The 54,644-nt window shown below is 63.4% G+C and carries 56 protein-coding genes (2 of these 56 cut by a window edge); 21 read left to right on the top strand and 35 right to left on the bottom strand.

What is annotated here, in order from left to right; translation table 11 throughout:
• Positions 1-1,526: the 5' portion of a radical SAM protein gene (locus AAIL66_RS07655; RefSeq protein WP_343496398.1), read on the bottom strand. It extends 385 nt beyond the left edge of the window; 1,526 of the gene's 1,911 nt are visible here — the first part of the coding sequence; it begins with the start codon at positions 1,524-1,526; its stop codon lies beyond the left edge, outside the window.
• 173 nt (positions 1,527-1,699) lie between these two features.
• Between AAIL66_RS07655 and AAIL66_RS07660 the strand changes: the two genes are divergently transcribed.
• Positions 1,700-3,787, top strand: a complete 2,088-nt coding sequence (locus AAIL66_RS07660; protein WP_343496399.1) for an acetoacetate--CoA ligase — start codon at positions 1,700-1,702, stop codon at positions 3,785-3,787.
• A gap of 72 nt (positions 3,788-3,859) precedes the next feature.
• Here AAIL66_RS07660 and AAIL66_RS07665 read toward each other — a convergent pair whose 3' ends face one another.
• Positions 3,860-4,609, bottom strand: coding sequence for an enoyl-CoA hydratase/isomerase family protein (locus AAIL66_RS07665; protein ID WP_034351253.1), 750 nt, complete (start codon positions 4,607-4,609; stop codon positions 3,860-3,862).
• A 149-nt stretch (positions 4,610-4,758) separates the two neighbouring features.
• Between AAIL66_RS07665 and minC the strand changes: the two genes are divergently transcribed.
• Genes minC through minE form a run of 3 tightly spaced genes read left to right on the top strand, consistent with a single transcriptional unit; the run spans position 4,759 to position 6,636 of the window.
• Positions 4,759-5,493 (top strand): septum site-determining protein MinC, encoded by a 735-nt coding sequence (gene minC / locus AAIL66_RS07670; protein WP_034351247.1) that lies wholly within the window; start codon positions 4,759-4,761, stop codon positions 5,491-5,493.
• A gap of 58 nt (positions 5,494-5,551) precedes the next feature.
• Positions 5,552-6,364: a septum site-determining protein MinD gene (minD, locus tag AAIL66_RS07675; protein WP_003069672.1), complete on the top strand. Its 813-nt coding sequence runs from the start codon at positions 5,552-5,554 to the stop codon at positions 6,362-6,364.
• A gap of 5 nt (positions 6,365-6,369) precedes the next feature.
• Complete coding sequence (minE, locus tag AAIL66_RS07680) at positions 6,370-6,636, top strand: cell division topological specificity factor MinE (RefSeq protein WP_003071985.1); 267 nt, start codon at positions 6,370-6,372, stop codon at positions 6,634-6,636.
• Between the two features lie 124 nt (positions 6,637-6,760).
• Here the strand turns inward: minE and gorA are convergent, their stop codons facing one another.
• From gorA to AAIL66_RS07710, 6 genes are all read right to left on the bottom strand, one after another.
• The gene (gene gorA, locus AAIL66_RS07685; protein WP_253232859.1) at positions 6,761-8,125 is read right to left on the bottom strand and encodes a glutathione-disulfide reductase; all 1,365 of its coding nucleotides are present in this window, start codon (positions 8,123-8,125) and stop codon (positions 6,761-6,763) included.
• Positions 8,126-8,254: 129 nt separating this feature from the next.
• Positions 8,255-9,166, bottom strand: coding sequence for a TauD/TfdA family dioxygenase (locus AAIL66_RS07690; RefSeq protein WP_343496424.1), 912 nt, complete (start codon positions 9,164-9,166; stop codon positions 8,255-8,257).
• 131 nt (positions 9,167-9,297) lie between these two features.
• Complete coding sequence (locus AAIL66_RS07695) at positions 9,298-9,822, bottom strand: flavin reductase family protein (protein WP_034351237.1); 525 nt, start codon at positions 9,820-9,822, stop codon at positions 9,298-9,300.
• A 197-nt stretch (positions 9,823-10,019) separates the two neighbouring features.
• Complete coding sequence (locus AAIL66_RS07700) at positions 10,020-10,661, bottom strand: 3'-5' exonuclease (protein WP_343496400.1); 642 nt, start codon at positions 10,659-10,661, stop codon at positions 10,020-10,022.
• A 26-nt stretch (positions 10,662-10,687) separates the two neighbouring features.
• Entirely contained in the window at positions 10,688-11,179 is a 492-nt protein-coding gene (hpaR, locus tag AAIL66_RS07705; protein WP_003065209.1) for a homoprotocatechuate degradation operon regulator HpaR, read from the bottom strand.
• A 113-nt stretch (positions 11,180-11,292) separates the two neighbouring features.
• Complete coding sequence (locus tag AAIL66_RS07710) at positions 11,293-12,669, bottom strand: D-amino acid dehydrogenase (protein WP_343496401.1); 1,377 nt, start codon at positions 12,667-12,669, stop codon at positions 11,293-11,295.
• Positions 12,670-12,711: 42 nt separating this feature from the next.
• On the opposite strand from AAIL66_RS07710, the gene AAIL66_RS07715 reads away from it, so the two are divergent.
• On the top strand, positions 12,712-13,626 hold the full coding sequence (locus AAIL66_RS07715) for a LysR family transcriptional regulator ArgP (protein WP_034351228.1): 915 nt from the start codon (positions 12,712-12,714) through the stop codon (positions 13,624-13,626).
• Positions 13,627-13,787: 161 nt separating this feature from the next.
• Here AAIL66_RS07715 and AAIL66_RS07720 read toward each other — a convergent pair whose 3' ends face one another.
• Genes AAIL66_RS07720 through AAIL66_RS07730 form a run of 3 tightly spaced genes read right to left on the bottom strand, consistent with a single transcriptional unit; the run spans position 13,788 to position 16,112 of the window.
• Entirely contained in the window at positions 13,788-14,210 is a 423-nt protein-coding gene (locus AAIL66_RS07720; protein ID WP_003065214.1) for a universal stress protein, read from the bottom strand.
• A gap of 29 nt (positions 14,211-14,239) precedes the next feature.
• Positions 14,240-15,118 carry a metallophosphoesterase gene (locus AAIL66_RS07725; protein ID WP_343496402.1) on the bottom strand — a complete coding sequence of 293 codons (879 nt, stop codon included), beginning with the start codon at positions 15,116-15,118 and terminating at the stop codon, positions 14,240-14,242.
• A 13-nt stretch (positions 15,119-15,131) separates the two neighbouring features.
• Positions 15,132-16,112, bottom strand: a complete 981-nt coding sequence (locus tag AAIL66_RS07730; protein WP_034351561.1) for a LysR family transcriptional regulator — start codon at positions 16,110-16,112, stop codon at positions 15,132-15,134.
• 135 nt (positions 16,113-16,247) lie between these two features.
• Between AAIL66_RS07730 and AAIL66_RS07735 the strand changes: the two genes are divergently transcribed.
• Positions 16,248-16,676, top strand: coding sequence for a hypothetical protein (locus AAIL66_RS07735; RefSeq protein ID WP_003065220.1), 429 nt, complete (start codon positions 16,248-16,250; stop codon positions 16,674-16,676).
• 186 nt (positions 16,677-16,862) lie between these two features.
• Here the strand turns inward: AAIL66_RS07735 and AAIL66_RS07740 are convergent, their stop codons facing one another.
• A complete protein-coding gene (locus AAIL66_RS07740) occupies positions 16,863-18,719 on the bottom strand; it encodes a phosphoenolpyruvate carboxykinase (GTP) (RefSeq protein WP_034382683.1) in 1,857 nt (618 codons plus the stop codon).
• A gap of 321 nt (positions 18,720-19,040) precedes the next feature.
• The gene (locus tag AAIL66_RS07745) at positions 19,041-19,178 is read right to left on the bottom strand and encodes a hypothetical protein (RefSeq protein ID WP_003059912.1); all 138 of its coding nucleotides are present in this window, start codon (positions 19,176-19,178) and stop codon (positions 19,041-19,043) included.
• 312 nt (positions 19,179-19,490) lie between these two features.
• On the opposite strand from AAIL66_RS07745, the gene AAIL66_RS07750 reads away from it, so the two are divergent.
• Complete coding sequence (locus AAIL66_RS07750) at positions 19,491-20,261, top strand: slipin family protein (RefSeq protein ID WP_003065227.1); 771 nt, start codon at positions 19,491-19,493, stop codon at positions 20,259-20,261.
• Between the two features lie 21 nt (positions 20,262-20,282).
• Here the strand turns inward: AAIL66_RS07750 and AAIL66_RS07755 are convergent, their stop codons facing one another.
• On the bottom strand, positions 20,283-21,482 hold the full coding sequence (locus AAIL66_RS07755) for a threonine ammonia-lyase (protein WP_003065229.1): 1,200 nt from the start codon (positions 21,480-21,482) through the stop codon (positions 20,283-20,285).
• A 304-nt stretch (positions 21,483-21,786) separates the two neighbouring features.
• On the opposite strand from AAIL66_RS07755, the gene boxC reads away from it, so the two are divergent.
• The 4 genes from boxC to AAIL66_RS07775 all read left to right on the top strand — a co-directional run bounded on the left by boxC (position 21,787) and on the right by AAIL66_RS07775 (position 27,063).
• Positions 21,787-23,445, top strand: coding sequence for a 2,3-epoxybenzoyl-CoA dihydrolase (boxC, locus tag AAIL66_RS07760; RefSeq protein WP_343496403.1), 1,659 nt, complete (start codon positions 21,787-21,789; stop codon positions 23,443-23,445).
• A 42-nt stretch (positions 23,446-23,487) separates the two neighbouring features.
• Positions 23,488-24,912, top strand: coding sequence for a benzoyl-CoA 2,3-epoxidase subunit BoxB (gene boxB / locus AAIL66_RS07765; RefSeq protein ID WP_034392907.1), 1,425 nt, complete (start codon positions 23,488-23,490; stop codon positions 24,910-24,912).
• A 108-nt stretch (positions 24,913-25,020) separates the two neighbouring features.
• A complete protein-coding gene (gene boxA / locus AAIL66_RS07770; RefSeq protein ID WP_343496404.1) occupies positions 25,021-26,322 on the top strand; it encodes a benzoyl-CoA 2,3-epoxidase subunit BoxA in 1,302 nt (433 codons plus the stop codon).
• A gap of 138 nt (positions 26,323-26,460) precedes the next feature.
• Entirely contained in the window at positions 26,461-27,063 is a 603-nt protein-coding gene (locus AAIL66_RS07775; RefSeq protein WP_343496405.1) for an HD domain-containing protein, read from the top strand.
• 143 nt (positions 27,064-27,206) lie between these two features.
• Here AAIL66_RS07775 and AAIL66_RS07780 read toward each other — a convergent pair whose 3' ends face one another.
• Positions 27,207-27,935 (bottom strand): amino acid racemase, encoded by a 729-nt coding sequence (locus AAIL66_RS07780; RefSeq protein WP_343496406.1) that lies wholly within the window; start codon positions 27,933-27,935, stop codon positions 27,207-27,209.
• A gap of 1 nt (position 27,936) precedes the next feature.
• Positions 27,937-28,818, bottom strand: coding sequence for an amino acid ABC transporter substrate-binding protein (locus AAIL66_RS07785; protein WP_343496407.1), 882 nt, complete (start codon positions 28,816-28,818; stop codon positions 27,937-27,939).
• A gap of 279 nt (positions 28,819-29,097) precedes the next feature.
• Here AAIL66_RS07785 and AAIL66_RS07790 point away from each other — a divergent pair, with 279 nt between their 5' ends.
• Positions 29,098-30,321, top strand: coding sequence for a D-amino acid dehydrogenase (locus tag AAIL66_RS07790; RefSeq protein ID WP_343496425.1), 1,224 nt, complete (start codon positions 29,098-29,100; stop codon positions 30,319-30,321).
• Positions 30,322-30,336: 15 nt separating this feature from the next.
• On the opposite strand, the gene AAIL66_RS07795 is transcribed toward AAIL66_RS07790, so the two are convergent.
• Together AAIL66_RS07795 and AAIL66_RS07800 are read right to left on the bottom strand one after the other, a co-directional pair.
• Positions 30,337-31,245: a LysR substrate-binding domain-containing protein gene (locus AAIL66_RS07795; protein WP_034406684.1), complete on the bottom strand. Its 909-nt coding sequence runs from the start codon at positions 31,243-31,245 to the stop codon at positions 30,337-30,339.
• 21 nt (positions 31,246-31,266) lie between these two features.
• Positions 31,267-31,833 (bottom strand): cob(I)yrinic acid a,c-diamide adenosyltransferase, encoded by a 567-nt coding sequence (locus tag AAIL66_RS07800; protein ID WP_012836574.1) that lies wholly within the window; start codon positions 31,831-31,833, stop codon positions 31,267-31,269.
• 184 nt (positions 31,834-32,017) lie between these two features.
• On the opposite strand from AAIL66_RS07800, the gene AAIL66_RS07805 reads away from it, so the two are divergent.
• On the top strand, positions 32,018-32,386 hold the full coding sequence (locus AAIL66_RS07805) for an EF-hand domain-containing protein (RefSeq protein ID WP_012836573.1): 369 nt from the start codon (positions 32,018-32,020) through the stop codon (positions 32,384-32,386).
• Positions 32,387-32,410: 24 nt separating this feature from the next.
• Here AAIL66_RS07805 and AAIL66_RS07810 read toward each other — a convergent pair whose 3' ends face one another.
• Both AAIL66_RS07810 and AAIL66_RS07815 read right to left on the bottom strand, forming a co-directional pair.
• On the bottom strand, positions 32,411-33,382 hold the full coding sequence (locus AAIL66_RS07810) for a BMP family ABC transporter substrate-binding protein (RefSeq protein WP_343496408.1): 972 nt from the start codon (positions 33,380-33,382) through the stop codon (positions 32,411-32,413).
• 15 nt (positions 33,383-33,397) lie between these two features.
• Entirely contained in the window at positions 33,398-34,396 is a 999-nt protein-coding gene (locus tag AAIL66_RS07815) for a tripartite tricarboxylate transporter substrate binding protein (RefSeq protein WP_343496409.1), read from the bottom strand.
• A 299-nt stretch (positions 34,397-34,695) separates the two neighbouring features.
• Here AAIL66_RS07815 and AAIL66_RS07820 point away from each other — a divergent pair, with 299 nt between their 5' ends.
• Positions 34,696-36,123: an FAD-linked oxidase C-terminal domain-containing protein gene (locus AAIL66_RS07820; RefSeq protein WP_034382664.1), complete on the top strand. Its 1,428-nt coding sequence runs from the start codon at positions 34,696-34,698 to the stop codon at positions 36,121-36,123.
• An 84-nt stretch (positions 36,124-36,207) separates the two neighbouring features.
• Here AAIL66_RS07820 and AAIL66_RS07825 read toward each other — a convergent pair whose 3' ends face one another.
• The gene (locus tag AAIL66_RS07825) at positions 36,208-37,035 is read right to left on the bottom strand and encodes a hypothetical protein (RefSeq protein ID WP_003065256.1); all 828 of its coding nucleotides are present in this window, start codon (positions 37,033-37,035) and stop codon (positions 36,208-36,210) included.
• A gap of 47 nt (positions 37,036-37,082) precedes the next feature.
• Positions 37,083-37,685: a tetratricopeptide repeat protein gene (locus tag AAIL66_RS07830; protein WP_003065258.1), complete on the bottom strand. Its 603-nt coding sequence runs from the start codon at positions 37,683-37,685 to the stop codon at positions 37,083-37,085.
• A 197-nt stretch (positions 37,686-37,882) separates the two neighbouring features.
• Between AAIL66_RS07830 and AAIL66_RS07835 the strand changes: the two genes are divergently transcribed.
• Complete coding sequence (locus tag AAIL66_RS07835) at positions 37,883-38,635, top strand: class I SAM-dependent methyltransferase (RefSeq protein ID WP_343496410.1); 753 nt, start codon at positions 37,883-37,885, stop codon at positions 38,633-38,635.
• Between the two features lie 6 nt (positions 38,636-38,641).
• Here the strand turns inward: AAIL66_RS07835 and AAIL66_RS07840 are convergent, their stop codons facing one another.
• The 5 genes from AAIL66_RS07840 to AAIL66_RS07860 all read right to left on the bottom strand — a co-directional run bounded on the left by AAIL66_RS07840 (position 38,642) and on the right by AAIL66_RS07860 (position 42,471).
• Positions 38,642-38,977: a cytochrome c gene (locus AAIL66_RS07840; protein ID WP_343496411.1), complete on the bottom strand. Its 336-nt coding sequence runs from the start codon at positions 38,975-38,977 to the stop codon at positions 38,642-38,644.
• Between the two features lie 89 nt (positions 38,978-39,066).
• A complete protein-coding gene (locus tag AAIL66_RS07845; protein ID WP_003065262.1) occupies positions 39,067-40,278 on the bottom strand; it encodes a sulfite oxidase in 1,212 nt (403 codons plus the stop codon).
• Between the two features lie 48 nt (positions 40,279-40,326).
• Positions 40,327-40,914 carry a hypothetical protein gene (locus AAIL66_RS07850; RefSeq protein ID WP_012836566.1) on the bottom strand — a complete coding sequence of 196 codons (588 nt, stop codon included), beginning with the start codon at positions 40,912-40,914 and terminating at the stop codon, positions 40,327-40,329.
• Positions 40,911-41,471 carry a sigma-70 family RNA polymerase sigma factor gene (locus AAIL66_RS07855; RefSeq protein WP_012836565.1) on the bottom strand — a complete coding sequence of 187 codons (561 nt, stop codon included), beginning with the start codon at positions 41,469-41,471 and terminating at the stop codon, positions 40,911-40,913. The genes AAIL66_RS07850 and AAIL66_RS07855 overlap by 4 nt, the downstream gene beginning before the upstream one ends.
• A 118-nt stretch (positions 41,472-41,589) precedes the next feature.
• Entirely contained in the window at positions 41,590-42,471 is an 882-nt protein-coding gene (locus AAIL66_RS07860; protein WP_034382656.1) for a helix-turn-helix transcriptional regulator, read from the bottom strand.
• 78 nt (positions 42,472-42,549) lie between these two features.
• On the opposite strand from AAIL66_RS07860, the gene AAIL66_RS07865 reads away from it, so the two are divergent.
• Together AAIL66_RS07865 and AAIL66_RS07870 are read left to right on the top strand one after the other, a co-directional pair.
• Positions 42,550-43,827 (top strand): MFS transporter, encoded by a 1,278-nt coding sequence (locus AAIL66_RS07865; protein WP_253232869.1) that lies wholly within the window; start codon positions 42,550-42,552, stop codon positions 43,825-43,827.
• Positions 43,828-44,037: 210 nt separating this feature from the next.
• Entirely contained in the window at positions 44,038-45,324 is a 1,287-nt protein-coding gene (locus tag AAIL66_RS07870; RefSeq protein WP_034392873.1) for a M20/M25/M40 family metallo-hydrolase, read from the top strand.
• On the opposite strand, the gene AAIL66_RS07875 is transcribed toward AAIL66_RS07870, so the two are convergent.
• Positions 45,317-45,493, bottom strand: a complete 177-nt coding sequence (locus AAIL66_RS07875) for a hypothetical protein (RefSeq protein ID WP_193751093.1) — start codon at positions 45,491-45,493, stop codon at positions 45,317-45,319. The two genes, AAIL66_RS07870 and AAIL66_RS07875, sit on opposite strands and share 8 nt — an antisense overlap.
• 86 nt (positions 45,494-45,579) lie before the next feature.
• On the opposite strand from AAIL66_RS07875, the gene AAIL66_RS07880 reads away from it, so the two are divergent.
• On the top strand, positions 45,580-46,353 hold the full coding sequence (locus AAIL66_RS07880) for a class II aldolase/adducin family protein (RefSeq protein ID WP_034351173.1): 774 nt from the start codon (positions 45,580-45,582) through the stop codon (positions 46,351-46,353).
• A gap of 55 nt (positions 46,354-46,408) precedes the next feature.
• Here AAIL66_RS07880 and AAIL66_RS07885 read toward each other — a convergent pair whose 3' ends face one another.
• The 7 genes from AAIL66_RS07885 to mnmG form a co-directional block, all read right to left on the bottom strand.
• Positions 46,409-46,951 carry a GNAT family N-acetyltransferase gene (locus tag AAIL66_RS07885; protein WP_343496412.1) on the bottom strand — a complete coding sequence of 181 codons (543 nt, stop codon included), beginning with the start codon at positions 46,949-46,951 and terminating at the stop codon, positions 46,409-46,411.
• Positions 46,938-47,867, bottom strand: coding sequence for a ParB/RepB/Spo0J family partition protein (locus tag AAIL66_RS07890; RefSeq protein WP_343496413.1), 930 nt, complete (start codon positions 47,865-47,867; stop codon positions 46,938-46,940). The genes AAIL66_RS07885 and AAIL66_RS07890 overlap by 14 nt, the downstream gene beginning before the upstream one ends.
• A gap of 15 nt (positions 47,868-47,882) precedes the next feature.
• Positions 47,883-48,431 (bottom strand): alpha/beta hydrolase, encoded by a 549-nt coding sequence (locus AAIL66_RS07895; protein WP_034382651.1) that lies wholly within the window; start codon positions 48,429-48,431, stop codon positions 47,883-47,885.
• A gap of 52 nt (positions 48,432-48,483) precedes the next feature.
• Positions 48,484-49,254, bottom strand: a complete 771-nt coding sequence (locus AAIL66_RS07900) for an AAA family ATPase (RefSeq protein WP_003059963.1) — start codon at positions 49,252-49,254, stop codon at positions 48,484-48,486.
• Positions 49,255-49,266: 12 nt separating this feature from the next.
• On the bottom strand, positions 49,267-49,878 hold the full coding sequence (locus tag AAIL66_RS07905; RefSeq protein WP_343496414.1) for a LysE family translocator: 612 nt from the start codon (positions 49,876-49,878) through the stop codon (positions 49,267-49,269).
• Between the two features lie 143 nt (positions 49,879-50,021).
• Positions 50,022-50,684, bottom strand: coding sequence for a 16S rRNA (guanine(527)-N(7))-methyltransferase RsmG (gene rsmG / locus AAIL66_RS07910; protein ID WP_343496415.1), 663 nt, complete (start codon positions 50,682-50,684; stop codon positions 50,022-50,024).
• A complete protein-coding gene (gene mnmG / locus AAIL66_RS07915; protein ID WP_034351159.1) occupies positions 50,681-52,645 on the bottom strand; it encodes a tRNA uridine-5-carboxymethylaminomethyl(34) synthesis enzyme MnmG in 1,965 nt (654 codons plus the stop codon). Before mnmG ends, rsmG begins: the two co-directional genes overlap by 4 nt.
• A 255-nt stretch (positions 52,646-52,900) precedes the next feature.
• Here mnmG and AAIL66_RS07920 point away from each other — a divergent pair, with 255 nt between their 5' ends.
• The 3 genes from AAIL66_RS07920 to AAIL66_RS07930 all read left to right on the top strand — a co-directional run.
• Positions 52,901-53,476, top strand: coding sequence for an NAD(P)H-dependent oxidoreductase (locus AAIL66_RS07920; RefSeq protein WP_034351157.1), 576 nt, complete (start codon positions 52,901-52,903; stop codon positions 53,474-53,476).
• Between the two features lie 105 nt (positions 53,477-53,581).
• On the top strand, positions 53,582-54,190 hold the full coding sequence (gstA, locus tag AAIL66_RS07925; RefSeq protein ID WP_003065291.1) for a glutathione transferase GstA: 609 nt from the start codon (positions 53,582-53,584) through the stop codon (positions 54,188-54,190).
• A 67-nt stretch (positions 54,191-54,257) separates the two neighbouring features.
• A protein-coding gene (locus tag AAIL66_RS07930) for an alkene reductase (protein ID WP_343496416.1) crosses the window boundary here: on the top strand, positions 54,258-54,644 show its beginning. 732 nt of this gene lie beyond the right edge of the window; only the first 387 of its 1,119 coding nucleotides appear in the window; the start codon lies at positions 54,258-54,260; the stop codon falls past the right edge of the window.

A 54,644-nucleotide genomic window follows, 5' to 3' on the forward strand; every position in this document is an offset into this window, starting at 1 on the left:
ATCAGATAGGCATGGACCAGGATACCGGCCTCCGAGAACGCCTTGGTCACGCGTGCCACCTGGTCCACGGTCACGCCTTTTTTCATCAGCGCCAGCAGCCGGTCGGACGCTACTTCCAGACCGCCGGAGATGGCGATGCAGCCGCTGTCGGCCATCAGCTCGGCCAGCTCGGGCGTGAAGGTCTTCTCAAAGCGCACATTGCCCCACCAGGAGATGCCGGCGTTGCGCGCAATCAGCTCCTGCGACAGCGCCTTGAGCGCCTTGGGCGGCGCGGCCTCGTCGACAAAGTGAAAACCGGTCTGACCGGTCTCGGCGACGATGGCCTCGATGCGGTCGGCCAGCACGGCGGCGCTGGCGCCTTCGTAGCGGCCGATATAGTCCAGGCTCACATCGCAGAAGCTGCACTTCTTCCAGTAGCAGCCATGGGCCACGGTGAGCTTGTTCCAGCGCCCGTCGCTCCAGAGCCGGTGCATGGGGTTGAGCATGTCCAGCAGCGACAGGTATCGGTCCAGCGGCAGGCCGTCCCAGGTGGGCGTTCCGACCTCGGCAAACGCGATGTCGGACTCCATCATGTTCACGTACTGCACCTTGCCGTCGTCGCCGCGCACAAAGCTGCGCACCAGACGCGATCTGCCGCGCTCGCCGCGCAGATGCTCGAGCAGCGCCAGCAGCGGGCGTTCGCCCGCATCCAGGGTCACGAAATCGAAGTAGTCGAACACGCGCGGCTCGGCCAGCTCGCGCAGCTCGGTGTTGACAAAGCCGCCGCCCAGCACGGTGGCGATCTGCGGGAAGCGCCGCTTGATGGTCTGGGCAATGCGAAACGCCGCATAGGCCGAGCCCGGAAAGGGCACGGACAGCAGCACCACCGTGGGCTGGTGGCGCTCCACAGCCTCCAGCGTCAGGCGCTCCAGCACCTCGTCCACCAGATTCGGCTCTGCCGCCAGTGCGCTGGCCAGCGGATCGAAGCTGGGCTGGCTGCCGGCCAGCGATTCGGCATAGCGCACGAACTCGAAGCGCTCGTCCACTGCATCGCGCAGCACATCGGCCAGATCGTTGAGGTACAGCGTGGCCAGATGCTTGGCCTTGTCTTGCAGGCCTAAAGCGCCGAAAGCCCATCCCAGCGGATCGCCGCCCTCTTCGTCCTCATACACATCGAGCGTGGCAAAGCGCGGGCCTTCGGGCAGAAAGTGGCGCCCCACGATGCGGTGGGCCAGCGTGGAGTCTCGCCCCTGCAAAAACGCAATCGTGGGCGCGATCGTGGCCAGATAGCGCTCCTGCTGCGCGACAAAGGACTGGACGGCAGGCGTGTGCTGCCTGGCAGGCAGACTCTGGATGCGCTCGGCCACAGCACGCAGGCCATCGGGCGAGAGCAGCTGCAGCACCAGGGCCAGTGCCAGGTCTTCCTGCATGGCGGTGATGCCGCGCGAGCGCAGAAAGCCGGTCAGATAGGCCGTGGAGGGGTAGGGAGTGTTGAGCTGCGTCATCGGCGGAATGACGGCCAGCACGCGGGTGGGCAAAGCGGACATGGGGTGCGGGTCGCCGGCATGCGCCGTTGACGGTGTAGACAGGCCCCGATTATCGGTTTGACCGCTCAGCTGTGCTCGTGTGCGCCCATACAGCCGACCGCGCTGCTGCACAGGTGACATCTGACGGGGCCACCACCAATGACTTGCAAGGGCTGCAGCGCTAGGCTGGACCCATGTCTTCCGCACCGCAACACCCCGCTCCCTATATCCCTCAGATCCGGCTGTACCAGAACTGGCTGCATGAAACGCGCGGCCTGAGCTTTGCCGACTATGACGCGCTGTGGCGCTGGTCGACCAGCGATCTCGACACCTTCTGGCAAAGCATCTGGGACTACTTCGATCTGCAGTCGCCCACGCCGCACAGCGCGGTGCTGGCCAGGAACACCATGCCCGGCGCGCAGTGGTTCCCGGGCGCGCAGGTGAACTATGTGCAGCAGGTGCTGCGCCATGTCCAGCCGGCCCATGCCGCCGGCATGCCGGCCGTCATCAGCCGCAACGAGCAGGGCCTGCAGCGCGAGCTGAGCTGGCCCGAGCTGCAGCGCCAGGTGGCGGCCCTGGCCCTGCATCTGCGTGCCCAGGGCGTTGCCAAGGGCGACCGCGTCGCGGCCTATCTGCCCAATATTCCCGAGGCCATCGTCGCCTTTCTGGCCTGCGCCAGTCTGGGCGCCATCTGGAGCATCTGCGCGCCCGACATGGGCACCCATGCCGTGCTCGACCGCTTCAAGCAGATAGCGCCCAAGGCGCTGATCGCCGTGGACGGGGTGCACTATGCAGGCAAGGACATAGACCGCTGCGAGGTCCTGCAGGAGCTGCGCCAGGGCCTGCCCAGCGTGCAGCACGTGGTGCTGGTGCCCAATCTGGATACCTCGATAAAGATAGCCGACACCGCAGACTACACAAGCGTTACAGCGAGAAATGACGCTGATACCGCTGCCTTTGAGCCCGAGTGGCTGGCGTTCGACCACCCGCTGTGGATCGTCTACTCCAGCGGCACCACGGGCCTGCCCAAGCCCATAGTCCACGGCCATGGCGGCATGGTGCTGGTGGCCTTGCAGCTCAAGGCCTTGCACAACGACATCGGCTGCAGCTACGAGCCCAATAGCTGGGGCGAGCGTTACCACTGGTACAGCTCCACGGGCTGGGTGATGTGGAATGCCCAGGTCTCGGGCCTGCTGGGCGGCACGAGCTGCGTGATCTTCGACGGCAGCCCTGGCGGCAGCAAGGACAAGCCCGACTGGGGCACGCTGTGGCGCTTCGCGGCCGAGACCGGCGTGACCAGCTTTGGCTCGGGCGCAGCCTTCTATGCCAACTGCATGAAAGCCGGTCTTGAGCTGTCCAGCTGCGGCGACCTGTCGCGCATACGCGGGCTGGGCAGCACGGGCTCGCCGCTGTCCGCCGAGGTACAGCAGTGGGGGACGGAGCAGTTTGCCAAGCTTGGGCGCCCTGACATTTGGTGGAACAACCTCTCGGGCGGCACCGACTTCGCGGGGGCCTTCATTGGCGGCAACCGCGATCTGCCCCTGGTGCCCGGCGTCATGCAGTGCCGCCAGCTGGGCGCCGCCGTCGAGGCCTGGAACGAGCAGGGCCAGCCCGTGATGGACGAGGTCGGCGAGCTGGTCTGCACCCAGCCCATTCCCTCCATGCCGCTGTTTCTCTGGGGCGATGCGGACGGCAAGCGCTATTTGTCGAGTTACTTCGATATGTACCCGGCCGGCCATGGCCGCCAACCGGGCGGCGGCGATGGTGACGCCGAAATGGGGCCGGTCTGGCGTCATGGCGACTGGATCAAGCTGCTTGGCGAGGGCGGCTGCATCATCTACGGCCGCAGCGACGCCACCATCAACCGCCATGGCCTGCGCATGGGCACCAGCGAGATCTACAGCGCCGTCGAGGCCCTGCCCGAGGTGCTGGACAGCATGGTGGTGGATCTCGAATATCTGGGCAAGGACAGCTATATGCCGCTGTTTGTGGCCCTGCGTCCGGGCGTGGAGCTCGATGCGGCGCTGCGCGAGCGCATCAACAAGGCCATCCGCTCGGCGCTGTCGCCCCGCTTTGTGCCCGACGATATCTTTGCCGTGGCCGAGATACCGCGCACGCTCAGCGGCAAAAAGCAGGAGCTGCCCATCAAGAAGCTGCTGCTGGGCCAGCCGCTGGCCAAGGTGGTCAACAAGGACGCCATGGCCAACCCAGGCTGCCTGGACTGGTACGAGGGCTTTGCCAGGGAATATCTGGCCCGGGCAGGAGCAGGCACAGTGTCCTGACACAGCAGGCGCGGTGCGAGGGCCTGAGTGGCCTCCGCCGCCTTGCAAAGGATTACCGTCCCTTCTTGGGGATCAGTGCCCCTGAAAGCGGGCAGTTCTCTTTTCGCGCCAGGCCGCGCCGCCTTCCTTCAGATCGGCTGAGGCGATGGTGGCCTGCACGGCGGCATCGACGCCCGCCTTGTCATGCACGCCACGGGCAATGGCGTTGAGATGTTTCTTCATTCCCAGCAAGGCCAGCGGCGCCATGCCGGCCAACGTGGTCTGCAGCTGCATCACGCGCTCGCCGATATCGGTGCCGTCCACCAGATCGGTCAGAAAGCCGCAGTCCTTCATGGCCTGGGCCTGCAGCTTCTCGCAGCTCAGGAACAGGCGCTTGGCCGTATCCACGCCCAGGCGGGTCACATAGCGCTCCAGGCCCGAGAGGTAGAAATGCAGGCCCAGCCGCGCGGCGGGCATGAACATCTGGCTGTTGGCCCCGCCCACGCGGAAGTCGCAGGCCAGTGCCATATCGGTGGCACCGCCGAACACGCCGCCCTGAATCGCGGCAATGGTGACGGGACGGCAGTTCTCGATGGCATCCACCATCTCGCCGAAGGAGCTGCCCTCGTTCTGGCTGTTGGCGATCTCGCCAATGTCATAACCGCTGCAGAAATGCCTGCCCACCGCCTGCAGCGTCAGCACCAGCACCGCGGGGCTGGCATTGACCTCGTCGATCTGACGGCGCAGCACGATCAGGTCTTCGGGCAGCAGTTTGTTGGCAACTTCGGGACGGCGCAAGGTGATGCTGGCACAGGCGCCCTGGATCAAAAGCTCTGGAGACATGACTGTATTTTCATCCAGACCTGCACAGACACAGGCCTCTGAGGTGCATCAAGTGTTGCAGTGCAAACACTCGGTGACCATATCTTTTGCCGGTAGGCAGGTACACTTTGTCGTCCTCATAGAGCACCTGATGTGCGCTGATCCCATCCATGTCTGTTGAATCGACCGGCGCCGAGCGCCCCAGCTTTGACCTCAAGAGCGCACAACTGCCGGTGCTTTCCGTGGTACTTCGCAGCACCGACATGCAGGCGCTGGCCCAGGATCTGGCCCGCCGTCTTGCCGACGACCCGGACTTCTTCGACAACGACCCTGTGCTGATCGACCTCAGCCAGGTGCGCGAAGCAGAGGAAGAAATCGACTTCCCGGCCCTGATCGAGGCCCTGCGCAACCACCGCACAGTGCCCGTTGCCGTGCGCAGCGGCAGCGAGGCCCAGATGGAAGCAGCCAAGGCCCTTGGTCTGAGCGCAGCCCCCGATGCCATGCCGACGCGCCGCACCGAGCCGGAAATCCACGAAATCATTCGCGAAGTGGAGGTCGAGGTGCCTGCTCCGCTGGCCGATGCCGTCATCGTGGACCGGCCGCTGCGCTCGGGACAGCGCGTCTATGCCAAAGGCACCGACATTGTGGTTCTGGACATGGTCAGCTATGGTGCCGAGGTGATTGCCGACGGCAACGTCCATGTCTATGCGCCGCTGCGCGGCCGCGCCGTGGCCGGGGCCAGCGGCAACACCAGCGCAAGAATTTTTAGCACTTGCATGGAGGCGCAACTGCTTTCCATCGCAGGTATCTACCGCACAATTGAAACCGATCTCCCCAAGGACGTCGCCGGCAAAGCTGCCAAGGTGCGCCTGGAGGGAGAAAGAATCGTTATCGAGCCGGTATGAGAGACACACCGGACACCCTATCAACCTGCCCCATTTGTCTTAAAGGAATCGTGCAAACATGGCCAAAATCGTCGTCGTGACCTCTGGCAAAGGCGGTGTCGGCAAGACCACCACCAGCGCCAGCTTCGCATCCGGCCTCGCACTGCGCGGCCACAAGACCGCAGTGATTGACTTCGATGTGGGTCTGCGCAATCTCGATCTGATCATGGGCTGCGAACGCCGCGTGGTCTATGACCTCATCAATGTCATCCAGGGCGAAGCCAATCTGAACCAGGCCCTGATCAAGGACAAGCAGTGCGAAAACCTGTTCGTGCTGGCCGCTTCGCAGACCCGAGACAAGGAAGCCCTCACGCAGGAAGGCGTGAAGAAGGTGCTGGACGATCTGTCCGCCATGGACTTCGAGTTCATCATCTGCGACTCGCCCGCCGGCATTGAAAGCGGCGCACTGATGGCCATGCACTATGCCGAAGAGGCCCTGGTGGTGACCAACCCCGAAGTCTCGTCGGTGCGAGACTCGGACCGTATCTTGGGCATGCTCAGCTCCAAGACGGAGCGTGCGGTCAAGGGCGAGCGTATCAAGGAGCATCTGCTGATCACGCGCTACAACCCCAATCGTGTGGAAGACGGCCAGATGCTGTCGCTGGAGGATATCCAGGACATTCTGCGCATCGAGCTGATCGGCGTGATCCCCGAATCCGAAACCGTGCTCCAGGCCTCCAACCAGGGCATTCCCGCCGTGCACATGCAAGGCACGGATGTGGCAGAGGCCTATCAGGACGTGGTGGCCCGATTCCTGGGCGAAGAAAAACCCATGCGCTTTACCGAAGCCGTCAAACCCGGTTTCTTCAAGCGCATGTTTGGCGGGAGGTAAGCCTGATGTCCATGTTGTCGTTTCTGCTCGGAGAGAAGAAGAAGTCCGCCTCGGTCGCCAAGGAGCGACTGCAGATCATTCTCGCGCGCGAGCGCGTGGGCGGCGAAAGTGGCAAGCCCGACTATCTGCCCGCCCTGCAAAAAGAGCTGATGGCCGTGATTTCCAAGTATGTGGACATCAACCCCAATGACATCAAGGTACAGCTGGAGCGCCAGGAAAACCTTGAGGTTCTGGAAGTCAAGATCGAGCTGCCGGACGCCGCGCGCGGCTGATACCAACTCATCTATCCATAGCGCTAGCGCTTGATGGACAAGGAAATGGGCCTGAAAAGGCCCATTTTTCATTGCGATGCCGCCGCGCGGCCCTGCCCCCTGCGAAAGCGCGGGGGGTCGTTTCTCATTCGCGCACCGGCTCGCGCATGGTCACCAGCTCCTCGGCCACGGTCGGGTGTATGCCGATGGTCGCATCGAACTGCTGCTTGGTCGCGCCGCATTGCAGTGCCACGGCAAAGCCCTGCATCAGTTCGCCCGCGCCCTCTCCCACCATATGCACGCCACGCACGCGCTGGTCGGCCTTGGAGACGATGAGCTTGAGGAAGACATTCTCGGGCTCGGCCCCCATGCGGTTGGTCAGCGGCCTGAAGCCGGACTGGAAAACCTGCACTGCGCCGAAGCGCTCGCGCGCCACTTCCTCCGACAGGCCCACGGTGCCCACCTGCGGATGGGAAAACACCGCCGTCGGCACCAGCTCATAGTCGGGAGCGCTCTTGCCGCCCTGGCCGAACAGATGATGGGCGAGCACTGTCCCCTCGGCCAGCGCCACGGGCGTCAGAGCCATGCGATCGACCACATCGCCCACGGCATGGATGGAGGGCACGTTGCTGCAGAAATACTGATCCACCTCGATGGCGCCCTTGTCGTTGACCTTGACACCCGCGGCCTCCAGCCCCAGGCCTTCGATCAGGGGCACACGACCCGTGGCATACATCACGCAGTCCACGACCAGCTGCTCGCCGCTCTTGAGCTGCAGGTGCAGGCCGTCCGCCTGCTTGTCGATGGCCTGTATTTCTTCGCCCCAGCGAAAGTTCACACCCAGCTGAGCCATCTCCTGGCCCAGATGCAGACCCAGGTCTGCATCAAAGCCGCGCAGCAACTGCTGGCGGCGGTGCAGCAGGGTCGTCTCGGCGCCCAGACCGTTGAAGATGGAGGCGAACTCCACGGCGATATAGCCTCCGCCCACGACCACCACCCGCCTGGGCAGGTGCGGCAGATGGAAGGCCTCGTCAGAGCTGATGGCATGCTCCACGCCAGGAATATCGGGCAGGCTGGGCGTTCCGCCCGTTGCAATCAGGATATGGCGGGCATGGATGGTCTGGCCGTTCACCAGCACGCTATGCGGCCCCGAGAGCGCCGCACGGCCATGGATAAGGGTAATGCCTGCCCCGGCCAGCATGCGGCCGTAGACACCGTTCAGGCGCTCGATTTCGCGGTCCTTGTTGGCAATCAGCGTGGGCCAGTCGAAGCGCGGTCGCTCCAGCTGCCAGCCAAAGCCCCGGGCCTCCTCGGCCAGTTGGCTGAAGTGCGCGGCATGGCTGAGCAGCTTCTTGGGGATGCAGCCCACGTTGACGCAGGTACCGCCCAATTGGGCAGCTTCCACCACAGCCACACGGGCCCCCAGACCGGCAGCCACACGGCTGGCGCGCACGCCGCCCGAGCCACCGCCTATGACCAGAAAATCGTAATCAAAGTCTTGTTGCTGCATGTTCTGTCTCGCTGTTTGGGAGGGTCAAAGCAGATGCTTGCTGCTTTGAACTCTACAAGACAAGACTGCCGCAGGTGGTTTAACGCAGCGTTAAACCACCTGCACGACCCAGTTTGATTGGCGGGCGGCTCAGAACGGTTTGTCGCCCACGACCGTGGCGCGATGCATGCGGCGCACGGCCGGGAAATAGTCCTGAATCGCGTAATGCTGGGTAGAGCGGTTGTCCCACATGGCAATGGTGTTGGGCTCCCAGTGCAGACGCATCTGGTATTCCAGAATCGCAGGCTGGCGCAGCAGATAGTTCATCAGCTCCTGTTGCTGGGCATGAATTTCGTTGGCCGAGCGGAAGCTGTCGAAGTTCGAGCTGAAGTTGGCGAAATGCGTGACGAAGGCCTCGTTGACGTAGAGAATCTTTTGGCTGCTTTCGGGGTGGGTGCGCACCACCGGGTGCACCACGGGCGGGTATTTGCCGCGGGCTTGGGCCTGCTGTGCGGGCGTCATGCGCGCGCCGAACGAAGGCAGGATGTCATGCACGGCATACAGGCCGGCGATCTGCTGCTTGCGCGTCTCGGGCAGCTGCTCGTAGGCCTGCTCCATATTGATCCAGACCGTGTCGCCGCCGACCTCGGGGCATTCCACGCAGCGCAGCACCGAGGCCATGGAAGGCGTCTCGCGCCAGGAGACATCGGTGTGATAGACGTTCTCGGTGCCTGGAATCTTGCTGTTGCCACCCAGCAGCACCAGTTCGGCATGATCGGGGTGATGGGGAAATACCGGATGCAGCTCCAGCTCGCCGAAGCGGCGCGCAAACGCCACATGTTGGGCAGGCGTGATGTTCTGCTCGCGAAACACCAGCACCTTGTGCGCCACCAGCGCCTGACGCAGTTCGCGCGCCTGCTCCTCGCTCATGGGCTGGCGCAGGTCTATGCCCGAAACCTCCACGCCGATGGCGGGTGAGATGCGCTTGAACTCGATCCCCGTCCTGCTTGCCGCGGCCACCTTGCGCTGGGTATGGGTCGGCCTGTCTTCGCAATCGATCATCATGTGTCTCCAAAGCGTTGCAACCACTGTCCTCGGGCCTGACACAGCAGGCCTGGGGGCAATCTAGGGCGGGCCTTGGAGATCGGTATCGTTCAAGCCGACTAGGTAGGGTTCCCAGTCGGCAGCCGGCTTTACCTGACGAAGCCGTGGGCGTGCATATGGCCCGAGTGGTAGAGCAGCGGCGCGCGGTCGGCATGGTGCTCGCAGCGTTCCACCTCGCCGATGAAGAGCAGATGGTCGCCCTCCTCATGCTGGCGCAGATTGCGGCACTCGAAGACCGCGCTGCAGCCCTCGAGCAGCGGCACGCCATGCTCGGAGTCATGATGCTGGGTATGGCTGAAACGGTCCGCACCCTTGCGTGCAAACAGCTCGGCCAGCGGCTTTTGCGAAGCCGCCAGCACATGAATCGCGTAATGCGTGCAGTGGCGGAACACGGGCAGTGAGTTGGCCTTCAGACCCAGGCTCCAAAGCACCAGCGAGGGCGCCAGCGACAGTGCGTTGAAGGAGCTGACCGTGGAGCCCACCGCATGGCCCTCTGCACTGCGCGCCGTGATGATGGTCACGCCGGTGGCAAATTGCCCCAGCGCATCGCGAAATTCGCGCTGCGAGAAAGGCAAGGCCGAACGCAAGACGGAGGTAGGCAAGGCGGAGTTCACGAAATTCAGAGCTCAGGTCAGCGACCACAACGGTGCGCCACGGTTCAAGATCAGCAGACCCAAAGAGCATCTGCAGGACTTGATCAATTATCAACTTGAACCTTGCCGGTCACAATCCGTAAGGGCTTAAGGCCAAAATCATCAATTTTGATAGCTTCTCACTCAGTAATACACAGGCCTGCAGGCCTAAAGCTTCATCAATCCTGGGTCTGAGCTGCCAGCAGCCCTTGGCCGGCCTGCTGCGCCAGCCAGCCGCCGACCTTGGCTTTGCTGCAGCGTTGCAGCTGCATCAGCAGCTCATGCTCGGGCCAGGGCAAGGCATGGCGATCGCACAGATCCTGCTGCATGCGGGCCAGCAGGGCCGCCGCCATCTCGGCATCCGCCAGCGCCCGGTGGGCGCGGCCCGTGGAAGGCAGGTGCAGGTAGCGCGCCAGATTGCCCAGACTGTGACTGGGCGCCTGCGGGTAGATGCGGCGCGACAGCAGCACGGTGCAGGCAAACAGCTGGGGGGCCGCCTCGCCCGCCAGCGCCAGCTCGGCCTGCCAGAACTTGCTGTCGAACGATGCGTTGTGGGCCACCATGGGCGCAGCGCCCACAAAGCGGGCCGCATCGCGCATCACCTCGGCGGCGGGCGCCGCCGTGCGCAGCATGGCATTGGTGATGCCGGTGAGTTCGGTGATGAAGGGCGAGACCCAGGCCCCGGTCTGCATCAGGCTCTGGAAACGGTCCACCACTCGGCCCTGCTCCAGCAGCACGATGGCTACCTCGGTGGCCCTGGCACCCTGGGCGGGCGTCATGCCCGTGGTTTCGAAGTCGATGACGGCAATCGCAGCACTCATCACTGCATTGTGCCGTGGCCGGCGCCTCAGTCCTGGCCCAGCTCGTCTTCGCCGGGCAGACCCAGGCTCTGCACCACATGCTCGAGGATGCGGAACAGCTGCTCGCTCTCGGCGCTGCCCAGTTGCTCCTCGATCTCGGTGTAGATGGTCTCGAAATGCGGCACGATCTGGGCCACCATCTCCTGGCCGGCTGGCGTGAGGGCGAACTCGGAACCCCGCAGATCGGCTACATGGCGGCCGCGCTTGATGAGCAGGCGTCCTTCCAGCGTCTTGAGCAGGCGCGAGAGGCTGGGCATGCTGATGAAGGTCAGCTGCGACAGCTCCATGGGACGCAAACGCTTGTCGGCCACCCACATGATGCGCAGCACGCGCCATTGCTGCTCGGTCAGGCCGTGCGCACGCAGCGAGGGACGAAAGCGCACCATGACCGCCTCGCGGGCCTTGAGCAAAGCCATGGGCAATGAGCGCGCAAAGGAACGTGAGGTTTCAAGGGCAGGAGTGATGTCGTGCTGGATCATGGCATGGACGAGTTGCTGGCGTAATTGTATGTAAGAGCCCCAAGCAGCGATACCGTCAATCCGGGCAAAAGAGTCAGCCGGCCCGTACTCGTCCTGCAGTCCTATGCCCTGTCTCAGGCCGACGCAATCCGCGCGCCGCGAGCGACCTCGGGTGCCGGCTCATCCCAGAACCGGAAATCCAGCGCCGGGCGCTCACCGCTCATCAGCGCCGCCATGGCCTTGCCCGAGCCTGCTCCATGCGTCCAGCCCAGGGTGCCATGCCCGGCATTGACCCAGATGCCTCTTGCCTGCGTGGCCCCGATGCAGGGAATATTGCTGGGCGTGGCGGGCCGCAGACCGCACCAGAACTGCGGATCGCCACCCTGCTCGGGCAGGCGCGTGTCGCAGACGCCGGGCATCAGCTCCTCCACGCGCCTGACCAGCATCTCGCAGCGCGCCCTGGCCGTAGGCGTGTCCAGACTCAGATCGAAGCCTCCCAGCTCTATGGTGCCGGCTACCCGCAGTCGGTTGCCCAAACGGCTCATGGCGACCTTGCGGCTGTCGTCGATGGTGGAGACCATGGGGGCTTTTTCGGGCCGCAGCAGCGGCAAGGTGGCGCTATAGCCCTTGCCCGGATAGATGGGAACCTTCACGCCCAGAGGCCTGAGCAGCAGCGGCGTGTAGGAGCCGCAGGCGACCACCACTGCATCCGCGCTCAGCATGCGCGGGGCGCCATCGCTGCCGTCGCGAATCTGCACCTGGGCAGGCCTGCCCCTGCGCGCCGGCTGCAGGCTCAGGATGTCGTGGCCGTAGAGGAACTGCACACCAGCCTGGGCACAGAGACCGGCCAGCTTTTCGGTGAACAGACGCGCATCACCGGACTCATCGGTGGCAGTGAAGGTGCCGCCCGCAATCTGCGCGGCATAGGGCGTGAATGCAGGCTCGATGGCAAGCAGCTCTTCGCGGCTGACCAGACGACGCTGCACGCCGTATTGCCGCATCAGCTCCACGCCTTCGGCGGCCTCGGCAAACGCCTGCGGGCTGCTGTAGAAATGGGCAATGCCGCGCTCCAGCCGCTCGAACTCGACACCGGTCTTCTGGACCATGTCCTTGAGCGCCAGATGGCTGTAGGCGCCCAGCGCCACGATCTGCTGCACATTGCGCGCAAAGGCGCGGTCATTGCACTGGGCCAGGAACTGCAGGCACCAGCGCCATTGCGCGCTGTCGGCCTGGGGCCGCAGCAGCAGAGGAGCCTCTTTGTCGAACATCCATTTGAGCGCCTTCCAGGGTGCCTGGCGATTCGCCCAGGGCTCGCAATAACTGACCGAGATCTGGCCGCCATTGGCATAGCTGGTCTCCAGGGCCGGACCGCTCTGGCGGTCCACCACGGTGACTTGATGACCGCGCTCGCGCAGATGCCAGGCGGTGCTGATGCCGATGATGCCGGCACCCAGGACGATGATGTTCATGCGGCCAGTGTCTGCACTCTTGCGGGCAAACAAAAGCAGCATTAAATTTTCAGCAGTTTCATCAGAAATGCTAATGAAGTTGCCATGAGCTCCTGGGACCCTGTTGCGCTGGAATGCCTGGCCGCCATCGTGGAAGAAGGCGGCTTCGAGCGCGCGGCGCAAAGGCTGCACATCACCCAGTCGGCCGTGTCCCAGCGCCTGCGTGCACTGGAGGCTCAGGTGGGCTCGGTACTGGTGGAGCGCACGCGTCCCGTCAAGCCCACCAGCGCCGGGCGTCTGCTGCTCAAGCATGCCAAGCAGCTGCGCCTGCTGCGCGCCGATCTCGCTCATGAGTTGCAGGAACTGGCACCGCAGACCGGGCAGAGTCTGGCCGGAGAAATCGTCTCCATCGCCATCAATGCCGACAGCATTGCCACCTGGGCCATGACGGCTCTGGACGAGCTGGTGAAGAGCGGCCTGCCGCTGGAGGTGGTGGTCGACGATCAGGACTTCACGCAGGAGCTGCTGCGCTCGGGCCAGGTCATGGGCTGCGTCACCACACTGAGTCAGGCCATGCGCGGCTGCACCGTGCAGCCTCTGGGCGCCATGCGCTATGTGGCCGTGGCCTCTAGCGAATTTGCGCAGCAAAGATTGCCGCAGGGGCTGACGCGCAAGAACTTCAACCAGCTGCCCTATCTGTCCTTCAACCGCAAGGACGATATGCAGGCCGAATTTGTGGCGCGTTGCCTGGGTCTGCGCAATGTGTCGCTGCAGCATCAGATTCTGCTGCCCAGCTGCGAGGCGCAGGTGCGCGCCGTGCGTGCCGGCTGGGGCGTGGGCGTGCTGCCGCAGTTGCTGGTGCAGCCCGCGCTGGATGCCGGTGAACTGATCGACGTGGCAACAGGCCATGCGCTGTCCATCGCGCTGTTCTGGCATTGCTGGAATCTGGAGTCACGCGTGCTGGCCCGTGTCAGCCAGGCCTTGCTGGGCAAGGCCCGCCAAGTGCTGCAAGCGGTTTGATGCAGACAAGAAAAAAGGCCGTGCTTTGCAGCGCGGCCTTGAGAGCTTGATGTCAAACGGAGGTACTTTGGTTTTTGTAGCTGTGGACGCTCATCTAACCTTGATTTGAAGCTGATTTACGCCTGATACGTATGTAAATCAAGCGCAAGCAGCTATGAAAATCAGCGAATTAGCAGCACGGGGATGGTGCAGCCCGCCAGCACCTGCGAGCTGACCGAACCCATGACCAGACGGCCCAGCGCGCCGTGGCCGTGCGTGCCCATGGCGATCAGGTCGAACTTGCCGTCCTGGGCGGCATGGATGATGGTGTCGGCAATGGGGCCGACCTTGGCGATGCTTTGCGCCTCGACGCCACGCCCCTTCAGGAACTCCAGCACGGGCTGCAGGATCTTGGCGGATTCTTCGTCGTAGTACTGCTCCACCACCTCCTTGCCCAGCGCGGCGCGTGCACGAGGCGGCAGCAGCGGCTGCACGGTGATGATGGTGTACTCATGGCCCGTGCCCAGCATCTCCTGATGCGAGGTCAGATAGGCCAGCATTTTCTGGGTATAGGCACTGCCGTCCACGGCGAGCAAGATCTTCATACCAATTTCTCCTTGTTGATGTCTCAAGCCTAAGGGCTGGGGACAGTCAGCATCTTGACTTGGCTCAAGTTAATTGTCGATGCCGGCAGAAAGTCATCCTGCTCTCCCTTGCGGGCATAGCCCAGGGGATTGGCCACCACACGGCATTGCCATTCGCTGCCGTCCTCGCGCTGGCCGCATGCGATGTAGTCGCTGGCGCAATGCAGATGGCCGTGCAGCCAGAGCTGGGCATGGGGCAGAAAGTCGTCCATCACATTGCAGAAACCGGCCGTGCCGGGTACCAGGCCGTAGCGCGGATCGGCACTGCGCAGGCTGGGCGCAAAGTGGGTCACGGCCACCGTGGGTCCGTCAAAAGGCTGCTGCAGCGCAGCGCGCAGCCAGTCCTGGCAGAGCAGGCTTTCCTCGCGCATGGGCGCGGCCAGAAACGGCTCGCCCTGGCGACTGCCACCTGTCTTTTGCAGATAGAAATTGGCGGCGCGAAAGGCCTTCTCGCGCAGCTTGTGCAAGCGCGTGGCATCACTCACGCCTTCATGCATGGCCATGGCGTCGAAGTCGCTCCACAGCGTGGTGCCGATGAAACGCACCCCGTCCATGACCACGGTTTCACGATCGAGCCAGATCAGACCCAGCCTGTCGCACACACGCTGCAGGCGCAGCCTTGCCTCGTCGAAGTCCTGCATGTCGTATTCGTGATTGCCGGGCACGAACAGCACGGGTGTGGGCCAGTTGGCGTATTGCGGCAGCGGCGAGAAACGCTCCAGCCCGAAGTTCTCGCCGTCGACCTGGGTACTGCTCTGGTAGGAGCCGATGTCGCCGGCCAGCACCAGCACATCGGCGCCCGCGGCTGGCTGGGCCACGAATTGGGGGTGGACTTCGAGGTGCAGGTCGGACAGCAGCTGGATCTTCATGTGGCTAGTTTAGTCAACCATGGTGAGTGACCTGGGCCGAACCGTTGGCAAAGGTGATCTCGGCCGAGCGCGTCAGCGTTTTCAGCAGCCAGTCATAGGCCTGCGGGTGCGGGCCGCGCCGACGCCACAGTGCATCCACATGCACGGGCGTGACATCGAAGGGCAGATCGCGCAGCTCCAGCTGGTCGCTCATGCCGGTCACGGGCACAAAATGGCGCGGCAAGATGGTCAGCAGATCGGAGTTGAGCACCACGCGCGCCGCGGTGAAGAACTGGTTGACGGTGAGCACCACTTCGCGCGAACGCCCCAGCGAGGCCAGGGCCTCGTCGATGAAACCGAAGGAGCGGCCCGAAAAGCTGACCAGCATATGGCGTGCCGCGCAATAGTTGTCCAGCGTCAGCGGAACATGCGCCAGCGGATGGCCTTTGCGCATCACGCACAGGTACTCGCCCTCATACAGACGGCGGCTGTCAAACGCCACCAGACCGCCAGCCTGGGCACGCGCCGTCAGATCGGCCAGTACGGCGGGGAAATAGCCCACGGCCATATCGGCCTCGCCATCATCGAGCAAGGGCCTTGGATCGCGCGTGGTCAGCGGCAGCAGGCGTATGCCCAGGCCCGGTGCCTCGCGCGCCAGAATCGGGTACAGCGGCGGAATCAGCGTGGCTGCCGTGGCATCGGCCATGGCGATCACGAACGTGGTGGCGGCCGTCTCGGGATCGAACTCATCGGGTGCGAGTGCACCCTCCAGATGCTGCAAGGCCTCGCGTATCACCGGCCACAGGGCCTGGGCACGCGGCGTGGGCTCCACGCCCTGTCCCTGGCGCACCAGCAGCTCGTCGCCCAGAACCTCGCGCAGCCGGCGCATTGCATTGCTGACCGCCGGCTGGGTGATGCTGAGCTTGTGCGCCGCACGCGTGAGACTGCGCTCGGACATGACCTCGTCGAAGACGCGCAGCAGATTGAGATCCAGAGAACGAAAGTTCAAAGACATGGCATCACCCAATGCATCACTGCCGTGAATGCTACAGATTCAAAATATAAATTTGAACACACCTAGGGTAATCCCTATAGTTACACCTATTCCCCGGGCAATTCGCCAAAAGCGTGGGTCAAAGGGTTAACTGCCATGAGCAACTTTATTTACAACTCCTACTGTGTCGAGCACCCTGGTGTGGTGCGTATCTATCAAGCCAGCGATGAACGCATGGCCGCCATTGCCGCCGAGCACGAGGCGCAATCCCAGTCCAGGTCGTACTGGATGGTGCTGGCTGTGGTGCTGGCCGCCCTGGCCGCCGGCGTCTTCCAGGCCACCGAAACCTGGAGCGACGGTCATATGATGGCTGCCTGGATGGTTCTGTGGGCCATGGCCTTTGCCAGCATTGCCCTCTTCTCCACTCCCGCACGCCGTGCCATCAATCTGGTGCGCACCGGCTACCGCGCCTGGGTCAAGAGCCGCCAGCAAGCTGCTGCCGATGAACGCGTCTGGAACGCCGCGCTGCAAGATGCCCGCCTGATGGCCGATCTGGCCCGCGCGATGGATCGCCAGAGCCGCTAAGCTCCGCGCCTCTCCGAAGAAAGCCGCTGCCCACAAGGCCAGCGGCTTTTTCATGCCCGCTCAGCGTCTCATGAAATCGGCGTCAACCCCTTGTCCGACAGGCGCCAACAGCTATCAACACAACGGTTCAAAAACAAAAAGCCCTGCGGCCAACGGCCTGCAGGGCTTTTTTATTCTGTCAAAGGCTTAGGCGGACAGACGCTCTTCGAGCTTGGCCTTGGTATCCAGCATGGCCTTGGGCAGGTTGTAGGCCAGCTTGTCGAAGTGCTCGCCGTGCAGCTTCATTTCCTCGGCCCAAGCCGCCTTGTCGATATTGGTCACGCTGTCGAACTGGGCAGCATCGAAGTCCAGACCGCTCCAGTTGATTTCGGCGTACTGGGGAGCAATGCCAAAGGCGGTTTCCTGACCCTGAGCCTGGCCTTCCAGACGGTCGATCATCCACTTCAGAACGCGCATGTTCTCACCGTAGCCGGGCCAGACGAACTTGCCTTCGGCGTTCTTGCGGAACCAGTTGGTGGTGAAGATCTTGGGCAGGGTTGCGCCCTGGCCTTCGATCTTGGCGCCCAGATCCAGCCAGTGCTGGAAATAGTCGCTCATGTTGTAGCCGGCAAAAGGCAGCATGGCGAAGGGATCACGGCGCACCACGCCTTGCGCGCCAAAGGCGGCGGCCGTGGTTTCGGAGCCCATGGTCGCTGCCATGTACACGCCCTCGGTCCAGTCACGGGCTTCGGTCACCAGAGGCACGGTGGTGGAGCGGCGGCCGCCGAAGATCATGGCATCGATCTTCACGCCGGCGGGATCGTCCCAGGCTTCGTCCAGCGCAGGGTTGTTGGTGGCAGCCACGGTGAAGCGGGCATTGGGGTGGGCGGCCTTGGCGCCGGTTTCCTTGGCGATCTGGGGCGTCCAGTCCTTGCCTTGCCAGTCGATCAGGTGATCGGGCAGCTTGCCCTGGTCCTTTTCCATGCCTTCCCACCACACGTCGCCGTCATCGGTCAGGGCCACATTGGTGAAGATCACGTTCTTGTCCAGGCTCAACATGCAGTTCGGGTTCGTGAGCATATTGGTGCCGGGAGCCACGCCGAAGTAACCGGCCTCGGGGTTGATGGCGCGCAGCGAGCCGTCGGCCTGGGGCTTGATCCAGGCGATGTCGTCGCCGATGGTCGTGACCTTCCAGCCGTCGAAGGCCTTGGGCGGCACCAGCATGGAGAAATTGGTCTTGCCGCAGGCCGAGGGGAAGGCCGCAGCCACGTGGTACTTCTTGCCTTCGGGGTTGGTAACGCCCAGGATCAGCATGTGCTCGGCCAGCCAGCCCTGGTCACGGCCCATGGTGGAGGCGATACGCAGCGCAAAGCACTTCTTGCCCAGCAGCGCATTGCCGCCGTAGCCCGAGCCGTAAGACCAGATTTCGCGGGTTTCAGGATAGTGAACGATGTACTTGGTCTTGCTGCAAGGCCAGGTGGTCTCGTCCTTCTGACCTGCGGCCAGAGGTGCGCCGATGGTGTGCACGCAGGGCACGAACTCGCCGTTGGTGCCGATCACGTCATACACGGCCTTGCCCATGCGGGTCATGATCTTCATGTTGACGGCCACATAGGGGCTGTCGGACAGCTCGATACCCACGTGGGCGATGGGCGAACCCAGCGGGCCCATGGAGAAAGGCACCACGTACATGGTGCGGCCAGCCATGCAGCCGTCGAACAGCGGGTTCAGCGTGGCGCGCATTTCCGCAGGTTCCATCCAGTTGTTGGTGGGACCTGCGTCTTCCTTTTTGGCGGAGCAGATATAGGTGCGGTCTTCCACGCGAGCCACGTCCGAAGGATCGGTCCAGGCCAGGAAGGAGCCGGGGCGCTTGGCCAGGGGCTTGAAGGTGCCGGCATCCACCAGTTGCTGGCACAGCGCGTCATATTCGGCTTGCGAGCCGTCGCACCAGTGGATCTGGGCAGGCTTGCACAGCGCGGCCATTTCGGCGACCCAGGCAATGAGCTTGGGGTTCTTGACGTAGTCGGGAGCCTGGATGTTCAGGCTTTGCACAGCGGCGTTCATGGGGGAAGTCCTTCAATTAAAAAACCAGTTTTTCAAAGAAGCATCCTCGGCTGCGTCTTTGAAAAAAGGCTTTTGAAGGTGTCTCGCCTGCTTTCCCTAGCGCTTGTTGGCGCCTGAAATCCGTCTGAAATAGTCAAAACAACCTTGTTTTGAATAGCAGCGGGAGATCGATTTTAGGTAGGGGCCTTGAATTTGTCAGCAAATCACGGGCAATATCTATGCATCTTATGCATCAGAATATGCATGCCACATTCATTCATAACCTGCACAGACGTAAAAAAACCCCGCGTCGCGGGGTTGGGCTCGAGAAGGTTGGAATGCCTAGGCCATGTTCACGGCAATAAAGGCCAGCAGGAACATCATCACGGCGCCAGCGGCGGGAATGATGATGGGAATATAGGGCACAACGGCTTCGGCCGCGTCCTGTGCCTCGTGGTTCACTGCGGAATCATCTGACATGTGATCAATGCTCCTCCTGAAAGCAGGCGGTGAAACAAGCAAGCTCTGCAGCCATTCTAGGCACAGCCCTGGCGACATGGCTCAGGGAAAGCCATAGCCGCTCTTGGCGCTCTTGGCGCTCAGACCCGCATCCCATGTCCGCCAATGGCGAACAGCACTTCTTCGATGTCGACCATGCGCAGATAAGTTCGCACTCGGAGTGCAACAGCATATGCTGGGCTTGCGGACGACCCGGCGCCGATTAAGAAATCGATGTGCACCGTCCAACGTCAGATCGCAGCGCCGAAGTCCCTCGCTGAAAGGATGGCTTCTATGGTTAGCGCTTCTTTCCTGTTCTGGCTGATCCTGCTGATGCTGGTGATTGGCCTGGGGACGGCGTCGATCCGGATTTTTCGCGAGTATGAGCGCGGCGTGGTCTTCACGCTGGGGCGCTTCTGGAAGGTCAAGGGGCCGGGACTGATCTTCATCATTCCTGCCATCCAGCAGGTGGTACGGGTGGATCTTCGCACCGTGGTCCTGGAGGTCCCCGCGCAGGATGTGATCTCGCGCGACAACGTCTCGGTCAAGGTCAATGCCGTGATCTATCTGCGCGTGGTGGATGCGGAAAAGGCGGTGATCCAGGTGGTCAATTATCTGGAGGCCACCAGTCAGCTCGCGCAAACCATGCTGCGCTCCGTACTGGGCAAGCATCAGCTCGACGAAATGCTGGCAGAGCGCGAATCGCTGAACCTGGATATCCAGCAGGCGCTGGATGCGCAAACCGACACCTGGGGCATCAAGGTCTCGAACGTGGAGATCAAGCAGGTCGATCTGACCGAATCCATGATCCGGGCGATCGCACGTCAGGCAGAGGCCGAGCGAGAACGCCGTGCCAAGGTGATTCACGCCGAAGGCGAGTTGCAGGCTTCGGAAAAACTGTCTCAGGCAGCGAAAGTTCTGGCGCAGGAGCCTCAGGCCATCTTGCTGCGCTACCTGGAGACGCTGACCGTGATCGGCGCGGACAGGAACACCACCGTGGTGTTCCCATTGCCCATGGACCTGGTGACCCCGCTGATCAAGAAGATCACGCCCCTGCAGGCCTGAGCAAGGCCTGCGGCTCAAGCCTCACACCAGGGCCGCCTCCATGCCTGCGCGGCGCAGTTGCTCCAGCACCTCGCTCACATGGGCGTGGCCGCGTGTCTGCAGCACGAACTCGATCTCCACATTCTGCGCGGCCAGCATGGTGAAGGCACGCTGGTGATGGACTTCCTCGATATTCGCGCCGGCTCCGGCCACCGTGGCCGTGATCTGGGCCAGCACGCCGGGTACGTCGCGCGCGCTGACACGCACACGCGCCAGACGACCGGAGCGCACCATGCCGCGCTCGATGATGGCAGCCAGCAGCATGGGGTCGATATTGCCGCCCGACAGCACCAGACCTATTTTCCGGCCCTTGAAGCGAGCGGGATAGCGCAGCAAGGCCGCCAGGCCCGCCGCCCCTGCGCCTTCGACCAAGGTCTTCTCGATCTCCAGCAGCATGAGCACGGCCTGCTCTATATCTCCTTCGTCCACCAGCAACAAATCGTCCACGCAGCGCTGCACCACCTCCTGGGTGATGATGCCTGGCTGGGTCACCGCAATGCCCTCGGCGATCGTCGAAGTCCCCATGGGAAGATCTGTGTGGCGCAGCGCATTGACCATGGAGGGAAAGCGCTGAGTCTGCACCCCCACGATCTCCATCTCGGGCTTGATGGCCTTGGCTGCCGTGGCAATGCCCGCAATCAGACCGCCGCCGCCAATGGCAATGATCAGCGCATCCAGATCGGGCTGTGCCTGCAGGATTTCCAGCGCCAGCGTGCCCTGGCCCGCAGCAATCGCTTCGTCGTCATAGGGATGGACAAAGGTCAGCTGCTGCTCCTGCGCCAGCTGATAGGCATGGGCTCGCGCCTCGGCCAATGTGTCGCCATGCAGCACCACCTCGGCACCGAAGCCGCGCGTGCGCTCCACCTTCACACCGGGAGTGAAGCGCGGCATGACGATGACAGCACGCAGACCCAGCCTTTGAGCGTGATAGGCCACGCCCTGGGCATGGTTGCCCGCACTCATGGCGACCACGCCGCGTGCGCGCTCGGCATCGCTGAGCATGAGCAGCTTGTTCAGCGCGCCACGCTCCTTGAAGGATGCAGTGAACTGCAGGTTCTCGAACTTGAGATAGACCTGCGCCCCCGTGATCTGCGAGAGCGTGCGTGATTCCACAAAAGGGGTTTGAAGGACGGCGCCATTCAGGCGCGCAGCGGCGGCTTGGATATCTGCAAAGGTCAGCATGGTGGATCCATTTTGCAAGCAGCTCATCACCCCGCGCCAGTGCTGGGTTTGCGAATCAAAGCCATCCGGCTCGGATGCTCAGTAATTGCTAGCTACTCGCCCTTTCCTAGCAAGGGAATAGCCGCCAAAACACTTCAAATCCGGCGCCGTTCCGCGAACTATGAGCACCTAAGGATTTCCCTTGGTTTCAGCGAAACATGCAACATAGTGCCTAAATTGACGTGCTTTTTTTCAATGCATCTGCATAATTGTGCCAACACCGAGTCAGTAACTGCACTATCTTTCATCTCAGCAGGAGCCGAGCATGCAGCAGCAAACCAACGTCGATTACCGCACAGAGCCCAGCCAGTACCGGCACTGGTCGTTTGAAGTGGATGCCAATATCGCCCGGCTCAAGCTGGACATCGCCGAGGACGCAGGCATACGCCCCGGCTACAAGCTCAAGCTCAACAGCTATGACCTGGGCGTGGATGTGGAGCTGCACGATGCGCTCAACCGCATCCGTTTTGAGCACCCGCAGGTGCGCTCCGTGATCGTGACCAGCGGCAAGGAACGCATCTTCTGCTCAGGTGCGAATATCTTCATGCTCGGTGTCTCGTCTCACGCCTGGAAGGTGAACTTCTGCAAGTTCACCAACGAGACGCGCAACGGCATGGAAGACAGCTCCAGGCACGACGGACTCAAGTTCGTCGCCGCTGTCAACGGTGCCTGCGCAGGCGGCGGCTACGAGCTGGCTCTGGCCTGCGATGACATCGTGCTGATCGACGACCGCTCTTCTTCCGTGTCACTGCCCGAGGTTCCGCTGCTGGGCGTGCTGCCTGGCACGGGCGGGCTGACGCGCGTGACCGACAAGCGCCATGTGCGTCACGACCTGGCCGACATCTTCTGCACCAGCGTGGAAGGCGTGCGCGGCCAGCGCGCCGTGGACTGGCGGCTGGTGGACGCGATTGCCAAGCCCGCACAATTTGCCGAAGTGGTGCAGCAACGTGCCACGGCCCTGGGCGAAAGCAGCCCGCGCCCGGCTTCCGCCAAAGGCGTACAGCTTGCCAGGCTGCAGCGCGAGCAAAGCCCGGACGGCCTGCACTATCGCCACGTCAGCGTGCAAATCGATCGCAGCAAGCGCAGTGCCACCATCACGGTCAAGGCTCCCCGTGGCGAACAGCCCGGCAGCATTGAAGCCATAGAAAGCGCAGGCGCCGCCTGGTGGCCGCTGGCCATGGGCCGCGAGCTCGACGACGCCATACTGCATCTGCGCACCAACGAGCTCGATGTGGGCACCTGGATTCTCAAGACCGAGGGCGATGCGCGCGCCGTGCTGGCGGCGGACCAGTCTTTGATTGCGCACAAGGATCACTGGCTGGTGCAGCAAACCACAGGCCTGCTGCGCCGTACCTTTGCACGCCTCGATGTGTCGTCGCGCTCGCTGTTCGCCCTGATCGAGCCCGGCTCCTGCTTTGTCGGCATGCTGGCCGAGTTGGTCTTCTGCGCCGATCGCGCCTACATGCTGGTGCTGCCCGACGAGCCCGAGCGCGAGCCCGTCATCGAGCTCGATGCCTTCAACTTCGGCCTGCTGCCGCTGGTCAACGATCAAAGCCGTCTGCAGCGTCGCTTCTATGAGGAGTCCGGGCCTCTGGAAGCCGCTCGCGCAGCGGTGGGCAAGCCGCTCAACGGCGATGCCGCGCAACAGCTTGGACTGGTCACCGCCGCGCTTGACGATATCGACTGGGAAGACGAGATCCGCATCGCCATGGAAGAGCGCGCCGCGATGTCGCCCGATGCGCTCACGGGTCTGGAAGCGAACCTGCGTTTTGCCAGCCAGGAAAACATGGTCACGCGCATCTTCGGGCGTCTGTCGGCCTGGCAGAACTGGATCTTCAACCGCCCCAACGCGGTGGGCGAAAAAGGGGCGCTGAAGCTCTACGGCACCGGACAGAAAGCCGGCTTCGATTTCAACAGGGTATGAGCCAACGGCCCTGAATCGGCAAAACATCACAGGAGACACCCCATGAGCAGCATCGACTACAGCCAGAAGATTCCCAACAACGTGGACCTCAGCGGCGACCGCACGTTGCAGCGTGCCCTGGAGAGCTGGCAGCCTAATTTCATCCGCTGGTGGGACGACGTGGGCCCCGAAGGATCGACCAACTACGATGTCTATCTGCGCACCGCGGTGAGCGTGGATCCGCAGGGCTGGGCGCAGTTCGGCTACGTCAAGATGCGTGACTATCGCTGGGGCATCTTCCTGAACCCGGCGGATCAGGAACGCAGCATTCACTTTGGCGATCACAAGGGCGAGAAAGCCTGGCAGGACGTGCCCGGTGAGCACCGCGCCAACCTGCGTCGCATCATCGTCACGCAAGGCGATACCGAGCCCGCATCGGTGGAGCAGCAGCGCCACCTTGGCCTGACCGCACCGTCCATGTACGACCTGCGCAATCTGTTCCAGGTCAATGTGGAAGAAGGCCGCCATCTCTGGGCCATGGTCTACCTGCTGCACAAGCATTTCGGACGTGACGGACGCGAGGAAGCCGAGGCACTGCTGGAGCGCCAGAGCGGCGATGAAAACAACCCTCGCATTCTGGGCGCCTTCAACGAAAAAACGCCGGACTGGCTGGCGTTCTTCATGTTCACCTACTTCACCGACAGAGACGGAAAATTCCAGCTCGCAGCGCTGGCCGAATCCGCGTTCGACCCTCTGGCACGCACCACCAAATTCATGCTGACCGAAGAGGCGCACCACATGTTTGTCGGCGAGTCCGGCGTCTCGCGCGTGCTGGCCCGAACCTGCCAAGTCATGAACGAACTCAAGACCGACGATGTGAACAAGCTGCGCAGCGCGGGCGTCATCGACCTGCCCACGATTCAGCGCTATCTGAACTTTCACTACAGCGTGACCATCGACCTGTTTGGTGCCGACCAGTCGAGCAATGCCGCCACCTTCTACAGCTCGGGCCTCAAGGGCCGTTACGAAGAGGGAAAGCGCGAGGACGACCACAGGTTGCACGACCAGAACTACAAGGTTCTGGAGGTGGTGGACGGCAAGTTGCAGGAGAAGGAAGTGCCCATGCTCAACGCCTTGAACGAGGTGCTGCGCGACGACTACATCAAGGACAGCAATGCCGGTGTGGGCCGCTGGAACAAGGTGATGGAAAAGGCCGGAATCGACTTCCGCCTGACGGTGCCGCACAAGGCCTTCAACCGGCAGATCGGCGCGCTGGCAGGCGTGCGCATCAGCCCCGACGGCCGTCCCGTCAGCGAGCCGGAATGGCTGGCCAGGAAGAACGAGTGGCTGGCCAGCGACGACGACCGCAACTTTGTCGCATCACTGATGAAGCCATGCCTGGAGCCCGGCAAGTTTGCCGGCTGGATTGCCCCGCCGGTCATGGGTATCAATCGCCAGCCCGTGGACTTCGAGTATGTGAAATTTTGATCCCCCCTGAGCGGCTGAGCCGCTTCCCCCAAGGGGGACGACATCCTCGCGGCGGGGCGGCCCTTGCTCGATGTCACTGAGTTGGGTTGCCACGGTTTGGAGAACGAAATGAGCACCATCACGCTGATTGAAAACGGCATCCTGAAGCAGCATCTGATCGACCCCGAAATCTGCATTCGCTGCAATACCTGCGAGGCGACCTGCCCCGTGAACGCCATCACGCATGACGACAACAACTATGTGGTCATGGCGGACAAGTGCAACGGCTGCATGGACTGCATCTCGCCCTGCCCGACCGGCTCCATCGACAACTGGCGGCTGGTGTCGGCAAGCAAGCCCTACAGCGTGGCCGAACAACTGGGCTGGGAGAGCCTGCCCGAAGAGCTTTCCGCCGATGTGCTGGCCGCCGCGCAGACGGCCGAGAATGTCGGCGATGTGCAGGATCTGAGCCAGGCCCAGGCCGTGATCGCGGCCGCAGCCGGTCTGGCCGAAAGCGGCGCTGCGGAAGTCTTTCGCGCAGCCAGCTATGGCGCCACCACACCGCCCTGGTCTGCCGCCCATGCCTACACCAATCTGCATGGTCCCAAGGCTGCGGTGACGGCCACGGTGGTGGGCAATCTGAACTGCACGGAGGCCGGCTTCGACAACGAGACCCACCATATCGTGCTGGACTTCGGCGCCATGCCTTTTCCGGTGCTCGAAGGCCAGTCGCTGGGCATTGTCCCGCCCGGTGTGGATGCCGGCGGCAAGCCCCATGTGGCGCGCCAGTACTCGATTGCCAGCGCCCGCAACGGCGAGCGCCCCGGCTACAACAATCTGGCATTGACCGTGAAACGCGTGGTCGAGGATCACCAGGGCCAGCCCGTGCGCGGCGTGGCCAGCAACTATCTCTGCGATCTGCAGGTGGGTGACAAGGTGCAGGTCATCGGTCCGTTCGGCAGCAGCTTTCTCATGCCCAACCACCCGCGCTCGCACATCGTGATGATCTGCACCGGCACGGGCAGCGCGCCCATGCGCGCCATGACGGAATGGCGCCGCCGCCTGCGCAAGAGCGGCAAGTTCGACAGCGGCAAACTGCTGCTGTTCTTCGGTGCGCGCACGCCTCAGGAGCTGCCCTATTTCGGCCCCCTGCAAAACCTGCCCAAGGATTTCATCGACATCAACTTCGCCTTCTCTCGCGTGGCCGGCCAGCCCAGGCGCTATGTGCAGGACGCCATGCGCGAGCGCTCGGCCGATCTCATGGAATTGCTGCGCGACGACAACACGCACATCTATGTCTGCGGTCTCAAAAGCATGGAGGACGGCGTCGTGCTGGCCCTGCGCGACGTGGCCCAGCAAGCAGGCCTGGGCTGGGAGGAACTGGGAGCCAGACTCAAGCGCGAAGGACGTCTGCACCTGGAAACCTATTGAGGCCTCGAGCCCGCGCGAATCCTGTGGACGGCAAACAGGATTCGCGCATCAACGCTGCGGCTGCATGTCATGCCCTTGACAGCGCAGCCCCTGCCAGCGCCCTACAGTGCAACGACCATAACCCACGAAAGACATGGCATGAATGCACGGGCGAACTTTCTGCGCATGCAAGACAGCACGCGTGAAGACTGGCAGTTGATCGGCGGCGAATTTGCACAGTTCACCCAGGGTCTGCCCGAGCGGGTGATGGCCCATCTGAAGCTGCTGGAGGGCGACTATGGCGGCTTTCCGGTGGACCGCTACACCCACTCGCTGCAAACCGCTACGCGCGCGCTGCGCGATGGCCGTGACGAGGAGTATGTGGTGTGCGCGCTGCTGCACGACATTGGCGATACCCTCGGGTCCTTCAACCACCCCGACATAGCCGCCGCGATTCTCCAGCCCTTTGTGAGCGAGGCCAATCACTGGATGGTCCAGCATCACGGCATCTTCCAGGGCCATTACTTCTTCCATCACATCGGCCTGGACAGGGACATGCGCGAGCAGTTCCGGGAACATCCGCACTACCAGCGCACGGCCGAGTTCTGCGAACTCTATGACAACCCGGCCTTCGATCCCCGGGCCGAGACCCTGCCCCTGAGTGAATTCGAGCCCATGCTGCGCCGCCTGATGCAGCGGCCCCGGCAAAGCATCTACAAGGCCGCCATGGACTCGGAGATGCGGGACGCCCGGAAGTCCTAGCACGCGCCGGCAAACCACCATTAAAAGATGAGCTGGCACCGCACACCCATCAACAGATCTGGCCATTATTCGATACCTATCTGTTGTGTGGCAGGCGATTGCAGCTCATCTTTTTACAGGGCTCTGGCCCTCCCTCGCCGCGACTAATGCGCGTAGGCGTCCTGCGCCAGCGCGCAGGCCAGTATCCAGGCCGGGTCCACCAGCTCGGCGCCACAGGCCTGCGGCGCCTGCGGCAGGGCCAGCGGAATCTCGGTGCAGCCCATGATCACGGGCACGGCGCCGTGGTGCTGCAGCAGCGGCGCCAGCACCTCGCCGAAGCATTGCACGGCCAGCGGCATGTCACCTTGTTTCACGCCCTCGTAGATGCCTTGCATAAGCCGGTCCCGGCCCGCCTGTCCGGGACGCAGCGCGGCAATGCCGCAATCGGCCAGCGCCGCGTCGTAGAGCCCGCTGTCATAGGTTCCGTCCGTGGCCAGCACCAGGGCTTGGCGCGCGCCGCCTGCCTTCAGGTACAGCGCCGTCTGCTGCGCGATGTGCAGCACGCGCAGCTGCGGGAAAAACGCCTGTATCTGCCCATGCCAGGCATGGGCCGTGTTGCAGGCCAGGGCCACGCTGCGCACACCCAGGGCCGCGAGCCGGCCCGCGCCCTGCAGCAGATGCGCAGCCGGGCCCGCAGGTGACTGCGGATCGCGGCGCAGCGCCTGTGTGCGATCGGGCATGGGCAGTTGCACCAGCCAGTGCTCGGGATAGGCCTGGTCATGCACGGGCAGGCCCTGGTCCTGCAGGTGCCGGGTGCAGGCCTGCACGAACAGGCGCACGAAATCCGCGCCCGCTGCAGGCCCCATGCCGCCGAGAATGCCCACTGCCCGCATCTCAGAACGCCGGCTTGTCGCCGCGCTCCTGCAGGTTGCGCTGCAGCTGCTCGCTCATGGGCAGACCCAGTGCCGCGTTCTTGGGCGGAATGGGCTGCATGAACCATCTGTCGTAGAGCCTGGCGAAAGCGCCCGACTTCATCATGTCGCCGATCACGCCATCCACCAGCTGCTTGAACTGCGGGTCGTCCTTGCGCAGCATGCAGGCATAGGGCTCGACCTGCAGCGCATCGGCCACGACGTGGAAATCCTTGGGATTCTTGGCGTTGGCGATCAGGCCATAGAGCAGGATGTCGTCCATGCCAAAGGCTGCGGCGCGGTCGTTCTCGACCAGCAGAAAGCCGTCGGCATGGTCCTTGGCCATGACGATGTTCATGCCCCAGCCCTGCTCGGCATTGGCCTTGCGCAGCACCTGCAGATTGGTGGTGCCGGTGGTGATGGCCGCGGTCTTGCCCTTGAGGTCGGCATAGTTCTGGATGCCCGAGCTCTTCTTCACCAGCAGCCGCGTGCCGGTGTAGAAGTGGTTGATGGCAAAACCCACCTCCTTGGCCCGCACCGTGTTGTTGGTGGTCGATCCGCACTCCAGGTCTATGGTGCCGTTGGCCAGCAGCGGCATGCGGTTTTGCGAGGTCACGGCCTGCCAGCGCACCTCCAGCGCGGGCAGGTTCAACTGCTTCTTCACGGCTTCGGCCACCGTCTGCGAAAGCTCCACGGTCATGCCTATGGGCTTGCCGTTGTCCAGGTAGCTGAAGGGCACGGAGGACTCGCGGTAGGCCAGCGTGATGCGCCCGCTGTCGCGCACCTTGGCCAGGGTATCGGCATGGGCAGCGCCCAGAAAACCCAGGCCCAGTGCCGCACAAAGCACGGTGGAGTGAAGTTGCATGCGGTGTCTCCTCTTCGGTGGTGGATGTGCCGCCAGTGTAGAAAGCGCGCCAGGCTTCGGGGGATGACAATATCGGGCTGGTCCATGTCCCTGGTTTATGGGTGGCAGCGCAGGCACTGCCATGCTCCGGTAAACACCGCGACCGAGGGCCGCCCGGCCGCACGCATACATCGACATCGCGTGGGCAGACCATAACCTGGGTGCATACCCTGCATGTCAAATGCCATGGCTGCGCAGCCCCGTACGGGCCTACAGTGCGGCAGCATGGAGAAACGATCAATGCATGTCTGCATCGTGGGCGCCGGCATCGTCGGCCTGGCCACCGCCTATGCGCTGCAGCGCGCGGGCTGCCGCGTCACGATCCTGGAGCGCGGGCCCGGCCCGGCAACGGGCGCCAGCGGCGGCAACGGCGCGCAGCTCAGCTATTCCTATGTGCAGCCGCTGGCCGATCCCGGTATCTGGAAGATGCTGCCGCAGCTGCTGCTGGAAAAGGACTCGCCGCTGGCCCTGCGTCTGCGCGCCGATCCCGCCCAATGGGCCTGGGGGCTGCGCTTTCTGGGCGCCTGCAATGCACGCGCCTCCATGGCCGGCACGCAGGCGCTGCTGAGGCTGGCCGCCGAAAGCCGGCAGGCCTTCGAGAGCCTGCAGGCGCAGGAGTCCCTGAGTTGCGCATTGCACACGCCGGGCAAGCTGGTGCTGTACGACACGCAGCAGGGCCTGGATGCCGCAGCCCGGCAGGTGGCCCTGCAATCGCGCCTTGGCGGCGCCAGCCAGCAGGTGGTGGATGCCACCGCCGCCGTGCGCCTGGAGCCCGCGCTGGCCGGCTACAGGGGCCGCATGGCGGGCGCTGTTCACACCCCCAGCGAAAGCGCCGCCGACTGCCGCCAGCTGTGCGAGCAGCTGGCGGCGCTGCTGGCCGTGCGCGGCGCCGAGCTGCGCTACGACACCGAGGTGCTGGGCTTCGAGCGCCAGGGCGACGCTGTCACCGGCCTGCGCACCGCCGCAGGCCTGCTGCAGGCCGAGCATTACGTGCTGGCCAGCGGCTGGGAAAGCCCGGCCCACGCGCGTCAGCTGGGCCTGCGCCTTCCCGTCTATCCGCTCAAGGGCTATAGCATCACCGTGGACATAGCATCCGACCACAGTCAGGCCGCGCCGCGCGTGAGCGTGACCGACACCGCGCGCAAGGTGGTGTTCGCGCGCCTGGGCGAGCGCCTGCGCGTGGCCGGCATGGTGGAGATCATCGGCCGCGACACACGTATCGATCCGGCCCGCATCGACAGCCTGCGCCGCTCCACGCAGCAGGTCTTTGCCCAGCTGCCGCTGCAGGGCTCGCTGCATCCCTGGAGCGGCATGCGCCCGGCCACCCCCACGGGCTTGCCCATCACCGGCCGCCAGCGCGGCGGCCCACGCAATCTGTGGCTGCAGACCGGCCATGGCGCGCTGGGCCTGACGCTGGCCTTCGGCTCGGCACAGCGGCTGGTCGCGCAGATGCACGCTGCCTGAGCGCGGGCCTGCCGCTCAGGAGGCGCTCAGAAGCTCCTGCAGGGCCTTGCGCATTTCCTGGGTCATGGCGCGCGCCAGCACCGAGCCCGGGCGTTGAGGCAGGCTCAGCGCATTCACTCCCACGGTGATGCGCGGCAGCAGCGGCACCACATGCACTCGGCGCCGGTCGGCCGCCAGGGCCGTGCAACCATCCATGATGGCCGCGCCCAGCCCGTATTCGGCCATGGACAGCGCCGCATGGTAGGTCTGCACCGTCACCACAGGCGACAGCCCCACGCCATGCTCGCGGCAGGCCTGACCCAGGCGCATGCCCAGCGGGTCGCGCGCATCGAGCGCGACCAGGGGCAGATCGGCCAGATCCATGAGTTCCATGCCTTCGGCGCGCACGCGCGAAGGCGGCAGCAGTCCCTTGGGCAAGACGCAGAACATGTCCACTTCGGCCAGCAGCTCGTGCTCCAGCGCGGGCTGACCCACGGAGCTGATCACAAAGCCCACATCGGCCTCCTGCAGCAGCAGGGCCGACACCACCTGCGGCGTGTGCAGCGCCTGCACGTGCACCTGGACCTGCGGATGGCGACGCCTGAAGCCCGCCACGGCGCGCGGCAACACCTCGCGGCTGAGCGCGAACACCGTCAGCACATTGAGCCGGTCGGCCGACTGACCATGACGCAGATTGGCGGCCAGGCGCTGCACCTCGTCGAGCTGCTCGAACAGCTTCTCGATATGCGGAAACAGGGCCAGCGCTTCATTGGTCGGCGTCAGCCGCCCCCGCGCGCGTTGGAACAGCGCAAAGCCCATCTGCAACTCGGCATGCTGCAGCGTGCGGCTGACCGCGGGCTGGGTGACGTTGATGAGGCGCGCGGCCGCGCTGACGCTGCCGGTCTGCATCACGGCATTGAAGACCTCGATATGTCGCAGACGCATGCCCGGCCTCCTGCCACCGCCTCACTCGGACTGCGCGCGCGCCAGGCGTTCGCTCTTCCAGTACACATCGTCGCCGCCGTCGAGGCGGTTGAGCACGCGGGCCAGCACGAACAGCAGATCGGACAGGCGGTTCAGATACTGGCGCGGCGCGGCTCGCATGGCCTCGGCCTGCTCCAGTGCCACCACCTGGCGCTCGGCACGGCGCGCCACGGTGCGGCATACATGGGCCTGGGCGGCAGCACGTGTGCCGGCCGGCAGTATGAACTCCTGAAGACGCGGCAGCTGCGCGTTGTAGTGGGCCAGCGCGTTGTCGAGCTGCAGCAGTGCATCGTCCTTGAGCAGCTCATAGCCCGGCATGGACAGCTCGCCGCCCAGGTTGAACAACTGGTGCTGGATGTCGATCAGCAGGTCGCGCACCTCCTGGGGCATTGGCTCGCACAGCAGCAGGCCGATATGCGAGTTCAGTTCATCCACATCGCCCATGGCATGCGGGCGGCCGCTGTTCTTGGAAACGCGGGTGTTGTCTCCGAGGCCGGTGGTTCCGTCATCTCCGGTGCGGGTGGCGATTTGCGTGAGGCGGTTGCCCATGGGTCATCCCTTGTCAAAGCTGCGAGTTTTCAGGGCCGGAGCGGCCCTCAGATACTGCCGCCATTGTGCGTTACAGCCCGCAGGCAAATGTAGTCTGAGGCAACAGCAGGCAAAAGTGCTGGCCCTTTGCCGCCTCACAGGGTGCAATGCACTCCTGTTATCGCATAGAGAAGGAATGCCATTCATGAACAAGAAGAATCTGCTCAATTGCAAGGTCTCGTCATTCGAAGTCGTCAGCGTGGTGCTGTTTTCTGCGCTCACCCTGGGCGGGGGCATGGCTTTTGCGCAAACCGGCGGCGGCAACGCCGGCAACAACAAGGAGCCTGCGCGCATCGTGCAGTCGGGTTCCGCCACCGGCGTGCAGCAGGCGCCGACTGCAAAAAGCAGCGTGCAAGCGGCCTTCGAGCGTGCCGACGCCAATCGCGACGGTCAGCTCAGTGCGCAGGAAGCACGCCAGCTGCCTGTCATCTCCCAGCGCTTCGAAGAGATCGACAGCGACCGCAACGGCCAGCTGTCACGCGCCGAATTCGACAAGGGTGCTCAGCAGTACTGAGGCCCTGCCGCGGCGCTTTCCTGGTCACGCCGCAGCGCCGAGCTCCTCCTGCGGCAAGGCGAACTCGGCCCCGGCATAGTCCAGGTGAATCTCGAACTCGCGGCGCAGCAGGCGCTGCGCCCAGTCTTCGACCAGGCTGCGCTGCGCAGCACTCACCCCGGCCCCCATTTCCAGCCGAACCAGACTCGGCTCCTCAAGGCCAAAGGCACGAAAGCCACCCAGCGGCAGCAGACCCCGGGCATGGTCCTCGACGGCGCGAAACAAGGCCTCGCCGGAATCGCAGATCGCCGAGGCCACAAACACTTCGGGGTCACGTTCCACCCAGTTCAGCACATTGCCGATCTGCGCCACGCCATGCGCCCGGCAGGCCTGCGTGACGCCGGGGCGGCCGCCATCCAGCATGGCAAACACAATGTCCAGGCCCGTCTGCTCGACCATTGCCGAGACACAGGTCCGGGCCCAGCCCGGGCGATGCTGGTGACCGCAGAACTGGGTGACCAGCTGCCCCTCAAAACCGGCGCGCCTGAGACCGTCCGCATAGGCCGCGCGGCCACGCAGACCTGGCGGCACTTTCTCGCCCGAGAAATGCCCCACCTTGCCCGTCTTGCTCCACTGGCTGGCCAGCACGCCGGCGAGGAATGCCGATTGCTCCTGCAGCACCTCGTAACGCGCCACATTGGGTGCAGCCCAACTGCCTTGCGTCACCGCAAAGGCCTGCTCGGGCCAGCGCTCGGCCAGGATCTGCACCGGACCGTCACCCTGACCGCCATGCGCAAGAATCAGCGCATAGCGGCCGCCGCACAATGCGGACATTTCGGCGGCGCGCTGCTGCGCCGACTGGCCGGCCACCCAGAGCACATCGACCTCATGGCCGGCATTTCTGGCCTTGTGGGCTCCACGCAGTCCCGACTCGTTGAAACTGCCCTGCCCTTCGGGGCCAAACAGCACCACGGCATAGCGTGGCTTACGGGGTGAATACAGTTTCTCGCTGCTCATTGTTGTCTCTTCTGCTTAAAGTTTTGCACCTGTCTTTTTCGCGATATCTCCCCAGGCCAGATGCTGGTCCGCAATCAGCTGGGTGAAGGCTTTGGATTCCATATCCCGGGTCACGAATCCCTGGGCTTCGAGCGTCTGTGCAAACTCAGGACGCGCGCTGATCTGCCGCACCGCGCTGGCGATTCTTTCGGCCAGCGCCCTGGGCAAGCCGGCGGGAGCCGAAATGCCGACGAAGTTTTCGGAGACCAGTTGCGCCAGCCCCAGCTCGGCCACACTGGGCACCGCCGGTGCCTGCGCCACGCGGCGTGGCGATGTCAGCGCCAGCAGCTTGAGCCGGCCCTGCTTGTGCAGCGCGATGTTCTGCGGCAGCGCATCGATGGCCAGCTTGATATGGCCGCTGAGCAGATCCGCACGCATGGGACCGGCACCGCGATAAGGCACATGCTCCATGGACAGCTTGAGCGTCTGCGCAAACTGCTCGCCCACCAGATGCCCCACCGAGGCAGCGCCGCCGCTGCCAAAGGCCACGGGGGCAGGCTGCTCCTTGATCCAGCTCACCAGCTCGCTCAGGCTGTTGGCGGGCACCGAGGGATGCACGGCAAACACCGTGGGCACCGCGCCGATATAGGCCAGGTGTTCGAAGCTGCGCAAGGGGTCGTAGCCAGGGCTTTGCAGCAGCGATGGTGCTATCGACAGCGCCGCCGAATTCGATACCAGCAGCGTGTAGCCGTCGTTGGCGCTGTGCGCCACGATCTGCGCGCCAATCGACGAGCCCGCGCCGGGCTTGTTGTCTATGACCACGCTCTGGCCCAGCTTCTCGGCCAGCGCGGGAGCCAGCACCCGCGCCACGATATCGCTGGAGCCGCCGGGCGGGAATGTCACGACCAGTTTGATGGGCCGCACCGGCCAGGCCTGGGTCTGCGCCGCACGCACATGCCATGCCGCGCCCAGCATGCCTGCCGCCGACACCCCGGCCAGCCCCTGTATGAATGATCTGCGATCCCTATCGCGCATAGCTCCGCCCTCCGAACTGCTTTTGGTTTGAAGCGAGCTCTGCAGCGCACGCCATGAGGCTTGCCAATATAGGCACACCCGGCACAAACCCTAAACACTGATTTCTCATTAGCTAGGGCGGAACTTATCTATGTGCCCGCGCCAGACGGCTGCGCCACGACGAAACCGCGATCTCTGCCAGCTCCAATGGGCATGCGCCATGCGTAGCGATTGCGACCTTGAGCGGCATGGCCTAGTACCCAATACGTACACGCCCGGACCGGGCCTGGTGGTATTCTTTTTCTCCTCTGGAGACCCCGATGAACGCACCTGTTGCCCATACCTCGCTGCAGCCCGATTTCGTGCAGCGCCCCATCCCCGAAGAATTTCTGCAGGCTCTGCAAACACGTTTCGGCGGCCAGTGCTCCACGGCCTTGGCCGTGCGCGAGCAACATGGCCGCGACGAAGGCGCGATTTCCGCGCCCCCTCCGGCAGCCGTGGTGTTTGCCGAATCCACCCAGGACGTGCAGGATGCCGTCAAGCTCTGCGACCAGTACGGCGTGCCCGTGATTGCCTATGGCGCCGGATCGTCGCTGGAAGGTCATCTTCTGGCCGTGCAAGGCGGCATCACCATCGACGTCAGCCGCATGAGTCGCGTGCTCTCGGTCAACACCGAAGACCTGACCATCACCGTGCAACCCGGCATCACGCGCAAGGCGTTGAACGAGGCCATCAAGGACACCGGCTTCTTCTTTCCCATCGACCCCGGTGCCGACGCTTCGATTGGCGGCATGACCTCGACCCGCGCCAGCGGCACCAATGCCGTGCGCTACGGCACCATGCGCGAGAACGTGCTGGCCCTGGAGGTAGTGACGGCCAGCGGCGAAGTGGTGCGCACAGGCAACCGCGCCAAGAAGAGCGCCGCCGGCTACGACCTGACCCGCCTGCTGGTGGGCAGCGAAGGCACGCTGGGCATCTTCACCGAGATCACGCTGCGCATCTACCCGCTTCCCGAAGCGGTGAGCGCAGCCATCTGCTCTTTCTCCAGCATCGAGAACGCCGTGCACACGGTGATCCAGACCATCCAGATGGGCATTCCCATCGCCCGCGTGGAACTGGTCGATGTGAACTCCGTGCGCATGGTCAATGCCTACAGCAAGCTGTCCCTGCGTGAAGAGCCCATGCTGCTGATGGAGTTCCACGGCTCCCCCACCGGCGTGAAGGAGCAGGCCGAGATGGTTCAGGACATTGCCCATGAATTCGGCGGCAATGCCTTTGAATGGGCCGAACGCCCCGAAGACCGTACGCGTCTGTTCACCGCGCGCCACAACGCCTATTTCGCGGCCGTCTCCAGCGTGCCCGGATGCCGCTGCATCACCACCGATGCCTGCGTGCCCATCAGCCGCCTGGCCGATGCGCTGCTGGAGTGCGTGACCGAGGCCGATGCCAGCGGCATCCCCTACTTCCTGGTCGGCCACGTGGGCGACGGCAACTTCCACTTCGGCTATCTGATCGACCCCGACAACGATGCCCAGCGTCAGCAGGCCGAGCAACTCAACCACACGCTGGTGGCGCGCGCGATTGCGCTGGGCGGCACCTGCACGGGCGAGCACGGCATCGGCATCCACAAGCAGGGCTTTTTGCTCGAAGAGGCGGGAGCCGGTGCGGTGCAGATGATGCGTGCCATCAAGCAGGCTCTGGACCCCAAGAACATCCTGAACCCGGGCAAGATCTTTCAGCTGCAGTGAGCCTCGCTCGCGCTTGCTGAAGACGCGCAAACCATGAAAAAGGGCCTGCAGTTGCAGGCCCTTTTCTGTTCTCGGATCGGCGCTTTACTTGCCGACCTTGAGCTGACCGCCACGACCCAGGCCGCCCTTGACTTCCTGTGCCTTGTAGTTGCGCAGCGAGATCACCATGTTGTTGTAGGCATCCATGAAGGCGGCGACCGTGGCCTTGCCTTCGGGTGAGCGCGAGAAGCCGCCCAGACCACCGCCCACGCCACCACCGAACGCGCCCATGGCTGCGCCGAAGTTGGTGGCTGTGGAGTTGCCTTCGGAGATGGAGATCTGCACGCCAGAACGGATGTCGAACATGCTCAGCGTCACCACCGAAGCCTTGCTCTGCATGGCACCGCCGATCAGCGTACCCACATTGCCGAACAGACCGCCCACGCCCGCTGCCAGCTGACCGGTTGCATCGTTGTCGATGATGATGGAAGGCTCCATGTAGTAATCGGCTGCCACGCGCTGGCCCTTTTGCTGCTTGGAGCCGGCGCGGAATTCACCGGAGTTGCGCTGCTTGTCGGTGATCGCCGACATCTTGCTTTCGGTGCGGTTGTTGCCGATGGAGGTGATCACAAAGCAGTTGGACTGCTGCACGGCCAGACGGATCAGGGGCTCGATGGTCGTGATCTTGGTGGCGGCGCCAAAGCTCGCATACCACTCCTTGCCGCGACCGTCGTCCACGGCCAGCGTACCCAAAGGAGCATCGCAACGCTCGAGCGTAGAGTTCGCATTCACGCTGGTTGCGCCGCCCGCTGCGCCAGTGGCAGCCGTGGGAGCCGTACCCGTGGAAATGGTGCCGCCGCCGGGGGTCACGCAACCGCCCAGTGCCAGGGCCGATGCGATAGCTGCCAGACGCAGCGTTGTCTTCTTGGACATAGTGATGCTTTCAAAAAAATAGAAAATGCTGCAGCGCTCACAGCGCCTCAGCGGTAATACCAACCCGACGAACCCCACACCATGTAGTAGGGCGCGCCCACATACCAGCCATTCCAGGACTTGCGCTCGTCCTCGATGGCCTGATAGCGTGCATGAGCATTCTGTTTGGCGGCCTGCGCCTGGGGCAGCAGGCGCTTGGCTTCCTTGAAGCCCTTGGCGGCAGCACGCGACAGCCAGGCCTCGGCTTCGGCGGGGTCCGGGCCCATCTCTTCAAAGCCCAGCAGATACAGACGGCCCAATGCAAACTGGGCCTGACCGTTACCGGCATCGCCGGCCTTGCGCATCCATTCGATGGCCTGATAGCTGTTGCGCTCCACGCCATCGCCGCGCAGATAGCGCAGTCCCAGGTCATAGGCTGCGCGAGGATCGGCCTCGGCTTTTTGCACCAGTGCCGCCAGGCGGCGCTCCGCCTCGGGATTGACGGGCTCGCCACGGAAAGTCGCGACATTGCGCGGCAGCTCGGAACAGTTATTGCCTTCGCACAGGCGCACGGTGGGCGAAGCAGGTGCCAACTGCTCCTGCGGTGTCTGTACCGCGCATGCTGTCAATGCAAGAGCCGCCAATGAAAAGGTGGGGGCGAGCAGGCGCATGGATGTCTCCTCTGAATTCTCGGCCGCTGAAAGCCGAAAAGTATACATAAGCAAAAATCAGTAATTTTTACGACGAGTTGACAACACGCATACCCCACCAAAGAGGGGTATGCCGCACAAAATGCAAAATCCCGACAAGGCCTTGCCTGCACTTCGGTGTCGTGGAGCCTGTGTATGACGGATACATTTCAAAACTCATGACAAAAAAATGGCTTGCCTCGACCTGGCCTCTGCCTGCACTGCTCGTCTGGCTGCTGGCCTGGGTGATCTTTGCGGGTCTGGCGCGCCTGCTGCCCTGGTGGCTGGCCCTGCTGGTCGGCGGCGGCTTCAGCACGGCGGCCAGTCTCTGCGGACCCAACTGGTGGCGCAGGCTCATCATTGCGGCCGGGTTTCCGCTGTCGTTTCTGGTGCTCAGCGCCAGCCAGTTGCCCGCCTGGGGCTGGCTGCTGCCTCTGGCCTTGCTGCTGCTGATCTACCCGCTCAATGCCTGGCGTGATGCCCCGGTCTTTCCAACGCCGTTAAATGCACTCAAAGGGCTGGCAGAGGTCGTGCAATTGCCGGTGCAGGCGCTGGTGCTGGACGCCGGATGCGGCATGGGCGATGGCTTGCGCGCGCTGCGCAGCGCGCTGCCGCAGGCCCGCCTCAATGGTCTGGAATGGAGCTGGCCACTGGCGATTGCCAGCGCCCTGCGCTGCCCCTGGGCACGCGTGCGGCGTGGCGATATCTGGCTGGCCGACTGGAGCGGCTATCAGCTGGTCTATCTGTTCCAGCGGCCCGAAAGCATGGGCCGCGCCGCTGTCAAGGCTGCCACCGAGATGCAGCCCGGCAGTTGGCTGGTGAGCCTGGATTTCCAGCTGCCCGGCGTGGAAGCGACGGCATGCCTGCAAGGCAATAGTCGCCACAAGGTATGGATCTACGCCATTCCGCTGGATGGCGCAAAACGCAGCTGAGACGCTTTATTTGGCTGCGCCGCTGGCCTTGCTCACGTAGAGAGCAACGGCAGCGATATCGGCTTCGCTCATTGTGGCCTTGAAGGAGGGCATGGAGCCGATGCCGTCCTTCAGAGCACGCGCCACGCGGGCCGCATCGGGCTGCAACTCGTCCAGCACCGGGCCTATGGCACCTTCCGCACCGGCGTCCTTGAGGGTATGGCACACCGCGCAGGCAGGGACTGCAGCAGTGGTGAACAGCTCTTTGCCGCGCGCCATCTGGGCAGCCTGATCGGCATGGGCTGCAGTGCCAGCAAGGGCGGTCAAGAGCAGGGCGGCGAGGGTGTGGTTTGTCTTCATCATTGTTCTTGGAGAAATGCGATGCATCGGGGTTGGATCCCATGCCCTGCTTCCCTTCTTCCGGCACAGGGCATGGGCAGTGATTGCGACACTCAGGCCACGGTGACAGTCACGGCGTGGTCGGCCCAGCTGGTGTTGTTGTAGCCGCTCTGGTTTTCACCACGCGTTTCAGGCTGCACATTGCCCTTGACGTCGGTAGCGCGGCTAGCCAGGGTGTAGGTACCCTTGGGCAGCTGTGCCTGCAGCACGAACTGGCGCCAGGCGTACTTGCCCATATCGGGGCCAATCAGGCGAGCCTGCTTCCAGGTCTTGCCGCCGTCGATGGAGACTTCCACCCCCTTGACGGCGTTCATGCCGCCGAAGGCCACGCCCTGAATCTGCACCAGGCCAGAGGCCTGGTTGCCGTCTTCGGGGATGGGGCTGTTGATCCAGGACTTGACGCTCATTTCCTGCACCGAAGGCTGGCTGGGGTCGCCCTTGCTGCCGGGGGGCGAGATGCGGTAGCCGTGGGACATGATGTGCGCTTCGCTTTCCTTGACGGTAAAGGCCAGCTGCTTGATGTACTTGATGTTGTTCACGCCGGTGTAGCCGGGCACGATCAGACGCAGCGGGCCGCCATGGGCCAGAGGCACGGGCTCGCCGTTCATCTCCCAGGCCAGCAGCGCGTCCTCCATGGCCGACAGAGGCACGGAACGCTCCACCAGCACGCTCTTGGGATCGAGGCCTGCGGGCAGCACCTCTCCGCCCGTTCCCGTCATGTAGACCATGCCGTCGGCCACGCCGCCCAGGGCCTTGACCACCTCGCGCACTGGCACGCCGCTCCAGACCACGCAGCCTGCAGCGCCTACGGTCCATTGCGTGCCGCTGGGCTTGGTGGGGAAGAAGGCGCGGCCATTGCCCGAGCATTGCAGCACCATGGTCACAGTTTCCAGGCCCAGCTTCTTGAGCTCGCCAACGGTCAGCTTGGCGGGCTTCTTCACGCCATCAATCTGCACCGCCCATGCATCGCGATCGGCCACGATGGACTCGGAAGGCGTGGGCAGGTTGTTGCGCACATAGAGCTGGTTGGTGGGCGTGACCACGCTGGAGCCAAACGCGCTGCGCTTGGTCTCAATGGTGGTGGAGCTGTGCACGATCACGGCATCGGCATTCTTGAAGCCGGCATAGCCGGGTAGAGGCTTGGCTGCGGGTGCAGCGGCCTGTGCCATGGCCTGGCTCTGGAAGCTTGCCAGACCGGCTGCAGCCAGCGCGCTGGCGCTACCGGCGAGCAGGCGGCGACGTGGCAGAGAGGTGGGTTGTTGCATGAGGTCTCCTCGGTAATTTTGGTGAATGATCAGAGCGAAAAATCCGGTTCAGCCATCGACTTTCTCAGGGGCACCCAGAGCGCGCGATGCCACGGCCAGAGCCTGTTTCTTCTGTGCGATCAGCACCAGCGGACGGCCTTCTCTCGAACGCACCACCTTCCAGTAGCTGTTGGCCCACCAGCCCTGGCCGTCGGCCATCCGCTGGGGCTGCTCGAAGGCCAGCACGGTAACGATGCCGCCTTTTTCAAAGAAAGTGGTCAGGTGATAGGCGCGACTGCCATCGATGTCGCAGGGCCGCATGAGCTGGGTATAGCCAGGCAGCTTCTGGTCGACAGGCCAGTCCATATGCCTGGCAATCTCGGCCTCCGGGATGAACTGACCACGCAGCGTGCGCTCGTAATACTCATGCTCGATGGCCGAGCGCACCATCTGCGGCGGGCGCAGGCTCAGCACGCTGCCCGCAGCGACGCTGCCGACGATCACTGCGGCACACAGCGCCTGCAGGCCACGACGGGCATGCCATGGCGTGTGGCGCAGCAAATAGGCCGGCGGCTCGCCGGGCTCGAAAGCCAGCGCCAGCTCGGCACGGGCACGCAGGTCGAAATCGGTGTCTTCGGGGCGGTCTTGGTGTTTCATGGTGCGCGCTTTCTCAGCGGTATCACGCTGGCAGCTGCGGAAGATTCAGTGGCGGCACCGGCGGGATGGCGCGCCGGCTCCTGCAGTGCCGTCTTGAGCGCTTCACGTGCCCGCGCCAGGCGAGAGAGCACGGTGCCCGGTGCAATATCCAGCGCCTCGGCCATCTGGGCCGTGGGCATGTCGTCAAAGTAGTAAAGCACCAGCACTTCACGATGGATGGGGGCAATGCGGCTCAGCGCCTTGACCACGTCCAGCTGCGCATCGAGTGCATCGTGATGATTCACGCCCTGCTCGCAGGCTTCATCCAGAGACTCGGTCTGCGATTGCACAGGATCGAAGTGCCTGAAGGCATGGCGGCGCATGATCTGGAACAGCCAGGCCCTGGCCATGCTCTGGTCGCGCAGCTGGTGGCGAAAGCGCCAGGCGCTGGTGAAGCAATCCTGCACCACATCCTCGGCCGTGGCGCGAGAGCCCGTCAGCGCCCAGGCGCTGCGCAGCAAAAAGCGGTAGTGCTCGCGCACCCACTGGTTGTAGCGCGACTCGGCGGAGAAGATCATGGTGCTAAAGAGCGCAGGTTTGCAGCTTTCATTCCATGCCGCTGCAAATATTGTTTGAGGCTCCGCCCCTCAAAATAACAAAAACAGCCTCAAACCCTTTTGTACAAAGCGCTAGCAGCTATACATTTTGTGCATGCATGCCGAAAAATTGTGCCGGAGGCATACCCACCGTGCGGCGCACCATGGCGCTGAAGGCGCTGGGACTGTAGTCCAGCTCGGCCGCAATGCGCTGAATCGGCCAGTTGCGCGCTGCCAAGCTGACGGCATGGGCCAGCACCACCTGCTGGCGCCACTGGGTAAAACTGCATTCCAGTTGCTGGCGAAACAGTCGCGCCACCGTGCGCGGACTGGCCCCGGTATCGCGCGCCCAGTCCTCCAGCGTCTCGTAGCGCGTGGGATCGGCCAGCACGGCCTCGCAGAGCTGGCGCAAGCGCTTGTCCTGGGGCAGGTTCACGCCCAGCTGCACGGCACTGGCACGGCGCAGCTCGTCGAGCAGCAGCTGGCTCAGATGGTGCTCGCGTGCCCTGTCCTGCTCGCACAGTTGCTGGCTGTCATCGGGCAGCGTGGGCAGCTCGCGCACCACGGCGCGCAGCAGATCCGAGGCATTGAGCACCCGGCACTGGCGCCAGGCAGCCTCTTCGCCGGGGGCCACATCGGGGCCGCAACGCCCCTGGGTCTGAAAGAAGTACAAGGTGCGCAGATCGGCGCTTTCCACCATGGTCACGGCATGCTCCATGCCCGGCGGCACCCACAGCACGCGCGAGGGCGGCACGATATAGGTGCCCTGCGCTACCGTCAGGCGTATGGTGCCCGTGGTGGAGATGGCCAGCTGCCCCCAGGGATGACGGTGCGGCTTGACCTGGGTGTCGGCCTCCAGCCAGCGGCATTTGGCACGCACCGGACGCTGTGCCGTGGGTATGTAGAGATGGGGTGTCAGCGTCTCCACATAGGCGCTGGCCTTGCCTGCGCGCAGGGGCTCGGGGTCGTGGAGGCTGGACATGATGGTTTGGCTGGCTTGCGATAGCAATTGGCAGACTATCGCATACAAGACGCGAGCAGTCTGCCTAAGATGCGACATATGAACCGCCCTGCCTCCACAACACCTCAAAACCAGGCGCCAGAGACACTGCGCAGTGACGCGCGCACCATCAGCCTCATCGGTCTGGCCCATGGCTCGTCGCATTTCTTCCATCTGCTGCTGCCGCCGTTGTTTCCCTGGCTGATCAAGGACTTCGGCTACAGCTATGCCGAGCTCAGCGTCATGGTCTCGCTGTTCTTCATTGTTTCCGGCACCGGCCAGGCACTGGCCGGCTTTGCGGTGGACCGCTTTGGCGCACGCCCGATTCTGTTTGCCGCCCTCGGCAGCTTTGTGGTGGCTGGCCTGATTGCCAGCACGGCCCAAGGCTACAGCATGCTGCTGGCTGCCTCCTTTTTTGCGGGCCTGGGCAATGCGCCCTTCCACCCCGTGGACTTCACCATCCTCAACAAGCGCGTGTCGCAGCAGCGCATAGGCCATGCATTCTCGGTACATGGCCTGTCCGGCAATCTAGGCTGGGCGCTGGCGCCGCTGTTCATGGCGGGCATCACCACGGCCACGGGCTCCTGGCGCCTGGCCTGCCTGGGCGGAGCCCTCTGCGCAGCCGTGGTGCTGGCCATCATGGTCTTCAACCGCGACGCGCTCGATGATCGCGCCGAATCCGCCGGAGCTGCCGCCAAGCCGGCCGCCGGAGCCATTGCCGCACCTCAGGAACACCCCATGGCCTTCATGAAGCTGCCATCGGTGTGGCTGTGCTTTTCCTTCTTTTTCTGGAGCACCTGCGCGCTCAGTGCCATCCAGAGCTTTGCCAGCCCGGCCCTGCAATCCATGTACGGCCTGCCGCTTTCCGTGACGGCGCTGATCGTCACCGGCTATATGCTGTGCGGCGCTGCCGGCATGGTCGTGGGCGGCTTTCTGGTCGGCCGCGTGCAGCGGCTGGAGAAGGTGATCTCCATCTGCATGCTGGGCTCGGGCCTGTTGCTGTTTGTCGTCGGAACGGGCTGGCTGCCCGGCATGGTGGCGGTGGTCGTGGCCTCAGTCGCCGGTCTGGGCACGGGCTTGGCCGGCCCCTCGCGCGACATGCTGATCAAACGCGCAGCGCCCCCCGGCGCCACGGGCCGCGTCTACGGTACGGTGTATTCGGGCCTGGATCTGGGCTTCTGCCTGGCGGCGCCGGTCTTCGGCTACATGCTGGACCACCAGATGACCAACGCCGTGTTCTACGGCTCGGCGATTGCGCTTGTACTGTCTGTGGTCTCGGCCGTCATCGTCGGCGACGGTGTGAGCAAAAAGACCAAATCCCGTCTGGCGGCTGCCTGAGCAAACGACGCAACCCACCAAGCCCTGCCGCGCAAGCTGCAGGGCTTTTTTGTCGGCGCGAGAGATCAAGTTACCCTGGTATTTATCCCTAGGTCGGCAGCCCGGAGGCCGCAAACACGGCTGCTAAGCTGAATTCCCTCAGCGGCGCATCACGCCGCTTTCCTGCCGCAGCCCTATCCGGGAGCGGCCCGCCCCCCAAGGAGAATTTCTATGCGTTGGAACACGCCCTCTGCCCCTTTGCTGCGCGCCCTGCCCCTGGCCCTGGTGCTGGCCTTCGGCTCTGCCCAGGCTGCCCCTCAGGCCGAATGGCTGGAGCATGCGAAAAAGGAGCAGCAGCCCTATCTGGATACGCTGCGCGATCTGGTGCACATCGAGTCCGGCAGCAAGGATGTGGCGGGCGTGAAGAAGATCGCCGAGTACATCGCCGGCAAGCTGCGCGCGCAGGGCGGCAAGGTCGAGGTGATCGAGCCCAGCGATATCTACCGTCTCGATGACACGCCCGAGAAAGTCGGCCCCATGGTGCATGCCGAATTCAAGGGCAAGGGCAGCAGCCGCATCATGCTGATTGCGCATATGGACACCGTCTATCTGCCCGGCATGATCAAGGACCAGCCCTTTCGCATCGACGGCGACAAGGCCTATGGCCTGGGCATTGCCGACGACAAGCAGGGCGTGGCCCTGATCATGCATATCGTGCCCCTGCTCAAGAAGCTGGGCATCGAGGACTACGGTACGCTGACCGTGCTGATCAACGGCGACGAGGAAATCAGCTCGCCCGGAGCACGCAGCACCATCACCCGCCTGGGGGCCGAGCAGGACGCCGTGTTCAGCTTTGAAGGCGGCGGCACCGACGGCAGCCTGCGCCTGGCCACCAGCGGCATCGGCGCCGCCTACCTCAAGGTCACGGGCAAGGCATCGCATGCGGGCGCCAAGCCCGAGGACGGCGTGAATGCGCTGTACGAGATGTCGCACCAGCTGCTGCAGATGAAGGATCTGTCCCAGCCCCAGGACGGCCTCAAACTCAACTGGACGGTGTCCAAGGCCGGCACCAACCGCAATGTGGTTCCCGCCGAAGCCACGGCCCAGGCCGATGCCCGCGCGCTGCGCGTGGCCGACTTCACGGCGCTGGAAAAAGCCATGCAGGACAAGATCGGCAACAAGCTGCTCCCCGCCAGCAAGGTGGAACTGAAATTCGAAGTGCGCCGCCCGCCGCTGGAAGCCAATGCCACGGCACGCAAGCTGGCCGCCCATGCCCAGGGCATTTATGAGCAGGAGCTGAAGCTGCCCATGAAGGTCATGGACAAGGCCACGGGCGGCGGCACGGATGCGGCTTTCGCGGCCCTCAAGGCCAAGGGCGGCGTGATCGAGGGCTTCGGCCTGTCGGGCTATGGCGCGCATTCCAACGATGCCGAATACGTGCAGATCAACACCATCGCACCGCGCCTGTATCTGGCCGCCCGCATGATCCAGGACCTGTCGCGCGGCCAGATCAAGTAAGCGCTTTTGATAGCGGCTTTCGCCTGATCTGCTTCAGTTTTCGTACAGAAGCGATCTGAAAATCAACAGGAGCTTGCGCTGCAAGCTCCTGTTTTTTTATTTCTCGAACGCTGGGCAACAGCTGCCACGGGCATTGCCAAAGCACCTGATCCGAATTGGCCTCGCCCATGTTTCCAGGGTTCTGTCGCCTAGCCAACAGACCGCTGCCGCGCGAGTCTCTACATTCATCTCATCAACGATGAAGGAGAGTCGCCCGTGAGCCAAGAGCCCTTGAACATCCCCAGCGTGCAGCATCTGGTCAGCCCCGAAGAGTGGCAGCTGCGCGTGGATCTGGCCGCCTGCTACCGGCTGGTGGCGCTGTACGGCTGGAGCGATCTGGTCTTCACCCACATCAGCGCACGGCTGCCGGGCCCCGGGCATCACTTCCTCATCAACCCCTACGGGCTGATGTTCGACGAGATCACGGCCTCCTCGCTGATCAAGGTGGACCTGGGCTGCAACAAGCTCATGGACTCGCCCTTCCCCGTGAACCCGGCCGGCTTCGTCATCCACAGCGCCGTGCACGAGGCTCGCGCCGATGCGCAATGCGTGATCCACACCCACACGCGTGCCGGCGTGGCCGTTGCGGCCCAGAAGCAAGGTCTGCTGCCCATCAGCCAGCAAAGCACGTTTGTACTGGGGTCCCTGGCCTATCACGTCTACGAAGGCGTGGCCTTTCGCGAGGACGAGAAGCCGCGCCTGCTGGCCGACATGGGCGAGGCCAACTTCCTCATGCTGCGCAACCACGGTCTGCTGACCTGCGGCCCCACGATTGCCGACGCCTTTCTGTCCATGTACGTCTTCGAGTCCGCCTGCCAGATCCAGATCTCTGCCCAATCCGGCGGCGCCGAACTCACCGAGGTCGACCCGCAGATTCTGCAAGGCATCGCCCATGCCATGAAGGTACAGACCGGCGGCATGGGCGGCCAGTTTGCCTGGCCCGCCCTGCTGCGCAAGCTCGACAGAATCGACCCCGGCTACCGCAGTTAGAACACCGCTCCGGAATCAAAAAAGGGCATCCAGATGGATGCCCTTTTTTGCAGCATCAGCTGCGGCGAATACGGTAGAGACAGTGCTCAGCAAGCGCGTGGCCGGAGGGCAGATCAGGGTGCATGAATGTCTGCGCATCGGGCTGCATTCCCAGGCGCTGCATTACGGCCTGTGAGGGTTTGTTCGGCACCGCCGTGAACGCCACAACTTCATCCAGCTGCAGCTCATCCCACGCAAAATCCAGCGCGGCTCTTGCGCCCTCTGTCGCCAGACCTTTGCCCCAGTATGGCCGGGCCAGCCGCCAGCCCACTTCCACGCAGGGTGAAAACGGTAGCTCTGCTGCGGGAGTGTGCAAGCCAATCATTCCTGCCAAGTGCCCGGTGGCTCTATCTTGCGCAACCCAGAATCCCCAGCCACGCTCGGCAATCAGAGCCTCGGCCTTGGCGGCCAGGGCATCGCTGGCCTGTCTGTCCAGCACGTTGGGGAAGTAGCGCATGACTTGCGTGTCCGCATTGAGCGCGGCAAACTCCGGCAGATCCTGCGGCGTCCATTGCCGCAGAATCAGCCTTGGCGTGGTAAGGCACTCAGACTTCGCCACGCAGCTTTTCGATGATGCCGTTGAGCTCCTCCAGAGAACCGAACTGGATGGCGATCTCGCCCATTTCCTGCTGCTTGCCGTGGCGACGCACGGTCTTCTTGATGCGCACCTCTACATCGGCCGTGAGCAGGTCGGACAGCTCTTCCTCGATGCGTTTCACGTCGCGCGACTTGCCATCCTTCTTGGCTTTCTGGCGCGTCAGATTGAACTCGGCACCGATTTTCTTGACCAGCGACTCGGCCTCGCGCACCGACATCTTCTTGGCCGCGATCTGGTTGCCTGCCGTGATCTGGGTGGCTCGGTCCAGCGTCAGCAGTGCTCGTGCATGGCCCATGTCGATATCGCCGGCCATCAGCATGGTCTGCACGGGCTCGGCCAGATTCAGCAGACGCAGCAGATTGCTGGCGGCGCTGCGCGAGCGGCCCACGGCCTGCGCGGTCTGCTCGTGGGTCAGGCCGAACTCCTTGACCAGGCGGGCCAGCCCCTGCGCCTCTTCGAGCGGATTCAGGTCTTCGCGCTGAATGTTCTCGATCAGCGCCATGGCCGCAGCGGCCTCGTCGGGCACTTCGCGCACCAGCACCGGTACCTCGGACAGACCCGCGATATGCGCGGCACGGAAGCGTCGCTCGCCGGCAATGATTTCGTACTTGCCAGCGTTGTCGCCCCTGGAGAGCTGGCGCACCAGAATCGGCTGCATGATGCCCTGGGCCTTGATGCTCTCGGCCAGCTCATACAAGGCACCTTCGTCCATACGGGTGCGCGGCTGGTACTGGCCGGCCACCATCACATTGAGCGCCAGGCTGCTCGGCAGATTGGCCTGCTGCCCGCTCGCAGCGGCCTGCTCTGCTTCACTGACCTTGGGGCCCAGCAGGGCTTCCAGACCTCGTCCCAGGCCCTTGGGTTTCTTAGTCACCATTGCTGAATTCTTTCTTTAAAGGGAGAGCAGCAGCTCATGCCCGGCTTCCCACAGTCCCAGTCCGCTGGCCGTGTTGATATGGCCTGCGGCACCCGCATTCACAAAACGGCTGCCCCAGCCCTGTGCCATGGCCTGCGCGCGCGCTACAGAGCAATTGGGGTCGTTCTCGCTGCCCACCAGTATCGACGGGAAGGGCAGCTTTTGCAGCAGCACGGGCGACCAGCCCGGCAGGACGCCGCGCAGACTCTCCTGCTCGGTGTCGCCGGGTGCCACCAGCAACGCACCACGCACCTTGCTCCTGGCAACCTGAGAATGTGCCGCCCACCAGGACACCAGCACGCAGCCCAGGCTGTGCGCCACCAGGGTGACGGGAGCCGGAGCGTCGAGCACGGTTTCCTGCAGGCGAATGCTCCAGTCGCCGCGCAGCGGATGCTGCCAGCTATGCTGCTCCAGCCGCTGGTAGCCATACCGGTCCTGCCACAGACTCTGCCAATGGCCGGGATCGGAGTTCTGCCAGCCGGGCAGCAGCCAGACATGCTGCGGGTTCAGTGCTTCAGAGGTCATGGCGGTTGGCGATGGCTGGATGGGAGACTGGGAGCTGTTTCACGTGAAACACTCACATTTTCTTGATGCGGCGCACCATCTCTTCGGCGAACTCGACAAAGGCCTTGCTGCCCTTGGCCGAGGCATCGAACACCACGCCGGGCAGGCCGTAGCTGGGGGCTTCGGCCAGGCGCACATTGCGCGGAATCACGGTATCGAACACCTTGTCGCCGAAATGCTCCTTGAGCTGGTCGCTGACCTGCTGCTGCAGCGTAGTGCGCGGATCGAACATCACGCGCAGCAGACCGATGATCTGCAAGTCGGGATTCATATTGGCATGCACCTGCTTGATGGTATTGACCAGATCGGTCAGGCCTTCCAGTGCAAAGTATTCACACTGCATGGGCACGATCACGCCATGCGCCGAGCACAGACCGTTCAGGGTCAGCATGGATAGCGAAGGCGGGCAGTCGATCAGCACGAAGTCGTAGTCGGCGGCCACGGCCTGCAGAGCGGTCTTGAGGCGCTCGTTGCGGCGCTCCAGCGAGACCAGCTCGATCTCGGCTCCCGACAGCTCGCGGTTGGCGCCCAGCACGTCATAGCCGACTTGCTCGGACTTCTGGGCCACTTCCTTGACGCTGGCGTTTTCCAGCAGCACATCGTAGACCGTCAACTCCAGCGCGCGCTTGTCCACGCCGGAGCCCATGGTGGCATTGCCCTGCGGGTCCAGGTCGATCAGCAACACACGCTGGCCGACCTTGGCCAGACCGGCTGCAAGATTGACCGTGGTCGTGGTCTTGCCCACTCCACCCTTTTGATTGGCAACGCAGAAAATTTTGGCCATTGAACTTCTCTTTTAGTTGGCGGCCAGCTTGAGGCCAAAACCGATCAGAAACACACCGGCTGTTTTTTCCAGCCACTTCACCACGGCCGGGTTGGCACGCAAGCGCTCGGCCAGCACCGTGGTCAGCGTCACCACGATGACGCTGTAGATAAAGGTAATTGCTGCCACCGTGGCTGCCATCACACCAAAGGTGATGACGCCCTGATGCCGGGCCGGGTCCACGAACATGGGAAAGAAGGCCATGTAGAACACGATGGCCTTGGGGTTCATCAGGGTGATCAAAGCACCCTGGCGGAAATACTGGCGCGGCTGGATTTCAATGGCCGGCGCATCGCCAGGCTTGGCCGTGAGCAGCTTGTAGCCCAGCCAGGCCAGATAGGCCGCCCCCACCCATTGCACGGCATGGAAGGCCGCCGGATAGGCTGCCAGCACCGCAGCCACGCCGGCTACAGCCAGCCACATCAGCACCTGGTCTGCAGCCATCACACCCAGGCAGCAGGCGACACCGGCCCTCCATCCGCCCTTGCCCGTGGAAGTAATCAAGGCCAGATTGCCTGGTCCAGGGATCAGCAAGAAGACGGTAACGGCGGCTGCAAAAGCGCCGTAATCAGAGATGCCAAACATTCAAACCCTGCGCGATGGAAAACAGCAAGTTTATGCGAGGGCCGTGACCGACGCATCTGCATTGCACAGATGTTGCCTGACACAGTATGTAAAAAGGCACTTTGCTCCCCTTGGAAACAAAGTGCCCGACCAAGCTTTACCGCTCAAGAAGCCAGTTTCAACCAGATCACGCAGCGCTCGGCATCCAGGCCGGGAACCTGTAATGGTTCCACGTGAAACACTTTCACATCGGCAGGCAGCGCAGCAATTTCCTCATCAGGGTGCTTGCCCTTCATGGCAAACCAGATGCCGTCCTCGGCCAGAGCCTTGCGCGACCAGGTGGTGAAGTCCACCAAGGACGCAAAGGCGCGGCAGCTAATGACCGGATACCGGGTCTTGAGGTTTTCCACCCGGTCATGAATGCCGCGCAGATTGGGCAGGCGCAAGGATGCAGCCACCTGCTGGATGAAAGCGGCCTTCTTGCCCACGGTATCCACGCAGTTCACATCGATCTGCGGGCAGCAGATGGCAAACACCACACCGGGCAGACCACCGCCTGAGCCCACGTCCAGCAGAGGCAGGCGCTTGCCTTCTTCCAGCGGCAGGCGGTTCACATGCCGCAGCAAGGCGGGCACGGCGGCCAGGCTGTCGAGCAGGTGATGCGTCAGCATCTCCTGGGGATCACGCACCGACGTCAGGTTGTAGACCTTGTTCCATTTCTGCAGCAGATCCATGAAGGACATCAGCAGATCGATCTGCGCCGGAGCCAGTTCCAGCTTCAGTGCCTGAACGCCCTGCTCCAGTTGGGTACGCAAAACCTGACTCATGCGGAAGCCTCTTCGTTCTGATTGGCAAAGCCCTTGAAGCCGCCTTTTTTCAGATGCACCATGAGCAGCGAGATGGCGGCAGGCGTCACTCCCGAAATACGCGAGGCCTGACCCAGGGTTTCGGGCCTGTGCTTTTGCAGCTTCTGGCGCACCTCGAAGGACAGCGCCGCCACCTGCATGTAGTCGAAGTCCAGCGGCAGACGCAGGCGCTCGAAATGTGCAGCGCGTTCGACTTCATCCTTCTGGCGGTCGATATAGCCAGAGTACTTGGCGGCAATCTCCACCTGCTCGATCACTGGAGCGCTGAGCTCGCCCAGAGCCTCGGGCTGCACATCGGCAGATGCATACCGGCCCTGGTTCATGCCCATGAGCTTGTCGTAGTCCACACCGGGGCGACGCAGCAGATCGAACAGGTTGTATTCGCGCTCCATGGCCTTGCCCAGCACGCGCTCTGACTCTTCCGCTGCCACGACACGCGGGTTCACCCAGGTGGACTTGAGGCGCTCTGTTTCACGTGAAACAGCATCGCGCTTGCGGCTGAAGGAATCCCAGCGCGCATCGTCGACCAGCCCCATCTGGCGGCCCGCTTCGGTCAGGCGCATATCGGCATTGTCTTCACGCAGTTGCAGGCGGAACTCGGCGCGGCTGGTGAACATGCGATAGGGCTCGGTCACGCCCTTGGTGATCAGATCGTCGACCAGCACGCCCAGATAGGCTTCGTCACGACGCGGCATCCAGGGGCCTTCGCCACGGCACTGCAGCGCTGCGTTCAAGCCGGCGAACAGGCCCTGGGCGGCCGCCTCTTCATAGCCGGTCGTGCCATTGATCTGGCCCGCAAAGAACAGACCTTGAATTTGCTTGGTCTCGAAACTGCTCTTGAGCGAGCGGGGATCGAAATAGTCGTACTCGATGGCATAGCCGGGACGCAGGATATGCGCGTTCTCCAGACCCTTCATGCTGCGCACCAGTTCGTACTGAATGTCGAACGGCAAGCTGGTGGAGATTCCGTTGGGGTAGAACTCGTGCGTGGTCAGGCCTTCGGGCTCCAGAAAGATCTGATGGCTTTCCTTGTCCGCAAAACGGTTGATCTTGTCTTCCACGCTGGGACAGTAACGCGGACCTACACCCTCGATCTTGCCGGTGAACATGGGACTGCGGTCAAAGCCGCTGCGGATGATCTCGTGCGTGCGCGCATTGGTGTGCGTGATCCAGCAAGGCATCTGCCGGGGATGCATGGCACGGTTGCCCATGAAACTGAATACAGGCACTTCACCCTCGTTCACGCCGCCAGGCATGCCGTCGCCGGGCTGTTCCTCGCACTGGCTGAAATCGATGCTGCGGCCGTCGATGCGCGGCGGCGTGCCGGTCTTCAGGCGCCCCTGTGGCAGCTTGAGTTCCTTCAGGCGTGCCGACAGGCTCACGGCCGGAGGATCGCCGGCACGGCCTGCTGCATAGTTGTTCAGGCCCACGTGAATCTTGCCATCGAGGAAGGTGCCCGCCGTCAGCACCACTGTGCGGCTGCGGAACTTGAGACCCACCTGGGTGACGGCACCGACCACGCGGTCGCCCTCCACCATCAGGTCATCCACGGCCTGCTGGAAGAGCCAGAGATTGGGCTGGTTTTCCAGCATCTCGCGAATCGCGGCCTTGTACAGAATGCGGTCGGCCTGGGCACGCGTGGCGCGTACGGCCGGGCCCTTGGAGCTGTTCAGGATGCGGAACTGGATGCCGCCCTTGTCTGTCGCCAGGGCCATGGCGCCGCCCAGGGCATCGACCTCCTTGACCAGATGGCCCTTGCCGATACCGCCGATGCTGGGGTTGCAGCTCATCTGCCCCAGGGTTTCGATATTGTGGGTCAGCAGCAATGTCTTGCTGCCCATGCGCGCAGCGGCCAACGCAGCCTCGGTGCCGGCGTGGCCGCCACCGACCACGATCACATCAAATTCCTGTGGGTACAACATATTCCTGCTCCGGGCCAAGCCCGGCCCTTGCCCCTGCACGAAGCAACCATGCCTCGGCTCTCACGGCAGGCGGACATGTTCTCGCGCCATGTCCAGCCCTGCGGGGAACCTGCAATTTTCCCACCATTGGCGCAACAATGCCTTGCCAGGGGGGTTTCACGTGAAACATGGCGGCCTGAAGCCCAGCCTAGATGTTTGCCCTGATAGTCCCGTCTATGCATGAAAAATGCAATTGCTCTGTGCTGCAATCACTGCATGCAAATTCTCATTTTTGCGGGCAGTACCCGCCAGGACTCATACAACCGCAAGCTGGCCAAGGTGGCCGCCTCCATCGCGGAACAACAGGGCGCACAACCCAGCCTGCTGGAATTGTCGGACTACGACATTCCGCTCTACAACGCCGACCTCGAAGCGCAGGGCACTCCAGCCGATGTCATTCGCCTCAAGCAGGCCATGCACAGCCATGCAGCCTGGATTGTCTGCAGCCCCGAGTACAACGGCAGCTACCCTGCCCTGCTCAAGAACGCGATTGACTGGGCCTCCAGCCCGGTCAAGGGCGATGCACAGTGGTCTGATGGCGTCCTGCCCTTTCGCAACAAGGTCGTCGGCATGGCCAGTGCCTCGCCTGGAGGTCTAGGCGGCCTGAGAGCCCAGTCTCACCTCGCAGCGCTGCTATTGAATCTGGAATGCTGGGTAGCACCGCGCAGCCATGCCGTGAGCCATGCTGCAGAGGCTTTCGATGCCCAGGGTCATCTGCTGCGTACACAGAACCAGCAAGGCATGGAGGCTCTTGTGCAGCAGGTGCTGTGGGCTGCAGGGCGCCTGGGCTGAGCAATCTCCTCTCCGATCCGGACTTCTGCCGGCTGCGCATGCATATGAAGTGCAACCGGTTTAGCATGGGCGCTTGTCTTTTCATTGCATAGAGAGCCACTCACCATGAAGCTTTACTACAGCCCCGGCGCTTGCTCCATGTCTCCGCACATCGTGCTGCATGAAGCAGGCCTGCCGCATGAAACCGTGATGGTCAGCACCAAGAGCCACAAGCTCCAGGACGGAACGGATTACTACGGCATCAATCCGCTGGGTTATGTGCCCTTTCTGGTGCTGGACAACGGCGACACCTTGCACGAAGGTCCGGCCATTGTTCAGTACCTCGCCGACCTGGCCCCCGAAAAGAACCTGGCGCCGGCCAACGGCACCGTGGCACGCTACCACCTTCAGGAATGGCTGAACTTCATCAGTACCGAGGTGCACAAGGGCTTCAGCCCCTTGTTCAGCCCCGCAACGCCCGAAGACTTCAAGCCTGTGCTGCTCGGCAATCTGTTCAAGCGCCTGAGCTGGGTCAACGAGCAGCTCGCCAACAAGTCCTATCTGATGGGCGATCAGTTCACCGTGGCCGATGCCTACTTTTTCACGGTCACAGGCTGGGCCCAATTTGTGGGCCTGGACATCTCGGAACTCCAGCACCTTCAGGCTTATCGCGAGCGCATTCTGGCGCGCCCCGCAGTGCAGGCTGCCATGAAGGCAGAGGGCTTGCTCAAGTAAGTTTTTCGACACCCATGCAAACTCAAAAGCTCGGTACCCACCGAGCTTTTTTCATCTGGAGTTCTGCATGACCTCATTGTTCGAACCGATTGAAGCAGGCAGCCTGCGTCTGCCCAACCGCATTGCCATGGCACCGCTGACGCGCAACCGCGCCCCCGACGCGATACCCACGCCACTGATGCAAACCTACTACGTCCAGCGCGCCTCCGCCGGTCTGCTGATCAGCGAAGGCACGGCCATCAGCCACCAGGGACAAGGCTATGCCGATGTGCCCGGTCTTTATGACGAAGAGCAACTGCGGGCCTGGAAAAAAGTCACCGATGCCGTGCATGCCAAGGGTGGCCGCATGGTCACCCAGCTCTGGCATGTGGGTCGCATCTCCCACAACGTGCTGCAGCCAGACAGCCAGTCCCCGGTCGCGCCCTCCGCGCTGACGGCCCGCTCCAAGACCTAT

This window comes from Comamonas sp. F1-6, assembly GCF_039581415.1.
Lineage (GTDB): Bacteria > Pseudomonadota > Gammaproteobacteria > Burkholderiales > Burkholderiaceae_C > Comamonas > Comamonas thiooxydans.

What these genes read in the sequence shown, in the direction of transcription:
- AAIL66_RS07660 (WP_343496399.1), top strand. Translation starts at nt 1,700, where the DNA reads ATGTCTTCCGCACCGCAACACCCCGCTCCCTATATCCCTCAGATCCGG.
- AAIL66_RS07665 (WP_034351253.1), bottom strand. Translation starts at nt 4,609, where the DNA reads ATGTCTCCAGAGCTTTTGATCCAGGGCGCCTGTGCCAGCATCACCTTG.
- minC (WP_034351247.1), top strand. Translation starts at nt 4,759, where the DNA reads ATGTCTGTTGAATCGACCGGCGCCGAGCGCCCCAGCTTTGACCTCAAG.
- minD (WP_003069672.1), top strand. Translation starts at nt 5,552, where the DNA reads ATGGCCAAAATCGTCGTCGTGACCTCTGGCAAAGGCGGTGTCGGCAAG.
- minE (WP_003071985.1), top strand. Translation starts at nt 6,370, where the DNA reads ATGTCCATGTTGTCGTTTCTGCTCGGAGAGAAGAAGAAGTCCGCCTCG.
- gorA (WP_253232859.1), bottom strand. Translation starts at nt 8,125, where the DNA reads ATGCAGCAACAAGACTTTGATTACGATTTTCTGGTCATAGGCGGTGGC.
- AAIL66_RS07690 (WP_343496424.1), bottom strand. Translation starts at nt 9,166, where the DNA reads ATGATCGATTGCGAAGACAGGCCGACCCATACCCAGCGCAAGGTGGCC.
- AAIL66_RS07700 (WP_343496400.1), bottom strand. Translation starts at nt 10,661, where the DNA reads ATGAGTGCTGCGATTGCCGTCATCGACTTCGAAACCACGGGCATGACG.
- hpaR (WP_003065209.1), bottom strand. Translation starts at nt 11,179, where the DNA reads ATGATCCAGCACGACATCACTCCTGCCCTTGAAACCTCACGTTCCTTT.
- AAIL66_RS07710 (WP_343496401.1), bottom strand. Translation starts at nt 12,669, where the DNA reads ATGCTGCTTTTGTTTGCCCGCAAGAGTGCAGACACTGGCCGCATGAAC.
- AAIL66_RS07715 (WP_034351228.1), top strand. Translation starts at nt 12,712, where the DNA reads ATGAGCTCCTGGGACCCTGTTGCGCTGGAATGCCTGGCCGCCATCGTG.
- AAIL66_RS07720 (WP_003065214.1), bottom strand. Translation starts at nt 14,210, where the DNA reads ATGAAGATCTTGCTCGCCGTGGACGGCAGTGCCTATACCCAGAAAATG.
- AAIL66_RS07725 (WP_343496402.1), bottom strand. Translation starts at nt 15,118, where the DNA reads ATGAAGATCCAGCTGCTGTCCGACCTGCACCTCGAAGTCCACCCCCAA.
- AAIL66_RS07730 (WP_034351561.1), bottom strand. Translation starts at nt 16,112, where the DNA reads ATGTCTTTGAACTTTCGTTCTCTGGATCTCAATCTGCTGCGCGTCTTC.
- AAIL66_RS07735 (WP_003065220.1), top strand. Translation starts at nt 16,248, where the DNA reads ATGAGCAACTTTATTTACAACTCCTACTGTGTCGAGCACCCTGGTGTG.
- AAIL66_RS07740 (WP_034382683.1), bottom strand. Translation starts at nt 18,719, where the DNA reads ATGAACGCCGCTGTGCAAAGCCTGAACATCCAGGCTCCCGACTACGTC.
- AAIL66_RS07745 (WP_003059912.1), bottom strand. Translation starts at nt 19,178, where the DNA reads ATGTCAGATGATTCCGCAGTGAACCACGAGGCACAGGACGCGGCCGAA.
- AAIL66_RS07750 (WP_003065227.1), top strand. Translation starts at nt 19,491, where the DNA reads ATGGTTAGCGCTTCTTTCCTGTTCTGGCTGATCCTGCTGATGCTGGTG.
- AAIL66_RS07755 (WP_003065229.1), bottom strand. Translation starts at nt 21,482, where the DNA reads ATGCTGACCTTTGCAGATATCCAAGCCGCCGCTGCGCGCCTGAATGGC.
- boxC (WP_343496403.1), top strand. Translation starts at nt 21,787, where the DNA reads ATGCAGCAGCAAACCAACGTCGATTACCGCACAGAGCCCAGCCAGTAC.
- boxB (WP_034392907.1), top strand. Translation starts at nt 23,488, where the DNA reads ATGAGCAGCATCGACTACAGCCAGAAGATTCCCAACAACGTGGACCTC.
- boxA (WP_343496404.1), top strand. Translation starts at nt 25,021, where the DNA reads ATGAGCACCATCACGCTGATTGAAAACGGCATCCTGAAGCAGCATCTG.
- AAIL66_RS07775 (WP_343496405.1), top strand. Translation starts at nt 26,461, where the DNA reads ATGAATGCACGGGCGAACTTTCTGCGCATGCAAGACAGCACGCGTGAA.
- AAIL66_RS07780 (WP_343496406.1), bottom strand. Translation starts at nt 27,935, where the DNA reads ATGCGGGCAGTGGGCATTCTCGGCGGCATGGGGCCTGCAGCGGGCGCG.
- AAIL66_RS07785 (WP_343496407.1), bottom strand. Translation starts at nt 28,818, where the DNA reads ATGCAACTTCACTCCACCGTGCTTTGTGCGGCACTGGGCCTGGGTTTT.
- AAIL66_RS07790 (WP_343496425.1), top strand. Translation starts at nt 29,098, where the DNA reads ATGCATGTCTGCATCGTGGGCGCCGGCATCGTCGGCCTGGCCACCGCC.
- AAIL66_RS07795 (WP_034406684.1), bottom strand. Translation starts at nt 31,245, where the DNA reads ATGCGTCTGCGACATATCGAGGTCTTCAATGCCGTGATGCAGACCGGC.
- AAIL66_RS07800 (WP_012836574.1), bottom strand. Translation starts at nt 31,833, where the DNA reads ATGGGCAACCGCCTCACGCAAATCGCCACCCGCACCGGAGATGACGGA.
- AAIL66_RS07805 (WP_012836573.1), top strand. Translation starts at nt 32,018, where the DNA reads ATGAACAAGAAGAATCTGCTCAATTGCAAGGTCTCGTCATTCGAAGTC.
- AAIL66_RS07810 (WP_343496408.1), bottom strand. Translation starts at nt 33,382, where the DNA reads ATGAGCAGCGAGAAACTGTATTCACCCCGTAAGCCACGCTATGCCGTG.
- AAIL66_RS07815 (WP_343496409.1), bottom strand. Translation starts at nt 34,396, where the DNA reads ATGCGCGATAGGGATCGCAGATCATTCATACAGGGGCTGGCCGGGGTG.
- AAIL66_RS07820 (WP_034382664.1), top strand. Translation starts at nt 34,696, where the DNA reads ATGAACGCACCTGTTGCCCATACCTCGCTGCAGCCCGATTTCGTGCAG.
- AAIL66_RS07825 (WP_003065256.1), bottom strand. Translation starts at nt 37,035, where the DNA reads ATGTCCAAGAAGACAACGCTGCGTCTGGCAGCTATCGCATCGGCCCTG.
- AAIL66_RS07830 (WP_003065258.1), bottom strand. Translation starts at nt 37,685, where the DNA reads ATGCGCCTGCTCGCCCCCACCTTTTCATTGGCGGCTCTTGCATTGACA.
- AAIL66_RS07835 (WP_343496410.1), top strand. Translation starts at nt 37,883, where the DNA reads ATGACAAAAAAATGGCTTGCCTCGACCTGGCCTCTGCCTGCACTGCTC.
- AAIL66_RS07840 (WP_343496411.1), bottom strand. Translation starts at nt 38,977, where the DNA reads ATGATGAAGACAAACCACACCCTCGCCGCCCTGCTCTTGACCGCCCTT.
- AAIL66_RS07845 (WP_003065262.1), bottom strand. Translation starts at nt 40,278, where the DNA reads ATGCAACAACCCACCTCTCTGCCACGTCGCCGCCTGCTCGCCGGTAGC.
- AAIL66_RS07850 (WP_012836566.1), bottom strand. Translation starts at nt 40,914, where the DNA reads ATGAAACACCAAGACCGCCCCGAAGACACCGATTTCGACCTGCGTGCC.
- AAIL66_RS07855 (WP_012836565.1), bottom strand. Translation starts at nt 41,471, where the DNA reads ATGATCTTCTCCGCCGAGTCGCGCTACAACCAGTGGGTGCGCGAGCAC.
- AAIL66_RS07860 (WP_034382656.1), bottom strand. Translation starts at nt 42,471, where the DNA reads ATGTCCAGCCTCCACGACCCCGAGCCCCTGCGCGCAGGCAAGGCCAGC.
- AAIL66_RS07865 (WP_253232869.1), top strand. Translation starts at nt 42,550, where the DNA reads ATGAACCGCCCTGCCTCCACAACACCTCAAAACCAGGCGCCAGAGACA.
- AAIL66_RS07870 (WP_034392873.1), top strand. Translation starts at nt 44,038, where the DNA reads ATGCGTTGGAACACGCCCTCTGCCCCTTTGCTGCGCGCCCTGCCCCTG.
- AAIL66_RS07875 (WP_193751093.1), bottom strand. Translation starts at nt 45,493, where the DNA reads ATGGGCGAGGCCAATTCGGATCAGGTGCTTTGGCAATGCCCGTGGCAG.
- AAIL66_RS07890 (WP_343496413.1), bottom strand. Translation starts at nt 47,867, where the DNA reads ATGGTGACTAAGAAACCCAAGGGCCTGGGACGAGGTCTGGAAGCCCTG.
- AAIL66_RS07895 (WP_034382651.1), bottom strand. Translation starts at nt 48,431, where the DNA reads ATGACCTCTGAAGCACTGAACCCGCAGCATGTCTGGCTGCTGCCCGGC.
- AAIL66_RS07900 (WP_003059963.1), bottom strand. Translation starts at nt 49,254, where the DNA reads ATGGCCAAAATTTTCTGCGTTGCCAATCAAAAGGGTGGAGTGGGCAAG.
- AAIL66_RS07905 (WP_343496414.1), bottom strand. Translation starts at nt 49,878, where the DNA reads ATGTTTGGCATCTCTGATTACGGCGCTTTTGCAGCCGCCGTTACCGTC.
- rsmG (WP_343496415.1), bottom strand. Translation starts at nt 50,684, where the DNA reads ATGAGTCAGGTTTTGCGTACCCAACTGGAGCAGGGCGTTCAGGCACTG.
- mnmG (WP_034351159.1), bottom strand. Translation starts at nt 52,645, where the DNA reads ATGTTGTACCCACAGGAATTTGATGTGATCGTGGTCGGTGGCGGCCAC.
- AAIL66_RS07920 (WP_034351157.1), top strand. Translation starts at nt 52,901, where the DNA reads ATGCAAATTCTCATTTTTGCGGGCAGTACCCGCCAGGACTCATACAAC.
- gstA (WP_003065291.1), top strand. Translation starts at nt 53,582, where the DNA reads ATGAAGCTTTACTACAGCCCCGGCGCTTGCTCCATGTCTCCGCACATC.